The following is a 54,709-nucleotide window of genomic DNA, read 5'->3' as shown; positions in this document are numbered from 1 at the left end:
CGCGCAGTGGGTGGTTCTGCTGCTGCCACACCGCTGCCAGCAAATGCCACACCGTGGCGTCGTGCGGATGCGTTGCCACCCGCGTCTGCAGTGGCCCCGCCATCTCCTGGGCATTGCCGGTGCGCAGCAGGGCCTGCGTGCGCAGCACCATCTCCGGGCGCCTCGGCGACACGGAAGAGCCCGCCACCTGCGATTGCGATTGCGGCTGGGGCAACTGCTGCAGCGCTGCGTTGAAGTCTCCCGCCGCGAATTCGATCTCTGCACCCAGCAACTTGGCCTGCCGCGTTGCCGGCGCATCCCCGCTCACCGCCTCCATCAGCCCCCGCAAGGCATTGCGCGCGGCGGGCACGTCCTGCAACTGGCTGGCACTCAGCGCTGCGGCATACCAAGCCGCTGCCCGACGCGCCAAGGGCTGCGCCGCAAAGCCCGTGCCCTGCGGTTCCGTGGTCCACTGCCGCCACACATCCACGCCCGGACGCGTCAAGACACGCGCACGCGCCGCCATCATCACGTGCTCCAGCGTGGGTACCGGGGGAGCCGCAGCAGACGCGCCGGAAGGCGGTAGCCGCGAATGCATATCCGCAATGCGCTGGGTGGTCAGCGGATGGCTGCGCAGGTAAGGCCAGCTGCCGTTGTCGTTGATGCGATTGGCCTGCTGCAGCTTGTCGAACATCGCCACGAACCCCTGCGGCGCAAAACCCGCCGGCGCCATCAGGCCATAGCCGATGCGGTCGGCCTCGCGCTCCATGTCGCGCGAAAAATTGAGCTGGTTCTGCACCGCCACCGCCTGCCCGCCGATCATCAGCGCCTGCGCCGCATTGGGGCTCTTGCTGGCGGCCAGCGCGCCAAGCACCAGGGCGCCCAGCATGAGCGGCGTCTGACGGTTCTGCTGCGTGATCAGCCGGGAAATGTGCCGCTGCGTGACGTGGCTGAGTTCATGGGCCATCACCGACGCCAACTCGTCGCGCGTGGATACGACGCCGATCAAGCCCAAGTGCACGCCGAAGTAGCCGCCTGGCAGGGCAAAGGCATTGACCGTGCGGTCGCGGCCGAGAAGAATTTCCCACGCGAAGCGCTCGTCCAGTTCGGGGGACAGTTCACCGCGCTCGCGCGCCGCCTTCACCAGGGGTTGGAAGATGCTGTCCACGTACTCGTTGAGCACGGCGTCGTCGATGTAGTCCGGGTCGCGGTAAAGCTCGCGGATGATGCGGTCGCCGAGCTGGCGCTCCTGGGCGGTGGTGAGGTCGGAGTTGTCGCCTAGCGTGGGCAGGCTCGCTTGGGCGTGCGCGGCGGTCATGCCGCACACACCGCTCACGATGAAAAAGGACGCGGCCACCGCCTGACGCACAAGCACCAGAGGCCGTTTTCGATCAAATGGCACGCAAAGTCTCCTGCACTGATTCGGCCGCGCCACCCTGGCCCTGGCCCTGGCCGCTACACATGACCGTATGATGCCCTGGCCCTAAACGTTCCCTGCAAGCGAATGAACCGCATGCAATCCCTAATACTGTATGAGCAATACCGCCGCTCCCTCTGGTCTCACCCACTTCGACACCCAAGGCAAAGCCCAAATGGTGGATGTCGGCGCCAAGCCTGCTACGCACCGTATTGCCGTCGCTAGCGGCCGCATTTTAATGAAGCCGGAAACGCTGTCCCTCATTGAATCTGGGGCGGCAAAGAAAGGTGATGTACTTGGAATTGCACGCATCGCTGGAATCATGGCTGCTAAAAAAACCAGTGATCTGATCCCGCTATGTCATCCATTGGCACTCACAAAATTATTAGTGGATTTTGCGGTGCAACCCCATGAAGCTGCAATCGCATGCAAAGCCATCGTCGAGACAGTGGGGCCGACGGGGGTCGAAATAGAGGCATTGATGGCTGTCCAAGTAGCACTGTTAACTATTTACGATATGTGCAAAGCTGTAGACCGCTCCATGGTTTTACAAGATATTTTTGTAACAGAGAAAAGTGGCGGCACCTCGGGAAATTTCTCTCGCGAATAAATATTTATCTGAATTCGATCTTTTCCAACTCAGGATATTGCTGTACAAGCACAGCCCAACCTTCCACTGCCTCTTTACAGCGTTCGGGCTCGTGAATTTTACAGATCTTCTCCAAGGTGTTGCGAGATATTTCGGGCTGATCATTTAGTCCAGCTGCTAAGGCATATCTGAATAGTACAGGTGGATATCCAAATCTTTCTGACACCGCCTTCATAAAATTCAGTTCTTCAGAGGACATTCTAGGCGTCGCCTCAGTTCTGGCGAAAACCAACAGTGCCTCCAATTGATTCAACACCTGCATCTTGGCAGCGGGGGTCACAAGGCGATCAACGCCTATTCTTGCCGACTCCAATCGCAACTGACGATAATTTTCCTCGGCACGCAAGTAATCTTTTACCAAAAATGTAAAAACCAATATTAATATTGCAAATAATGCCCAGCACAGCTTCTTAGGCATTAAAAAAGCATTTCCTCCCTTACCCCCTGCAGCATCGATTGCACCCATTGCCAAGCCTGCTGGAATTAAAAAATACGAATACTCAAGCGGAAACTCCAACATTCCGTGAATAAAAATTCCACCTAGCGCAACCGCCAACCAAAATACTTTATTATTTAACGCCGAAATTTTTAAACGCCAAATCCATACGATCAACAAAATTAATATAATTCCACCCAATATCAAACCATTCCAAAGAAAAATATCTAAAATAAAATTGTGGCTATGTTCAAAAAGGGATCCAAAATTCTTGTGATCTAAAGCGATTGTTTGTTGCGCCAACCCTACCTGCAACCACCCATACCCCCATATAGGCTCTCTACCAATCGCATCTACCATGGCAAGCCAGTAGGGCACGCGAATGTCTGCCTGCATCTGATCGGCGATTGATCTGCTCGTTGAAAGCATTAACCATTGTGATAACTTCCCCAGTGACAACGCCCCACAGTAGAAGATCACCACTACTATCCCAATTTCAAAACGCTTGAGTCGTAGCCCAATACGATCGCAAAATATTATAAAAAAAGCTCCAAACCATGCAATTTGCAACCACCCGGTTCGCGATTGAGAGAGCACCATCCCGATGAGCAAGAAAATGGTAGTCAGCCAAAAACCAGGCTTACTTAGCACTCTCTGCTGGTGTAGCCAAACGACTCCACACAACCCCATAAAAGATAGCGTGCATAGGTGATTAGGTTGCGCCACATTACCAAAAGGCCGAGCACCAGGTGGAAAATCCACCCCATAAATACCCAGACTGAAGACATTCGTCCATTGAATTAAGGCAATAGCAACTGAAAATATAGACCCAAATACCCAAATAATTGCTAAAACATCAACTCCATTTTTTTCAGGATGATATAAAAATAGATAATTTCCTACCATCACGGAAGCAAACCATATCGCCACATAAAATGCCGCAATAACGCCATCGCCAAAAAAAAGCAATTTACCCGTGATGACCTGCGAAGCAATCGATACCCAAAAGACTATCGGCAAAATAATCAATATTTTTGACAATCTCCATTCTTGGCATCGCAAGAATACAAATGGCAGAACACAGATTAAACCAAGAATAGCTACTGCCTCGTTCCAAGCGGAAGACCAAGGTGAATAATGATTAGGAATTAGCCAAGCCAACGCAGTTAATGCAAGCAAAAATTCCATAATATATAAAATAGCAAAAAAAAGAGCGTGCAAAGCACGCTCCTTGATATTACAAAGACTTTTATGGGGCAAATGTACCCGCAGCTGTCACATTTGATTTGCACGAACCAGGAAGGAACTTAAGAATACTATCACCAGCAGGGGCTCCACAGTCCCACGAACCAACTTGCTTTCCAATATCAGAACTAGCGGTCATAATATTGCCGTCAGTCAGCTTTGGCTCCAAGTAAACAAATTTATTTTCGATGTTCGTGTCGTTAAACCCTTGGGCTTGAACACGCACTTTTCCATTTGCAGTTGTTTTAATGGACTGCACATACTTACTCGTAGCCGACGAGCTTTCGCAACCCCATGCACCTGCGGCAGGAGCGGAAGATGCGGTAGCACTTTGATAGATTTCCGTGATAGTGGTACGGCAGCTGGAGGCAGCCAGAATTACTTCAGACATCTTTGCCTTTTTCGTGTAATCCTGATAAGCAGGCAAAGCCACAGCAGCCAAAATACCGATAATCGCCACAACGATCATCAATTCAATCAGGGTAAAACCCTTTTGCAGATTGCGCTTCATATATCTCTCCAAGGAGGTCGATTGCATATAAAACCTGCAGAGGAATTCTCCAGGTCCGCCCTCCACTCAGCAGATTCCATGCCAATGTGGCGAGGCTGAAAACAAGAGCAGGCAGCCTCCAAAGATGAACTCAAACGCTCGATATTCATCGAATTTGACAAATTTGTCCGCCATCCATGTCACAAGCAGATGCAAGCGTTACGAAGCAACGCATACATCACCACATCTAGAGCTATCAGCTTTGGACGAACTCCATCTCCGTCCCCGCTAATGCAAGCCGGTCTCCATTCTTCAAAAGCACAGGTTCATCCGCCATCAAGGCTCCATTCAGTTGAGGCCGCTGCGCGCCTTCGACATGAGACAAAACGAACCCATGGTGCCGCTTGGTGATTGATGCCACTGCTACACCTGGCTTGCCAATGGTGGTCACCACCTTGACCAGTGCCACTTCGCGCCCCGCAGCAGCCCCTGAGCAAACCCTCACCGACGCGCTCAAGACTGGCGCAGGTATCGACCCGGCCGCGGACAGTGGGGCGGAACGGGAAGTCAATGGCCTTGGCGGCACCATGCCGGGCTTGAACACCATTGTCTTCTCGAAATTCTCGCCCTCGTTCTCCTGGAAGAAGCGGATCTTGTACTTGCCCACTTCCACCGTGTCACCGTTGCGCAATGGCTGGCGCTTGACGGCCTGGCCATTCACATAGGTGCCATTGGTACTGCCGAGATCTTCGACCTCTACCGCGTCGGCAGACACATGAAGCGCGGCGTGCTCGCCACTGACAGCCAGGTTATCGATGACGATGTCGTTGTAGGGGCGCCGTCCGAGGGTCATGCGCTCCTTCGTCAACTGGACTTCCTTGATGACGACTCCGTCAATCGACACGATCATTTTCGGCATGATCAATTCCTCATTCTTTAATTGGTATCGCCGGGTGGCTGATTTCAGTTTTCAATCGGCACGCAAAAATCGCGACATCAAGCCGCGCTTTCTTTCGATGGTTCCCGCCTGCACCAGCAGCACACTGATGTTGTCGCGTCCGCCTCTTGCGTTGGCAGCTTCGATCAAATGGGCGGCTTTATCCTCCAGGGGTTCCTGCGCTGCGGCCAGCGACTGAATCTGATCGTCATCCACCATGTCGGTCAATCCATCCGAGCACATGACGAACAGATCCTGCGGCTCCACGGGAAACTCATTGATTTCTGCCAGTACAGCACTTTCCACGCCAAGGGCGCGGGTCACCAGATTGCGCTGCCCTGATATCGCAGCTTCCTGGGGTGTCAGAATGCCGGCATCCACCTGCTCCTGAAGCCATGAATGGTCGCGTGTGATCTGCCTCAGCACGCCGCCGCGCAGGCAATAGCAACGGGAGTCCCCGATATGTCCAAGAATCAAGCGTCCTGGTAAGAAAACGCCCGCGACCACGGTGGTGCCCATGCCTGAACATTGCGGATTGGTGAGCGAGGCATCGAATATGGCGTGATTGGCACGCTCGATGCAATCTTCCAGCGCGCGGCGCACTTCGGTGGAAGAGACATTGCCGCCGGCCTGGGCGAGCCAACGGGTCATTTCGTCGTGTATCAGCCCCGTCGCCATTCCGCTGGCGACTTCGCCCGCGTTGTATCCGCCCATGCCGTCGGCGAGTACAGCCAGTTGCGCGCTGGCATCGGCGATCACGGCATCTTCATTATTCGAGCGCACCCGTCCTTGATCGGTCCGGGCACAAAACTGGTAGTTCAGCTTGGTTCCCGTGGTCATGCTTCACCCGGCGCAGGGAGAAGCAAGGCTGCGCCGACGGTGGGCGCAGGCTCCATTACGGTTTTTTGAAAATCCCCCATGTCATGCCCTGTTGCGTCTTGTTCCGCATCATAGACGACGGACCTATCGCTTATGGTCCTCCTGGATTTGCCGGTTGCAAGTTTTCATCCCGCTCTGCCTTGGCAGAGCGAAATGCGCAACAAACCCGATACCGAAAAGTACGGCATCAACCAAACAATGATGTCGAGCTGGTTTGATCGGCAGCAATCACGTCTGCTTTACTGAGAAGTCAGTAACTTGGGGAACATTGATCGCCTCGAAAACCGCATGAATGCTGGCTTTCTTGTCTTGGCGTGCTCGGCAAGTTACCGTCTTATGAGTAATTGGCAGCCGCCGAACGCTGCTGTTGGGCCCGCGCTTGCAGGAATTTGCCTGCACCGACGACGAACAATGCGCCGAGCGCCGCAGCCACGTAGTGCAATGATGGATGCGCCAGCACGAAGTCATGCAGCGAGGCATCGCTGGCGATGGTTTCGCCGCCCACCCATCCGATCAAACCTGCGCCCAGCAAAACGATGATGGGAAAACGCTCCATGAGCTTGATCATGAGCGTGCTGCCAAAGATGACGAGCGGAATGCTGATGGCCAGTCCGAGGATCAACAGAACCATGTTGCCATGCGCAGCTGCCGCGACGGCGATCACGTTGTCAAGGCTCATGACCAAGTCGGCAATCAGGATGGTACGGACGGCGGCCATCAGTCCTCCTCCGGACTGGGAGCCTTCGCCGTCTTCATCACCATCGGTCATCAGTTGCAGGCCGATCCACAGCAGCAGGCAGCCACCGATGATCTGCAAAAACGACAGTTCCAAAAGCTTGGCGGCCACCACGGTGAGCGCGATGCGAAGCACCACGGCTGCGCCGGAGCCCCAAAAGATGGCTTTTTTCTGTTGATGCGGAGGGAGCGAGCGCGCAGCCAGTGCGATGACCACGGCGTTGTCGCCGGACAGGATGATGTTGATCCAGACGATCTTGACAAGGCCGATCCAGAAATCGGCCGAGTGCAGCAATTCCATGCGAAGTATCTCCGTGTTATGAATGAAAGAGGCGCCCGAAACCAGGGTTTCGGGCGCCTCTTCTTTTATGGGAGAGCGCAGTTTATCGGGGCTGCAAACCCCTTTCGTCCGTAGTTTTGCTTACGGATTACTTCAGCTGGGCCTTGAGCAGCTTGCCGAGCTCGGAAGGATTGCGGGTGATGATGAAACCCGACTCTTCCATGATGGCGAGCTTGGCATCGGCCGTATCGGCACCGCCGGAGATCAGCGCGCCGGCATGGCCCATGCGCTTGCCGGGAGGAGCGGTCACGCCAGCGATGAAGCCGACGATCGGCTTCTTCATGTTGGCCTTGCACCATTGCGCCGCTTCGGCTTCGTCCGGACCACCGATTTCGCCGATCATGATGACGGCATCGGTGTCTGGATCGTCGTTGAAAGCCTTCATCACATCGATGTGCTTCAAGCCATTGATGGGGTCGCCACCAATGCCCACGGCGCTCGACTGGCCCAGGCCCACTTCGGTCAGCATGGCCACGGCTTCGTACGTCAGCGTGCCGGAACGGCTCACCACGCCGATGCGGCCCTTGCGGTGGATGTGGCCGGGCATGATGCCGATCTTGATTTCATCGGGCGTGATCAGGCCAGGGCAGTTGGGGCCCAGCAGCAGGGTGCGCTTGCCGCCGGCGGCTTCCTTGGCCTTCATCTTGTTGCGCACTTCCAGCATGTCGCGCACCGGGATGCCTTCGGTGATGCAGATGGCCAGGTCCAGGTCGGCCTCGACGGCTTCCCAGATCGCAGCGGCAGCACCTGCGGGCGGCACGTAGATCACCGACACGGTGGCGCCGGTCTGCGATGCGGCTTCCTTGACGGAGGCGTAGATCGGAATGTTGAAGATCGACTCGCCGGCCTTCTTGGGGTTCACGCCCGCTACGAACGCGTTCTTGCCGTTCGCGTATTCCTGGCACTTTTCCGTATGGAACTGGCCGGTCTTGCCCGTGATGCCCTGGGTGATGACCTTGGTGTCTTTGTTGATGTAGATCGACATGTGTGTTCTCCGGGCTTACTTGACGGCAGCAACGATCTTGGTCGCAGCTTCGGCCATGGTGTCTGCGGCGATGATGGGCAGGCCGGATTCGGCCAGCATCTTCTTGCCCAGTTCTTCGTTGGTGCCCTTCATGCGCACGACCAGCGGCACGTTCAGGTTCACGGCCTTGCAGGCGGTGATGACGCCAGTGGCGATGGTGTCGCACTTCATGATGCCGCCGAAGATGTTGACCAGAATGCCTTCGACCTTGGGGTTTTTCAGCATGATCTTGAAGGCTTCGGTCACCTTCTCGGGGGTGGCACCGCCGCCCACGTCCAGGAAGTTGGCAGGCTCGCCGCCGAACAGCTTGATGGTGTCCATGGTGGCCATGGCCAGGCCGGCGCCATTCACCAGGCAGCCGATGTTGCCGTCCAGGCTGATGTAGGCCAGGTCGAATTTGGAGGCTTCCACTTCGGCCGGATCTTCTTCGTCCAGATCGCGGTAGGCCACGATTTCAGGATGGCGGAACAGCGCGTTGGCGTCGAAGTTGAACTTCGCGTCCAGCGCCATCAGGTTGCCCTTGGAGTCGCAGTTCAGCGGATTGATTTCCACCAGCGAAGCATCCGTTTCCATGTAACACTTGTAGATCTTGGCGAAGATGTCCACGGCCTGGTCGATGGAAGCGCCGGTCAAGCCGATGGCGGCGGCGACCTTCTTGCTTTGCTCGGTGGTAATGCCGACGATGGGGTCGATCATCTCGGTGATGATCTTCTCGGGCGTGGAGTGGGCCACTTCCTCGATGTCCATGCCGCCTTCGCTGGAAGCGATCAAGGCGATCTTCTGCGTACCGCGGTCGGTGACCAGCGACACATACAGTTCGTTCTTGATGTCGGCGCCGTCTTCGATATACAGGCGGCGGACCTTCTGGCCTTCGGGGCCGGTCTGGTGCGTCTTGAGCTGCATGCCCAGGATTTCACCGGAGATGCGCTTGACGTCATCGATGGTCTTGGCGACCTTGACGCCGCCGCCCTTGCCACGGCCACCGGCGTGGATCTGGGCCTTGACGACCCAGACGGGGCCGCCGAGCTTTTGAGCCGCTTCCACGGCTTCCTGAACCGTGAAAGCAGGGATGCCGCGCGGAACGGGCACACCAAAATTGCGCAAGATTTCCTTGCCTTGGTATTCGTGAATCTTCATGAGGTCTCTCTCAGGGAAGGATGTTGGTAACCCGTTTGCCATGAGCAGATGTCTGGCCGCGGGCTGGTGACATGGCAACCGGCGACTGTATCATGCTGCGATGCACCATCCCTTGCGGATGTCACGTACCACGGCAGGCCGCCCGAGCCATCTTTTGCAGGAGCATTCCATGTCCAAAGTCTTTATCGATGGCGAAGCAGGCACCACGGGCCTGCAGATCCGCGAGCGCCTGCAGGCCATGCCGCAGGTGCAGCTGGTCAGCATCGCGCCCGAGCAGCGCAAGGACCCGCAAGCCAAGCGTGCACTCATCGCGGGTGTGGACCTCGTCATTCTGTGCCTGCATGACGATGCCGCCCGCGAAACCGTGGCCTTGGTGGACGAGATCGAAAAAGCCACCGGCCGCCGCATCAAGGTGATCGACGCCAGCACGGCGCATCGAACGGCTGCCGGCTGGGTGTTCGGCTTTGCGGAACTGGCGCCTGGCCAGAGCGATGCCGTGGCCTCGGCGACGCGCGTGGCCAACCCCGGCTGCTATGCCACCGGCGCCATTGCGCTGCTGCGCCCGCTGGTCGAGGCGGGCCTGGTGCCCGTGGACTTTCCGCTGGCGCTGCCTTCGGTGAGCGGATATTCGGGGGGCGGACGCTCGATGATCGAGGCTTACGAGAACAAGACCGCTCCGGCCTTCGAGCTTTACGCGCTGGGCCTTTCTCACAAGCACTTGCCCGAGATCATGAAGTACACCGGGCTCACCCGCCGGCCGATTTTCGTGCCGAGCGTGGGCAACTTCCAGCAAGGCATGCTCGTGCAACTGCCCTTGCATCTGGATCTGTTGCCCGGCGCCCCCAAGGCCGCCGATGTGCACGACGCGCTGGCGGCCCACTATGCGAAGAGCAATACGCCGGACCAGTGGGTCAAGGTGTTGCCGCCCACCGAAGACGGCAAGCTCGATGCGCTGGCGCTCAACGACACCAATCAGCTGGAGTTGCGCGTTTTCGCCAATGAGAACCATCGCCATGCACTGGTCGTGGCCCGCCTCGATAACCTGGGCAAGGGCGCCAGCGGCGCTGCAGTTCAGAACATGAAGCTGATGCTGGGCCTTTGAGGCCGAACAGGCGCTGAAGCCGCCCTTTGCGCCAGGCGACTTCAGCGCCATGGTCTGGCGGACCGGCATCGCCAACGCGACGCCATGAATTCAGCGCTTCACGCCCGGCCCATGCGCTGAAAGAGCCCACCGGGCAGGCGAGCCACTTGCCCTTGCAGCTCCAGTTCGAGCAAGGCCACCTGCAGGGCGGCAGCCCCCATTCCGGTACGGGCGACCAGGGCATCCAGGCCTGCGGGGTCGTATCCCAACGCTTGCAGCAGCGCGGCGTGCTCATCGGAAGGCGTTTCGCCCTCGTCATTCAACGAAGGCAGCAACGGCTGCGAGGACGCATCATCAGCCCCTGGCGCCAACGGTGACGCCCTCGGCAATTCCAGCCTCAGTTCTTCCAGCACATCCTGTGCGGACTCGACCAGTTTCGCGCCCTGGCGGATGAGGGCATGGCAGCCGCGCGACTGCGGCGCGTGGATGGAGCCGGGAATGGCGAACACTTCCCGCCCCTGCTCGGCCGCCAGCCGGGCGGTGATCAGCGAGCCCGAGGCCAGCGCCGCCTCCACCACCAGCGTGCCTTGCGAGAGCCCCGCGATGATGCGGTTGCGCTTGGGAAAATTGCCGGCCAGCGGCGGCGTGCCGAGCGGGTATTCACTCACCAGGACACCGTGCTGCGCGATGCGGTGCGCCAAGTCCAGGTTCTTGCGCGGATAGACGCGGTCCAGTCCGGTTCCTACCACGGCGATGGTGGCGGGCAGGCCATCGGCTTCTGTGCCGCCAGCTTCGAGGGCGCCTTCGTGCGCTGCGGCATCCACCCCCAGTGCAAGCCCGGAGACGATGCACAGGCGTGCGCTGCGCAGGGCACGTGCGAACTGCCGCGCATGGTCGGCGCCCTGCGCCGTGGGATTGCGGCTGCCCACGATGGCCACGAACCGCTCCGTCGCCCACAGCGCCGCTGGCCGGTCAAGAAACCGCGGTGCGCCCAGCAGATAGAGCATGAGGGGCGGATCTTCGGTGGCCAGCAGGCCGGGCGGATAGGCAGCGTCGCCGAGCGTCACGATCTGGCGGGCCGGCTGGCCTGGCGCCGCGCCGTGCAGCCATTGCCAGGTGGTTTCGACCAAGGCTCCGAGCGTGGGCGGCACGGTGCCGAGCGCACGGACCTGCGCCGCCGTAGCGCATGCCTGCAGTACAGCGGGCGACGCACCGAAAAGATTGTGCGGCAGACCGAAGGCGGCCAGAAGCCGGCGCGCGGTGCCATTGCCGACACCGGGCGTGAGCGCAAGCCGCAACCAGGCGGCCAGTTCGTCCCGATCCATGGGAGTCAATGCGATGCGGCCCCGTCGCAGCCGGCCCGACAAGGCACCGCCGCAGACCCGGGCCGTCTGTGCCTACTGGGGATTGACGAGGCGGTCGCCGACCCGCACGCCCTGCTGCACCTGCAAGAGCAGCACGTAGGAAACGCGGTCGAACGTGCGAAATACCATGCCGAGGCCGTTGGCCTCGCTCGGCAGCTTGATCATTACCTTGTTCTCGTCCGTCTTGTCCTTGATGCGATCGCCCTTGGTCAGCAGCGTGAGGACATGGCCGGCCTCGATGCCGTCGCGGGTACCGCGGTTGATCGCCACCACCTGGTTCTGTGCGGCGTAGGCCACGGAGGAACTGCCATACAACGACACGACGCGCGCATCCACCGGAGCCTGCGGCGCGCGGGGGGTGTAGCTCGCGTAGCCGCGGGCCGGTGCGGGCAGCAGGCGGTCGCCGGCGCGCATTTCTTCCTTGGCGCTGCGCAGGTCCACCGTGGCGGGGACCACGTCGATCGTGACTTCTCCCTTGGGATCGCGCGTTTCCTCGGTGGTCTCACCGCGCACGAGTTCGGCCTTGCCGACGTACTGGGCTTCATAGCCCAGGATTTCACCGGACTCGGGGTCCTTCATGGGGATGGCATTGCGGAACACGCGGTACTGGCGCGGCACGCCCGGTCCCAGGCGCAGCGGGTTGCCGGTGGCGCCGCGCACATAGGCGCGGTCGCCGCTGGCCATCAACACGCGCTCGTCCACCGTGGCGACGATGCGCGGAGCCTGCTGCAGCGTGAGTTCGTCCACCACCAGCGGCTCGACGAGGAAGGGCTCGATCAGGTGGGGCTGCAAGGTCGGCAGGGCGGTGCCTGCCAGGCTGTCGGTACGGGTGCGGGGCGACACGCGCACGGTGTCGTTGGGCACTTGGCCCGACGGGCTGGTGCGCAGACGGGCGTAGCCATCCACCTTTTCCAGGTAAAGCGTCTGGCCGGGGAAGATCAGATGGGGGTTGGGAATCGCCTGCAGGTTCATGCCCCACAGTTCGGGCCAGCGCCAGGCGCGCTGCAGGTACATGCCGGAGATGCCCCAGAGGGTGTCGCCGCGCTTGACCACGTAGGTGTCCGGTGCGTTGGGCGCCAGCTCCGACATCGGCACGCCCTTGGAGGCGACCTGCTGGGCAGTGGCCCGCTGGTCCGTGGTGACGGGGTAGTTCTGGGCATGCGCCGGGCTGGTCAGCAGGGCCGCGGCCAGAAAAGCCAGCGCCCCCAACGCCGTGGGTCGCAAGCCTGTGGATGCCGTCATGTTGTTCCTCTTGTCATGCATTGCGAAACGCCCCTCGCTGGCGCCAGCGTGTCTTTGTTGGTCACAAAATTCGCCGGTTGATACGTTACAAACCTTCTCGGATTCTCAGCCCAAGCCCTTGATAGGGCAACGATTATTGCGGCGCAGGGCGGCCGCTCCCGCCAAAAGTGGCGAAAATAGCGACATCTTTCCGGGTTCGCCATGGCTATTCTTCCTATTCTCTGTTACCCCGATCCTCGCCTGCACACCGTCGCCAAGCCGGTACAAACCGTGGATGACCGCGTGCGCGCGCTGCTGGACGACATGATCGCCACCATGTATGACGCCAATGGCATCGGCCTGGCCGCCTCGCAGGTGAACGTGCACGAGCGCATCGTGGTGATCGACGTCTCCGAGGACCACGACCAGCCCCAGGTCTTCATCAATCCCGAGATTCTCTGGCGCAGCGACGAGAAGACCGTCGGCGAAGAAGGGTGCCTGTCGGTGCCCGGCATCTACGACGGGGTAGAGCGTTCCACCTCGGTCCATGTGCGGGCGCTCGATGCCCAGGGCCAATCCCGCGTGGTGGAGGCCGAGGGCCTGCTGGCCGTCTGCATCCAGCACGAGATGGACCATCTGCTGGGCAAGGTGTTCGTCGAATACCTGTCGCCCCTCAAACGCAACCGCATCAAGACCAAGATGCTCAAGCAGCAACGCGAGGCACGCCCATGACACCGACCGCTTGGCCCGCTTTCTCCCTTTCGATGGCTTCCCTGGCGCGCGGCGCGGCCGCCGTGGGGCTGGCGCTCGCGCTCACCGCCTGCGCGTCGCCCGACTTCGTGAAGCCCGGCGCTTCGCGCAACGAGGTGATGCAGAACCTGGGCCCGCCGGTGTCGGTCACGCAGCTGCCCGGCGGCGGCGAGCGGCTGCTGTACACCACGCAGCCTTCGGGCCGGCAGGTCTATCACATGGATTTCGATGCCAGCGGGCGCCTCGTGCGGACCGATCAGGTGCTCACCTTCAACAACCTCGCCGGCATTCCGGCCGGCTGGACGGTGGACGAGGTGCGCCGCACCTTCGGCCCGCCGATGCTGGTGGAGCGCGTGGCGCGCTTCGATGGCGACATCTGGACCTACCGCTTCCGGGACGACCTGGGCACGCGGCGCTTCGCCCATGTACACCTCGACCCGCGCGGCGTGGTGGTGAAGGTGATGTTCACCGACGAGCCCGATCCCCGCGACCGCTTCGGCTTCTGAGGCAGCGCCCGCCTCCATGAAGATCCTATTTGCCGGCACACCCGACTTCGCCCGCATCGCCCTGCAGCGCCTGCTGGATGCCGGCTTCACCATCCCCCTCGTCCTGACACAGCCCGACCGCCCTGCCGGCCGGGGCATGAAGCTGCAGGCCTCGCCCGTCAAGCAGTGCGCGCTGGAGCACGGCATCGCCGTGGCGCAGCCGCGCAGCCTGCGCCTGGACGGCAAATACCCCGAGGACGCCGCCGCGGCGCGCGATGCGTTGATCGCCGCCGGGGCCGACGCCATGGTGGTGGCGGCCTACGGACTGATCCTGCCGCAATGGGTGCTCGATCTGCCGGCCAAAGGCTGCCTCAACATCCACGCCAGCCTGCTGCCGCGCTGGCGCGGCGCCGCGCCGATCCACCGCGCCATCGAGGCGGGCGATGCCGAGACGGGCGTGACCATCATGCAGATGGACGCGGGCCTCGACACGGGCGACATGCTGCTGGTCGAGAAGACCGCCATCGCTGCGACCGACACCACCGCCGCCCTGCACGACCGGCTGGCCGATCTGGGCGGGCGCATGATCGTCCAGGCGCTGGAACTGGCGGCCTGCGGCGGCCTCACGGCCACGCCCCAGCCCGCCGAAGGCGTGACCTACGCGCACAAGATCGAAAAAGCCGAGAGCGCCATCGACTGGGCCCAGCCCGCCGAAGCCATTGGCCGGCGCATCCGGGCGTTCGACCCCTTTCCCGGCGCATCGACCACCCTGGCCGGCGAAGCGATCAAGGTGTGGAGCTATGAAATTGATAGCGCATTGCCGCCGGATTCATTGCGCCCAGGGCATATTTTGTCAGTATCCGACCAGGGCGTGACCGTGGCCTGCGGCGACGGCGGCCTGCGCCTGACCACGCTGCAGCGCGCGGGCGGCAAGCGGCTGCCCGTGGCCGACTTCCTGCGCGGCTTCGCGCTCACCCCCGGCATGGTGCTGGGCAGCACCGCGCCGGCCGGGGCGCGGGAATGAGCGCGCAGCCGCTGCGCGCCCTGGTCCGGCATCCCGCTTACCGCCAGGGCGTGCTGGACATGGTCGGCACCTGCGTGGGCGTGGGCGCCTGGGGGCTCGTGACCGGGGTGGCGATGGTCAAGAGCGGCATGTCGGTGCCGATGGCGATCTTCATGTCGCTCGCGGTGTATGCCGGCAGCGCGCAGCTCACGGTGATTCCGCTGATGGCCGTCGGCGCGCCGCTGTGGGTGGTGTGGCTCACGGCCTCGTGCGTGAACCTGCGCTTCGTGATTTTCAGCAGCCTATGGCGCAGCTATTTCGCGCACCTGCCGCTGCGCCAGCGGCTGGCCGTGGGGTACTTCAGCGGCGACGTGATCTTCGTCGCCTTCATGAAGCGTTTTCCCAAGCCCGCGCCGCAGCCCGATCAGGTGCCGTTCTTCTGGGGCGCGGCGTCGATCAACTGGCTGGCCTGGCAGGTGCCGTCGATCACGGGCATCTTGCTGGCCAACGTGGTGCCGCTGTCGTGGGGCCTGGGCTTTGCGGGCGTGCTGGCGCTGCTGGGCGTGCTGATGTCGATGCTGTTCGACCGCGCGACCTGGCTGGCGACGGGCGTGGCCATGACGGCGGCCATCGCGGCGTTCGCGCTGCCGCTCAAGCTGAACATCCTGGTGGCCATCGCGGCGGCCGTTGCCGTGGGCCTCATCATCGAGGCCGTGGACCGCCACCTGCGCAAGCCCGAAGTGCTGCTGGTGCCGGCCGACAGCGCGCTGCCGCCCGGGGAGAAAAAGCACGTGCAGGACGGCGACGTGGTGCCGCTGCGCGAGGAGCGCCATCCATGAACGGGTTCTGGGTGGAGCCCACCATCGCCATCCTGGGCCTGGCCGCCATCACGCTGGTGTCCCGCGCGTTCTTCATGATTCCCGAGCGCGAGCTGCCCATGCCGGGATGGCTCAAGCGGGGCCTCAAATACGCACCGCTGGCCGCGCTGGCCTCGGTGATCGCGCCCGAAATCTTCATGGCGCAGGGCGAGCTGATCGGCACGCTGCAGGACGCGCGCCTGCCCTCGGTGCTGTGCGCCGCCGGCTACTACTTCTGGCGCCGCGGCATCCTGGGCACCATCGTGGTGGGCATGGTGGTGTATCTGCCGCTGCACATCGGCCTGGGCTGGTAACCGGGCTGCGCGGCGGATGCCGCGACGTCGGCCCTGGCCGACAGGGCTCGCGCAGGGGCCGCACCTACAATGCGGCGCAGTTTTCCACCCTCCCCGCGCCGCTAGCCGGCCTCATCGATCCATGCACATCCTTCGCTTTTCCGACCTCTGCGCCCAAGGCCAGGCCCGCGGCCAGCGCGTGTTCATCCGCGCCGACCTGAACGTGCCCATGTCGCCCCCCACGCTGCGCTGCCCCCCCGAGGGGGACGCCACCGCCTTGGGGCGGCCCGGCGGCGGTGAAGACAACGCCGGCCACATCACCGAAGACACCCGTATCCGCGCCTCGGTGCCCTGCATCCAGATGGCGCTGGATGCCGGCGCCGCCGTCATGGTGACCAGCCACCTGGGCCGCCCGACCGAAGGCACGCTGCAGCCCGCCGATTCGCTCGCCCCCATCGCGAAGCGCCTGTCCGAACTGCTGGGCCGCGAAGTTCCTCTGGTGGCCGACTGGGTGGAAGGCGTCGCAGTGCAGCCCGGCCAGGTCGTGCTGCTGGAGAACTGCCGCGTGAACCCCGGCGAGAAGAAGAACGACCCCGCGCTGGCGAAGAAGATGGCCGCGCTCTGCGACATCTACGTGAACGATGCGTTCGGCACCGCGCACCGCGCCGAGGGCACGACCTACGGCATCGCCGAATACGCCAGGACGGCCTGCGCCGGCCCGCTGCTGTCGGCCGAGATCGACGCCATCACCAAGGCGCTGGCCCAGCCCGCCCGGCCGCTGGCGGCCATCGTGGCGGGCAGCAAGGTGTCCACCAAGCTCACCATTTTGAAGAGCCTGGCCGACAAGGTGGACCAGCTCATCGTGGGCGGCGGCATCGCCAACACCTTCATGCTGGCGGCGGGCCTGAACATCGGCAAGAGCCTGGCCGAGCCCGATCTGCTGGCCGAAGCCCGTGCCGTGATCGACGCCATGAAGGCGCGCGGCGCCGAGGTGCCGATCCCCACCGACGTGGTGGTGGCCAAGACCTTCTCGGCCGATGCGCCCGCCACGGTGAAGGCCGCCGCCGACGTGGCCGATGACGACCTGATCCTGGACATCGGCCCCGAGACCGCGAAGAAACTGGCCGCGCAGCTCAAGCAGGCCGGCACCATCGTCTGGAACGGCCCGGTGGGCGTGTTCGAGTTCGCCGCGTTCGAAAACGGCACCAAGGCCATCGCCCAGGCGATCGCCGAATCCAGCGCGTTCAGCATCGCGGGCGGCGGCGACACGCTGGCGGCCATCGCCAAGTACGGCATCGAAAAGGACGTGGGCTACATCTCCACCGGCGGCGGTGCGTTCCTGGAAGTGCTGGAGGGCAAGACGCTGCCGGCCTTCGAGATCCTGCAAAAGCGCGCCCAGGGCTGAGCCGGCTGCGGGCCGGTGCCCACAATCCTTATGCTATTAAATCAATAGCAATATGCCCTAGTGCTTATTGCACTGGGGCCGTTTTTCATGCTGCATCGACTGCGGGCGTCCGGCGCTGCGGCCACAGCACCGAGGCGATCGCCAGCACCATCAGCGCCACCGCCGCCCAGTCCTGCCAGTGCAGGCGCTCGCCCAGCCAGACGGCGCCGCTGAACACGCCCAGCACCGGGATCATCATCACGCTCAAGGTGGACGCCACGGGCGGCAGGCCGCGCACCAGGAAGAACCAGGCCGGCTGCGCGAAACCGAGCACCAGCACCGCGTTGAAGACGATCGCGCCCCAGCCTGCGGGGGTCGGCGCGTGCCACTGGTCGCGCTCCAGCACCAGCGACAACAGGCTGAGCACCACGGCGCTTTGCACCGTCATCCAGAACGACAGGGTGAGCGCCGGCAGCGGCAGGGTGCTGCGCCGCAGCAGCTGCGTGCCCAGCGCCCAGCTGGCCGCGGCGGTGAGCATCAGCCCCACGCCCACGGGCCGGCCGCCGAGCTGGCTCAGTTCGTGCCACAGCAGCAGCAACACGCCCCCGGCGGCGGCGGCCACGCCGGCCCAGGCGCGCGGCGCGAGGCGGTGGCCGAAGCACAGCGCGCCCAGCACGGCCGAGAAGATCGGCATGGTGTAGCCCAGGATGGCCGCGCGCCCGCTGGAGAGCGACGGAATCGCCAGGATGCTGAAGGCATGCCACAGCACCATGTTGACGAGCCCCAGGCCCGCCAGCGGCAGCCAGCAGGCGCGCGGCACGGCGAACGGGGCCTTGTGCAGGACCAGCGCCATGGCCAGCACGGGCAGCCAGAACCACAGCGAGAGGGTGCGGAACGACAGCGGCGGAAAGCCCGCCACGCCGAGCTTCATGACCGGCCAGTCGAAGCCCCGGATGAGGGTGACGAGGACGAGGGCGACGAGCTGGCGGCGGGACAGGGCAGGCATGCGCGGCATGGTGCCGGCCCGGGCGCGGGGGCGTGGCCGCCTCGGCCTAAAATCGCGCCCCATGACCTTCATCGACATGCTGCAGGGCGCGGCCGCGCAGAACGACTCCATGCTGTGCGTGGGCCTGGACCCCGAACCCGACCGGTTTCCCGCAGCGATGCGCGGCGACGCCCGCAAGATCTACGACTTCTGCGCCGCCATCGTCGATGCCACCGCCGACCTGGCCTGCGCCTTCAAGCCGCAGATCGCCTACTTCGCCGCGCACCGCGCCGAAGACCAGCTCGAACGCCTCGTGGCCCACATGCGCGCGACCGCGCCGCATGTGCCGGTGGTGCTGGACGCCAAGCGCGGCGACATCGGCTCCACCGCCGGGCAGTACGCCCGCGAGGCCTTCGAGCGCTACGGCGCCGATGCGGTGACGCTCTCGCCCTTCATGGGGTTCGACTCCATCGAGCCGTACCTGGCCTACCACGGCAAGGGCGCGTTCCTGCTGTGCCGCACGTCCAACCCGGGCGGCGACGACCTGCAGAACCAGCGGCTGGCCGGCGTGGACGGGCAGCCGCTGCTGTACGAACACATCGCCCGCCTGGCGCAGGGCCCGTGGAACACCAACGGCCAGCTGGGCCTGGTGGTGGGCGCCACCTACCCGGCCGAGATCGAGCGCGTGCGCGCCATCGCGCCGACGCTGCCGCTGCTGATTCCCGGCGTGGGCGCGCAAGGCGGCGATGCCGCCGCCACGGTGCGGGCCGGCCGTCGCGAGGGCGGCCCGATCCTCGTCAATTCGTCCCGCGCGATCCTGTACGCCGCCGATGGCGATGTCTTCGCCGCGGCCGCGCGTGCTGCGGCCCTGGCCACGCGCGACACGCTGAACGCCGCCGCGCGGCCCTGACAGCGCCCCGCCACCCACTGCCTGCGACCAGAATGCCTTCCATGATCCTTGACGCGCCCACCGCCCACCGCTTCATCGATGCCTACACCGACTATCTCCTCACGCTGCTGAAGCCGAAGGAAAAGCGGGGGGCTCACATCATCGAGCAGCTCGTGCTGGGCCGCCAGCGCCATGCGGACGATCCCGGCCTGCTGGATGGCTATCGCGCCGCGCACCCCCAGGCCGACGCCGAGATGCTGGACGCGATTGCCGGGATGCAGGTGGGCCAATGGCTGCACCTGAAGGACACGCGCACCTATTCCGTGGTGATGGACGTGAACGCCACCAGCGCCTATGCCGTGCTGGGCCTCACGCAACGGCTGCGGGACATCAATGCCAACGATGGCGAAGCCCTGGGCAGCGGGCGGGTGATGACTGCGGCGCTGGTGCCGATCCAGGGCCGATGGGTGTGCGACGGCCTCATCACGAACCCCGTCTGGATCGGCCCCAACTACCGCCGCGATTACACGGCCCGCTACCAGAAGTTGCGCCAGGACGGGCATTTCAGAGCGCACCCGTAAGGGGAAATCTCAGAGGTCCGTCAGGGACCGGATGGGGTGCGCGGGGGCGATCGGCGCCGGGACCAGCGCGGCCCGGGCACCACGCACACGAGCGCCATCACCACGCAGGCAGCGCCGGCCCACTGCCACGCGGTGACCACCTCGCCCAGTGCCAGCAGGCCCGCGGCGAGCCCCACCACCGGCACGCCCAGGCTGAACGGCGCCACGCGATTGGCCGGGTAGCGGGTGAGCAGGCTGGTCCACAGCCCGTAGCCGACGATGGTGGCCACCCACCCCAGGTAGGCCGCTGCGGCCCAGGCGATGGGCGGCAGTGCGGCCCATGCATCGGCGTGCAGCCAGCGGCCCGCGTCGGCATCGGTCACCGCAGTCAGCGCCAGGAAGGGCAGCACCGGCACCAGGCTGCTCCAGGCCACGAACGACAGCGGGTTGTAGCCCGGCGATTCCTGCTGCGCCAGGCGCGAGACGATGTTGGACACCGCCCAGCACGACGCCGCGCACAGCGTGAGGCAGATGCCCACCAGCGTGGCCCCACCCACCCCCGTGCCCTTGGCGCCGGGGCCGATGAAGTTCATGGCGAAGCACACCAGCCCCGCCGCCGCGATCGCCATGCCCAGCTTGAGCGCGAAGAAGCCGAAACCGAACTGCCCCACGCCCTGAAACAGCCCGAACCGCAGCACCCAGCGCCAGTGCATCCGTGGCGGCTTCAGAAAAAACACCAGCGGCAGCGCCGCGAAGACATACCGCACGGCGCCGAGCTGAAATGGCGTGAAGTAGCGCAGGCCCCACTTCATCACCACGAAATTGAGCCCCCAGATCACGACGACCGCCAGCGCGGCCAGAAGATCCCGCGAGGCCATCGCCTCGCCGGCGGGCGCCCGTGCGGCGCTCATGCGGCGCCACCCTGCGCGCGCACGCGCTGGAGGAGGCGGCCACGCGCCGGCCCCGGCAGAGGCGCGGCAGGACGATCGGGCACAAAACAAGGCATGCGGCATTCGCCGGCAGGCTGGCGCCCTCGGGGAACAACGATAGGAAAAAAGCGGGAAAAGGCCGATTATCGGCAGGGGCCTGCCCACGGGCCCGTCTCGCACGGGCCGCCAAAGCGACGATCACGACGCTGCGCACCAGATTGGGGCATGGGCCGGGGGGCGAAGACGCCAGGCGAGGCACATGTCTTGCTAAGTTCGAAAAACGAACATTTATTTACATATGACCCTCCTACACCGCCTCAGCCTGCTTCAGAAATTCCTGATCCTCGGCGTGATCGCCGTGGTGATGTCCGCACTGCCCACCGGGCTGTACGTGCGGGGCGCCTTGCAGGAGATCGCCGATGCCAAGCACGAAAGCGCCGGCGCGCCCGCCATCATCGCGGTCAACCAGACCGCGCAGTGGCTGCAGGTGCACCGGGGCCTGTCGGCCGCCATGCTCAACGGGGACGAGGTGCTGGGCGCCCGCCGGCCTGCGGTGCGCGACGCGGTGAACAAGGCGCTGGCCGAGGCCGACCGGCAGCTGGCCGCCGCCTCGGCCCCTGCGGCGCAGGTGCGGGCCTGGGCCGATGCGGGCCAGGCCTGGCGCACGCTGGAGCAGGCGGTGGCCGCGCGCACGCTGACGGCGGCGCAGGCGCTGGCCCAGCACACCCAGCTCGTGGCCGATCTGCTGCGGGTGAGCGAAGAGCTGCTGCACGCCTACGGCTTCCAGACCGATCCCGATGGCGCCACCCAGGACCTGATCCAGGCCACGCTGGTGCATGCACCGCTGCTCGGCGAGAAGCTCGGCCTGCTGCGCGGCCAGGGGGCTGGATACCTGGCGCGCGCCAGCCTTCCGCCCGAAGGCAAGGGCTCGCTGCAGGCGCTGCAGCAGCGGGTGGGCGAGCTGGACGAAAGCACCTTCCGCAATTTCGACCGCGCCATGGCCGGGGATGCGGGCCTGCAGCGCGCGCTGGCCACCCAGGTATCGGCCGTGCGCCAGCGCGTGGCGGCCTCGCGCGGCCTGGCGGACCGGGGGCTGCTCCAGGCCACCGGGATCACGCTGCCCGCCAAGGAATATTTCGACGACCTCTCGGCCACCATCGAAGCCCTGAGCGCGCTGAACGCCACCGCCATGTCCAGCCTGGATGCCGCGCTGCAGCAGCGCGTGGCCCGCCACCAGCGCGCCCTGGGCATCGCCGCGCTGGCCATGGCGCTGGCGCTGGCCCTGGCGGGCGGGCTGGCGGCGGTCTTCGTGCGATCGATCACGCGGCCGCTGGCGCAGGCCGTGGATCTGGCCAGCGCCGTCGCGGCTGGCGACCTGAGCGGCGATGACACCGCCCACGGCAGCAACGAGGTGGGCCGGCTCATCGCCGCGCAGCAGCAGATGCGCGCGCGCCTGAGGCCCATGGTGGCGCAGGTGCGGGGCGGCTCCGAAGGTGTGGCCACCGCCAGCGCGCAGATCGCCCAGGGCAACATGGACCTGTCGGCCCGCACCGAAGCGCAGGCCAGCGCCCTGGAGGAAACCGCCGCCTCCATGGAGCAGATGACCGCCACCGTGCGCCAGAACGCCGACAGCGCCCGCCAGGCCAACCAGCTCGCAGAGCACGCCAGCACCGTGGCCGTGCAGGGCGGCGAGGTGGTCGCGCGCGTGGTGGAGACCATGCAGGGCATCCACGCGGCCTCGCGAAAGATCGGCGACATCATCGGGGTGATCGACGGCATCGCCTTCCAGACCAACATCCTCGCCCTCAATGCCGCCGTGGAGGCCGCCCGGGCCGGCGAGCAGGGCCGGGGCTTCGCCGTGGTGGCTGGCGAGGTGCGCAGCCTGGCCGGCCGCAGCGCCGAGGCGGCCAAGGAGATCAAGGCCCTCATCGGCGCCAGCGTGGAGCGGGTGTCGCAGGGCAGCGCGCTGGCCGATCAGGCCGGCAGCACCATGACCGACGTGGTCACCGCCATCCGCCGCGTGACGGACATCATGGGCGAGATCAGCGCGGCCAGCCACGAGCAGTCGCTGGGCGTGTCCCAGGTGGGCGAGGCCGTCACCCAGATGGACCAGGCCACGCAGCAGAACGCCGCACTGGTCGAGGAAATGGCCGCAGCGGCGAACAGCCTGCGCGCGCAGGCGCAAGAGCTGGTGCAGGCGGCGGCGGCCTTCAGGCTCGGCGCGGACGATGGCGCCTTGCAGTCCGCAGGGATGCTATCAATTAAATAGCAATATCCCGGCGCATTGATTGCGCTGGAGGCCTTTTTCATTCAAATGCCGCGCGGTGAGCAGATCGCGCACGGTCGCCTGCCGTTCGATGGGCAGCAGGCCGCCCGTGTCGTCGATGCCCAGGTCGGCCAATGTGCGGTCCAGGCCGATGGTGCCGTTGGTGCCGTTGGCCACGTACTTTCCGTACAGCATCGCCAGCACGCTCTTGCGCACCGAAAACACGATGCTCACCGCCTCCACCGGGCCGTGCGCCAGCAGCACCCGGCCGTCCTGCACGGCCATCAGCGCGGTGGTGTCCAGGGTGCGAAGGTCGTCGTGGGTGGCGTCGAGGTCGCGTCGGCAGGCAGTCCCGCGTCCTGCGGGCGGCAAGGTTTCCCACGATGCGCCGGGGAAGGCGGCGGGCGCAGGCGCCGTGGAAGCCGGTTGGACGGACATGCACGCGCTGGCGAGCAGCAGCAGGGCCACGACGCACAGGGTTCGCAAAGGCATCGGCATGGAGGGGGCAGCATGGCGTGGTGTGGCGTGGATCGGGTTCAGCGGCTTGGGGCCCCTCGCTGCCGGAGCCAGCCACCGGGACCGCCGAGACGGTGCAAACCGGCCTGGGTAATGCTATTGATTCAATAGCAATATGCCTTAGTACTTATTGCGCTGGGGCCTCATTTTGCGCCAAACCTTTTCCGGGCCGCCGGCGCCATTCTCCCGCGGCAGCACGATGCGCGCCCGCAGCCCCTGCCCGGGCGCGCCATGCAGTTCCAGCGTGCCACCGTGCGCCCGCGCCACGCGCGCCACGCGCTCCACGATCGCCAGGCCCAGCCCCGCCCCCGGCGACCCCGAGCGCGCCGCGCCGCCGCGCGCGAACGGCTCGCGCACGCGGGCGAGGTCCTGCGGCGCGATGCCCGGGCCGCCGTCCTGCACCTCGATCCACGCGGCAGCCCCCTGCGCGGCCCCGCCCGTGCGCAGCACCACGGGGGCGGCGCCGTGGCGCCAGGCGTTCTCCACCAGGTTGTCCACGGCGCGGCGCAGGGCCTGGGGACGCAGGGGCAGCGGCGGGGCGCCACCCGGCTCCACGCGCACGGTGCGGCCGTGGTCCGCCTGGGCCTGTGCGACGGCGTCGGCCAGGGCGTCGAGCGATTCGCGCACCGGGGCCTCGGCTTCGCCCACGCGGGCGAAGTCGAGGAACTGGCCGACGATGGCATCCATCTCGTCGATGCTGCGCGCCATGCTGGCGGCCAGGTCGCCGTCCAGCCGGGGCTGCGCGATCTCCACGCCCAGGCGCAGCTTGGTGAGCGGCGTGCGCAGGTCGTGCGACACGCCCGCCAGCATCAGCGCGCGGTCGTGGTCGGCGCGGGCCAGGGCGAGCGCCATGGCGTTGATGCTGCGGCTGACGGTGGCGAGTTCCTCGGGGCCCTCCTCGGGCAGGGGCGGCGGCGGCTGGCCGCGAGCGATGCGCTGGGCAGCCGCCACGACGCGCGCCAGCGGCCGGTGCAGATGCCGCTGCAGCCACCAGGCCGCAGCCAGCGCGAGCAGCATGCCAGCCACCGTGGCCATCAGCCAGGCGCCCGTGGCCTCCCGCGTGGGGAACAGGCCGGGCAGGCCGAGCCAGTGGTCCGCGCCGTCGAAGGACACGCGCAGCACGGGCCCGCCGGCCTCGTCGCGCCGCCAGCGGGGGCTGGCGTCGCCTGCGCCGTCGGGATCGGCCGCCAGGCGGCGCTCCACGGCCTGCATGAAGGCCCGCTCCACGGGCGAAGGCCGTGCGCCGGGCGCGGCGCCAGCGGCCGTGCCGGCCAGTTGCCGGGCGCGGCGGTTGAAGGCGTCGGCGAACGCCGCGCGCTGCGCGGGCGGCAGCGCGGCCAGCCCGGCGCGCAGCGCATCGACATGGCGGGCCACGCCCTCGGCCACCTGGTCGGCGCGGGGGCGCAGGACCATCTGCCGCGCCAGCCAGGCCGCGCACAGCTGGCCCAGCACCACCAGGGCCGCCACCAGCAGCCACTGCCGTCCGAGCAGGCTGCGCGGCCAGCGCGTGCGAGGCGTGCTGCACGTGCTGCACGTGCTGCGCGCACCGGGCGCGGGGCCGGCCGGCGCGCTCATGGGGCGGCCTCCGCGCCATCGGCCGGCGGTGGGGCCGCGGCATCCGGCACGAACACATAGCCCACGCCCCACACGGTGCGGATGTGGCGCGGCCGGGCCGGGTCCGCCTCGATCAGCTTGCGCAGGCGCATGACCTGCACGTCGATGCTGCGGTCGGTGGCGGCATGCGCCGGCCCGTGGGCGAGCGCGATGAGCCGGTCCCGCCCCAGCGGGCGGTGCGGGTGGCCGGCCAGCACGCGCAGCAGCGCGAATTCGGCGGTGGTGATGGGCAGGTCCTGCCCCGCGCGCTCCAGCCGGCGCTCGTCCAGCCACAGCGTGAAATCGCCGAACGCCACGCGCCCGGCCGAGGGCGCGGGGCCGGCGTGCGCGCCCAGCATGCGCTGGCGCCGCACCATGGCCTGGATGCGCGCGAGCAGTTCGCGCGGCTGAAAGGGCTTGGGCAGGTAGTCGTCGGCGCCCATCTCCAGGCCGACGATGCGGTCCACCGGGTCGCCGCGCGCGGTCAGCATGAGGATGGGAATGGTCTCGCCCTGGGCGCGCAGGCGGCGGCAGAGGGCCAGGCCGTCCTCGCCCGGCATCATCACGTCCAGCACCAGCACGTCGAAGCGCTCGCGCGCCAGCAGCCGGTCGAGCGGGCCGGCGCCGTCCACCGTGCGCACGGCATAGCCGTGGTCGCCCAGGTAGCGCTCCAGCAGCGCCCGCAGGTCGGGTTCGTCATCGGCCACCAGAATCCGGGCCCGCGCATCGGTCATGGAAAAACCCCTGTGATTGGCCACGATGGTAGGGCCGGCCCGCAGCGCCGGGGCAGTGCGGGAACCGCGCCGGTGTCAGGCCATGACACGCCCGGGCGCGGCTGTCATGGTTTGTCATACCTTGGCATGGGCGGGCCATCGTTTTGGAACGGTGGCGCGGCACAGTGGCGAGCAGGGCACAGCGCCCTGCCCCCTTCGCAATGCCGCCACTGAAACCCACGGAGCCCGATGCCATGACCGCCCACGCCACTGCCCACCCCCGACCCAGCCGCATTTCAGCCCCTTTGTGCCGCCCGGTCGGGGCCGCGCTGCTGCTGGCCTTTGCCGCCGCGATGGCCCCGCCGGCACAGGCCCAAAGCCCGTGGCAGGAGCGCTTCGCCGGGGCCGGTGGCCCGAAGGCCGCGGGATTCCTGCATGACGGCACCGGCAGCATTTCGCGGCTGCCCGACGGTGTGCAGCGCCTCTTCGACGTGCCCTACGGCAACGACCCGCTGCAGCGCATGGACGTGTACCTGCCGCCCGCCTCCGCGCGGCCGGCCGCCGGACCACGGGCGCCGATCCTCTTCATGGTCCATGGCGGCGCGTGGCGCACGGGCGACAAGGCCATGGAGCGCGTGGTGCAGGAGAAGGTGGCGCGCTGGGTGCCGCTCGGCTTCGTGCTGGTGTCGGTCAACTACCGGCTGCTGCCGGACACGGGCGTGGCGCTGCAGGCGCACGACGTGGCCACGGCCCTCGCCACGGTCCAGCAGCGGGCGGCGCAGTGGGGCGCCGACGGCACCCGGACCGTGCTCATGGGCCATTCGGCGGGCGCGCATCTGGTGGCGCTGCTGAACGCCCAGCCGGCGCTGGCGCAGCGCGCGGGCGCGGCGCCCTGGCTGGGCGCGGTGTCGCTGGACAGCGCGGTGCTGGACCTGCCCGCCCTCATGGGGGCGCCCCACGCCGCGCTCTACGACGAGGCCTTCGGCGACGATCCGGCCTACTGGGCGGCGCTGTCGCCCTACGACCAGCTCGTGCCGGGCGCGGCGCCGTTCCAGTTCGTGTGCTCGACCGTGCGCCCGGACCACCCGTGCCAGCAGGCCGTGCACATGGCCCGCCGCGTGCGCGAGGCCGGCAGCCGTGCCGAAGTGCTGCCGCAGGCGCTGTCGCATGGCGACATCAACGGCACCCTGGGCCTGGACAGCGACTACACGCGGGCCGTGGAAACGTTCATGGCATCGCTGGACGGCGAAGTGGCGCGGCGGCTGGGGCGCTGACGGCGCGGCCGGCCATGGCGGTCATGGCGGCAGGGGGCGAAAGGGCGGACGGGAGAGCCTTCGTTGCAGCAGTAGCAACCAGACACAGACCGGATGTAACAGCTGCATCGGCCTGTCATCGGAATGGGCGGGCGTGCCGTTCCCAAAAATTCCCGCCCCTCCTCGCGCGCCGCCGTCGCCTCGACGCCCCGGCGATGCCCATGTCCCCATCCGCCACGCTCCCGTTCGCCCGGGACAGACGCCCATGATGCTGACCCCCGCGGCACCCGCCCTCGGCGCCGACCGCCCTGCGGCCTCCCCGCCAGGCCCCTCGCCGGCCCTGCAGCCCATCCCTGATTCCTCTCCCTCGGCCACCCCGACCCCTGGCGCACAGGCGCCGGCCGCCAGCGCCGCCGCGCTGGCGGCCGCCCTGCTGTCGGCCTGCGGCGGCGGCGGCGGGGGTGGCAGCGAAGACAGCAGCACCAGCCCGCCGCCTGCCACAGGCACCCCCGCCCCCAGTCCGGCGCCCTCGGGCGGCGGCACGGGGGCCGTGAACGCCCCGGCCACCGACGAGGAGGCCGCGCGGTTTCTGCTGCAGGCGCAGTTCTCGGCCACCGACGAATCCATCGCCGAGGTGCGCGCCCGGGGCTACGCCGCCTGGCTGGCCGACCAGTTCGCCCAGCCCATCGGCACGACGGGCACCGACTGGCTCACCCAGCGCGGCTATGGCGTCGCCAATGCCGACACGCGCTTCTACAACGCCGCCTACCCGGCCGACTTCATGCTGTGGAGCCAGCTGTTCACCGCAGGCGATGCGGTGCGCAAGCGCGTGGCGCTGGCCCTGTCGGAAATCATGGTGGTCTCGGTCAATGGCCTGGACCAGACCTGGAACGCCTTCCTGGCCGCCGGCTACTGGGACGTGCTCAACACGCACGCCTTCGGCAACTTTCGCGCGCTGCTGGAGGCCGTGACGCTGAACCCGGCCATGGGCGTGTACCTCAACACGCGCGGCAACCAGAAGGAAGACGCCCGCACCGGCCGCCAGCCCGACGAGAACTACGCCCGCGAGGTGATGCAGCTGTTCACGCTGGGCCTGTACCAGCTCAACGCCGACGGCACCGAGCAGCGCGACGGCAGCGGCAACCGGCTGGAGAGCTACACCGCCGCCGACGTGAGCAACCTGGCGCGCGTGTTCACCGGCTACGACTACGACCGCAGCCAGAGCCAGCCCACCACCGTGGGCGCCAGCACCGTGCCCAGCCCGCAGCAGGCCCGGCTGCCGATGGTGCTGACCGCCAGCCGGCACTCCGCGCTGGCCGCCACCTTCCTGGGGACCACCATCGGCGCAGGCACGCCCGGCGAGGCGGCGCTGAAGACCGCGCTGGACACGCTCTTCAACCACCCCAACGTGGGCCCCTTCATCGGCCGCCAGCTCATCCAGCGCCTGGTGACGAGCAACCCCAGCCCGGCCTACGTGGCGCGCGTGGCGGCGGCGTTCGCCAACAACGGCAGCGGCACCCGCGGCGACCTGCGCGCGGTGGTCGCCGCCGTGCTGCTCGATACCGAAGCGCGCAGCGCCACGGGGCTGACGAACCCGCAGTTCGGCCGCCTGCGCGAGCCCATGGTGCGCTTCGTGCAGTGGGGCCGCACGTTCGGGCTGCGGTCCGCGCAGGGCAGCTGGAAGATCGGCGACCTGAGCGACCCGGCCACGCGGCTGGGGCAAAGCCCGATGCGCGCGGGATCGGTGTTCAACTTCTTTCGCCCCGGCTACGTGCCGCCGGCCACCGCCATCGCCGCCAACGGCCAGGTCGCCCCGGAGTTCCAGATCGTCAACGAGACCAGCGTGAGCGGCTACCTGAACTTCATGCAGAACGCCATCCGCAACGGCATCTTCGTGAATGCGCCCGACCTGCCGCAGAACGCCAGCAACGCGAACAACGGCTTCGACATCGCCTGCACCTACGCCAACCTGCTGCCGCTGGTGGCCGACGCCACGGCCCTGGTGCGCAAGGCGGCGCTGCTGCTGTCGGCGGGGCAGGTCTCCGCGGCCACGCAGGGCCGCATCGCCGCTGCGCTGAACACCACGCCCGTCACCGCGAGCAGCACCGCCGCCGTGCAGCTCAACCGCGTGGCCGCGGCCGTGCTGCTGGTGATGGCCAGCCCCGAATACCTCGTGCAGAAGTGACCGCCGCACACCGCCCAGGGAACACGCCCATGCCCACGAACACATCCACCCCGTTCATCGACCCGGCCCGCCACACGCGCCGCGCCTTCCTGCGGCGCTCGGCCCAGCTGGCCGCCACCGGCACCGCGTTGCCGTTCGCCCTCAACCTCGCCGCGCTGGGCGAGGCCGCAGCGTTCGAAGCCAACGACTACAAGGCGCTGGTGTGCGTCTTTCTGTATGGCGGCAACGACTACGCCAACACCGTCGTGCCCTACGACGGCACGCGCTACGCCCAATACGCCGCCATCCGGGGCGGCGGTGCGGACGGCGCCGCGGGCGGCATCGCACTCGGGCGCGGTGCTCTGAGCAACACCGTGCTGCAGCCGGCCAGCGCACTCGCAGGCGGCCTGCAGTACGCGCTGCACCCTTCCATGACCGGCATGGCCGGCCTGTTCAACAGCGGGCGCGCGGCCGTGCAGCTGAACGTGGGCCCGCTGGTGGTGCCGCTCACGCGGGCCCAGTACGCCAGCGCCGACCGCCGCAGCTACCCGCTGCCCCCGAAGCTCTTCTCGCACAACGACCAGCAGTCGGTGTGGCAATCGCAGGGCGCCGAAGGCTCCACCGTGGGCTGGGGCGGCAACCTGGGCGACCTCGCCCTGTCGGCCAACACCAACTCGCTGTTCACCTGCATCTCGGCCAGCGGCAACGCGGTGTTCCTCTCGGGCGACCAGGCGCTGCAGTACCAGATCAGCACCAGCGGCGCCGTGCCCATCAACGGGGTCAAGAACAACGTCTATGGCTCCAGCGCCGTGCGCGGCGCGCTGAGCGAGCTGGTGCAGGCCGCCAGCACCCACGCGATGGAGGCCGAATACGCGCGCGTGACGCAGCGCTCCATCGGCTCGGAGGGGCAGATCTCCGCCGCGCTGGCGGGCACGGGCGTGTCCACCGCGTTCCCCACCGGCAACCCGCTGGCCGATCAGCTCAAGGTGGTGGCGCGGCTGATCGCCGCGCGCGGCGCGCTGGGCACGCGGCGGCAGGTGTTCTTCGTGTCGCTGGGCGGGTTCGACCTGCACGACAACCTGGTCTCGGGCCAGGCCGTGCTGATGGACCGCGTGAGCAGCGCCATGACCGCGTTCTACAACGCCACCGTTGAGCTGGGCGTGGCCGACAAGGTAACCGCGTTCACCGCATCGGACTTCGGCCGCACGCTCACATCGAACGGCGACGGCTCCGACCACGGCTGGGGCAGCCACCACTTCGTGGTCGGCGGCGCGGTGCGTGGCGCGGCCTTCTACGGCACGCCGCCGCCCGTCAGCGTGGGCAATGGCAGCGGCAGCGAAGACCAGTGGCATGTGGGCCAGGGCCGCCTGCTGCCCAGCACGGCGGTGGACCAGTACGCGGCCACGATGGCGCGGTGGTTCGGGGTGGCTGGCACGGAGATGGCAGGCGTGCTGCCAAGGCTGGGGAATTTCGGGGGGGCGGCGTATCCGGTGAATCTGGGGTTCTTGGGGTGATGGGTGGCGCTGTGGATTAGCAAGCGTCAGTTGTGGGGGCAATCCGGTGGCCGTGTCGGGTCCGTGCATTCGGAGGGGACGTTTTCAAAAAGCACGTCGCGCCCCACGCGCACTCTCTTCATGTCCATCGGCGGGTCCAGATACCAGTAGGTTTCGCCATTCAGCCATAGATCGACCACACTGCTTTCACCCAGCAAAGTTTTGAAATCCACGCGGTACAGCCGCACCACGTAAGGCATCTTGTAATCGTGGTGAAAGACGCGCTGGAGGATCGATGCTTTGTGGAACTCCAGTCGGTAAACCCGGTGCGGACTGTTCTCGCTGTCGAAAAAAGTCGGTGTTGAGGCATGCCAAACGAAAGCGGCAAGGGCTGCCAGGCCTGCCCCCCATCCGAGGGTGGTTTTCCTGATTTTCACAGACTCGTTCACGGCGCAAGCGCTTCATCAAGGCTTGGCAGGGCACCCACTGGCAAGCGGTGGGGCGCCGCATTCCGAGGGAATGCCCTCAAACACCACTTCATTGCCTACGTACACCTTGTTGGTGGCGACTGGTGGATCGAGATGCCAGTCGAACTGCCCTCCGCCTTGAAGGTCAACGACTTCACTTTCTCGCAACAGCGTTTTGGGCGAAACGCGATATAGCCGGACGACGAAAGGCATCCTGAAGTCGTAGTGGACGATGCGCTGCAGGATCGAGGCCTGATGGAACTCAAGGCGATAGATTTCATGAGGACTGTTGTAGCTATAAAGGAACGCAGGGGAAGTGGCGCGCCACCCCAAAACAACACAACCGGCCAGCACCAGGCACCACACGACACACGGGATTTTTTTCAACGAGCGCATCAAGGCTTGGGACAACTGACCAGCGGTGACGCAGGTGTGCATTCCGCCGGGATTTTTTCAAACACGACATCCCTGCCGACGCGCACTTCATTCCGGTCCATCGAAGAATTCAGATACCACGTGATTTCGCCGTTCAGCCAGAGATCGACCACCCCGCTTTCACCCAGCAGCGTCTTGGGCTCAATCTTGTACAAGCGCACGACATAAGGCATCTTGAAATCGAGATGAGCGATTCTTTGCAAGAGAGATGCTTTATGGAACTCCAGCCGGTAAACGCGATGAGGGCTGTTTTCGCTGTCGAAAAAAGTGGGCGTCGCCGCGTACCAAACCAGAAAAACCAGCGCATTCAATGCAAGGCACCAAACGATACAAGGGACTTTACGAAGACCTGACAGTTTCATCACCATTCCAGCTTGATTGGAAAGGAAGGCTCACACGGCACACATCGGACAGGACGATGAAGTCGATGAATTCATCACCGCTGCGGCGATGGTTTATTGCTGCTGCTCACAGATGCGTAGGGGAGACGGCGGCGCGCACTCGGACCGAAGTTTTTCGAACCGCACGTCCTTCCCGACACGCACATGGTTGTCGTCTCCCGGCGAGTTAACGCTCCAGACGATGGCATCGTTGCGCCAAAGGTCAGCCACCGGGCTGGCCCCCAACAACGCCTGGGAATCGGAATGGTAGAGACGGACTACAGAAGGCCTCTTTGAATCCAGGTGCTGCACACGCAGCCACCAGGATGCATCGAAGATTTCCAGCCGATAGGTATGCAAAGGACTGTTGTAGCGGTTGTAGAGCGTTGGCGTAGACACGTACCACGCCAGAAACAGCGCAGCGTTCAACGTCAGGCACCAGACGATGCAAGGGACTTTGTTCCAAGCGAAGTGCTTCATCGTGATTTCGTTTCTGGCCGGTTCAGACAGCTCGGGGGCGGTGCCTGGGTGGGGCATTCAGAGGGTATGTTTTCAAACAGCACGCCATGGCCTGCATACACCTCATTGAAATCGAGCGGAGGGGCGGTATGCCAACTGATGCTGCCATTGCCCGCGCTCATATCAACGACCTGGCTTTCGGCCAGTAACGCACTGGGTTCCACCCTGTACAGCCGCACGACAGCGGGCATTCCGAAGTCGTAGTGGATGATTCTCTGGAGGATCGAGGCGTTGTAAACATCCACGCGGTAGGTCATGTGCGGGCTGTTGTCGCTGTACGCAAAGGTGGGGGTTGAGAGGTAACAAGCGATGGCAAAGAGGGCCGCCACTGATAAGCCTCCGACGAGACACAAGACTCTTTTGAAAAAGGGCTTTTCCCCATCTATCCGATATGAAATCATGACGCTGGCATTGATCTGCTTCACTGCTTGGCAGGGCAATCGGGAGGCAGCGTTGGGTCCGTGCATTCGGAAGGAATGTCTTTAAAGAACACATCCCGCCCTACGTAAACTTTGTTAGTGGCTACCGGTGCATCCAAGTGCCAACTGGTCTCGCCATTCATCCAGAGATCGACCACTTCGCTTTCACCGAGCAATGTCCTGGAATTGACCCGGTAGAGACGCACCACATAAGGCATCTTGTAGTCGTAATGGATGACACGCTGAACGATCGATGCCTTGTAGAACTCAAGGCGGTAAACGCGGTGAGGACTGTTCTCACTGTCGAAGAAAGTGGGGGTCGCCGCGTACCAGACCAAAAAAATAATTGCATTTAGTGCAAGGCACCAAACGATACAAGGCACTTTACGAAGATCTGACAGTTTCATCACCATTCCAGCTTGATCGGAAAAGGAAGACGCACACGGTACACATCGGACAGGACGATGAAGTCGCCACCCCGCCCATGCTTTGCGCGCCATTTGCGAAAGTCTTCGTTCTGCACAAGGTAAGTGTGACTACGCGCTTTGGCCTCGCTCTCATGTGACCATTGCTCAGAAATTGAAACCTGCCCGCCTGGTGGATGCACGCGGCTGACACCGTCGTATCCCCAGAAGCCCAATGGCTGGGATAGGAAAACCCGGTCTCCGTCGCTGAAGTCGTAAGAGTCGCGCAAATAAAAGCCCAGTTCGTCGATTGCGACTGCGGTTCTACCCGTCCCTTGTCGGGTGACCCATCCTGAAACGGCCACCTTGAGGGTAGCCTCGCCCATGGCTCCGTATAGATCATCCAGAGGATCGCTCATCTGGCCAAAGGTGATGAAATTCACTTGGCAAGTCTCATCCAGCATTTTTGCGGGTTGCGCAAGATGGCCCAGCCTCCAACCTTGCGGGCTTCGAATCCCAATCCAATCGTCCACACGCTTTTGCAACTGACGAAGGCCAGCGGGAGTGGCCCAATTCACTTGCAGCTTGGCCAACGCAGCACGCACGCGAGCAAAGCCCAGCGCCCATCCCATGGTCACGGCACCTTCTTCCAATTGCAGGCTGCCAAGCGTCGTTGCCTTGTAAGGAGCACGCCCTTGTTTCATGTACTCAGGCATCTCATACCCTGCCCCCCGAAACCACCGCTCCATCAACGCCGCCGCCACCGGCCACCCCATCCGCGAGCGCATCACGCCCGGGATGTCATCCAGTTGAAAGAGCCGCACCTTGGGCGGCAGTTTTTTCTCCAGTTGCGCCCGCAGGCGCTCCTGGTCCACTTGGACCATCCCCTTGTTCATGGGACCTCCCCGTTCCGTCTTCGGTTGTTTTTAGAACTGCGGATTCTGGGGGTGAAAGCCGGCGTACGGCGCGGGTCAGGGCAACTTCTTTGCCACCAAAAGTAACGTAACCATCGATCAGTCCTGCACCATGGACGGCAGGTATCGCGCCAGGTAGCGCCCGGTGTGGCTGGCCGGGTTGGCCGCCAGGTCTTCGGGGGTGCCCTCGCCCACCACGCTGCCGCCGCCTGCGCCGCCCTCGGGGCCCATGTCGATGATCCAGTCGGCGGTCTTGATGACGTCCAGGTTGTGCTCGATCACGACGATGGTGTTGCCCGCGTCGCGCAACTGGTGCAGCACCTTGAGCAGCAGGTCGATGTCGGCGAAGTGCAGGCCGGTGGTGGGCTCGTCGAGGATGTAGAGCGTGCGGCCGGTGTCGCGCTTGCTCAATTCCTGCGCCAGCTTCACGCGCTGGGCTTCGCCGCCCGAGAGCGTGGTGGCGGCCTGCCCCAGGCGGATGTACGACAGGCCCACGTCCAGCAGCGTCTGCAGCTTGCGGGCTATTGTTGGCACGTCCTTGAAGAACGCGAAGGCGTCTTCCACCGTGAGGTCGAGGATCTGCGCGATGTTCTTGCCCTTCCACAGCACTTCGAGCGTTTCGCGGTTGTAGCGCTGGCCGTGGCAGATGTCGCAGGGCACGTACACGTCGGGCAGAAAGTGCATCTCCACCTTCACCACGCCGTCGCCCTGGCAGGCCTCGCAGCGGCCGCCGGCCACGTTGAAGGAAAAACGCCCGGGCCCGTAGCCGCGCTCCTTGGCGGTGTTCACCTCGGCCATCAGTTCGCGGATGGGCGTGAACAGGCCGGTGTAGGTGGCGGGGTTGCTGCGCGGGGTGCGGCCGATGGGGCTTTGGTCGACGTTGATGACCTTGTCGAAATACTCCATGCCTTCGATGGCTTCGTGCGGCGCGGGCTCGTCGTGCGCGCGGTAGAGCTGGCGCGCCACGGCGGCGTACAGCGTGTCGTTGACGAGCGTGCTCTTGCCGGAGCCGGAGACGCCGGTCACGCAGGTGAGCAGGCCCACGGGAAACTCCACGCTCACGTTCTGCAGGCTGTGGCCCGTGGCGCCGACCACGCGCAGGGCCTGCAGCCGGCCCTGGGTGGCCCGGTGCTCGGCCTGGCGCTCGGCGCGCTGCTCCGCACGGCGTTTGCTGGCCTCGGTTTCGGGAAAGCGCGATTTGCCTTTCCTGGCCGGCTCCGGCGCTGCCACGGTGTCGGCCATCACGGGCAGCCACGGCGTGCGGCGGGCCGGCACGGCGATGCCCAGGGTGCCCGACAGGTATTGCCCGGTGAGCGATTCGGGATGGTCGCGCACCTGGTCGTAGGTGCCCTGCGCCATCACGCGCCCGCCATGCACGCCGGCGCCGGGGCCCATGTCGATCACATGGTCGGCGGCGCGCATCATGTCTTCGTCGTGCTCGACCACGATCACGCTGTTGCCGATGTCGCGCAGGTGCTGCAAGGTGGCGATCAGGCGGTCGTTGTCGCGCTGGTGCAGGCCGATGCTGGGCTCGTCGAGCACGTACATCACGCCGGTCAGGCCCGAGCCGATCTGGCTGGCCAGGCGGATGCGCTGGGCCTCGCCGCCCGAGAGCGTCTCGGCGCTGCGGTCCAGGCTGAGATAGTTCAGCCCCACGTCGTTGAGGAACGTGAGGCGCGTGCCGATCTCGCGCACCACCTTGTCGGCGATCTCGGCCTTGGCGCCCGCGAGCTTGAGGTGGGAGAACCAGTCGTGCGCGTCGGCCAGCGTGGCGTGGCTCACCTCGTAGATGGCGCGGGCCTGTTCGCCCTCGCCCACCTTCACGTGGCGCGCCTCCAGCCGCAGCCGCGCGCCGTGGCATTCGGGGCAGGGCTGGGTGCTGCGGTAGCGGGTGAGCTCTTCGCGCACGACGACCGAGTCGGTCTCGCGGTAGCGCCGCGCCATGTTGGGCAGGATGCCTTCGAAAGGGTGCTTCTTGACGACGGCCTTGCCCTTGTTCGCCCCGCTGTCCAGCACGTAGTTGAAGGCGATCTCCTCCTCGCCCGAGCCGTACAGCACGGCCTGCTGCACCGGCGGGGGCAGCGATTCGTAGGGTGCCTCCACATTGAAGCGGTAGTGCTTGGCCAGGCTCTCCAGCATGGCGAAGTAGTAGCCGTTGCGCCGGTCCCAGCCCTTGATGGCACCGCTGGCCAGGCTCAAGGACGGAAAGGCCACCACGCGCGCCGGATCGAACACCTCCTGCTGCCCGATGCCGTCGCAGGCCGGGCAGGCGCCCATGGGCGAGTTGAACGAGAACAGGCGCGGCTCCAGCTCGGCCAGCGAGTAGCTGCACACGGGGCAGGCGAACTTGCTGGAAAAGAGGTGCTCCTGGCCGCCATCCATCTCCAGCGCCAGCACGCGGCCGTTGCCTTCCACGCCGCCCACGCGCAGGGCCGCCTCGACGCTTTCGGCCAGGCGCTGCTGCATCTCGGCGCGCACTTTCAGGCGGTCGATCACCACGTCCACATCGTGCTTTTCGGTCTTCTTGAGCTGCGGCAGGCTTTCGTACTCGTAGATGGTGCCGTCCACCCGAAAGCGCACGTAGCCCAGCGCCTGCATCTGCGCGAAGAGTTCGGTGAACTCGCCCTTCTTGTCGCGCGCGACCGGGGCCAGCACCATGAGGCGGGTGTCCTCGGGCAGGGCCAGCACGGCGTCCACCATCTGGCTCACGGTCTGGGCGGCCAGCGGCAGGCCGTGGTAGGGGCAGTAAGGCGTGCCGGCGCGCGCATACAGCAGGCGCAGATAGTCGTGAATCTCGGTCACCGTGCCCACGGTGGAGCGTGGGTTGTGGCTGGTGGCCTTCTGCTCGATGGAGATCGCCGGCGACAGGCCCTCGATCAAATCGACGTCGGGCTTGTCCAGCCGGCCCAGGAACTGCCGCGCATAGGCCGACAGGCTCTCCACATAGCGGCGCTGGCCCTCGGCATAGAGCGTGTCGAACGCCAGGCTGGACTTGCCCGAGCCCGACAGCCCGGTGATCACCACCAGCTGGTTGCGCGGGATGTCCAGGTCGATGTTCTTGAGGTTGTGCGTGCGCGCCCCGCGGATGCTGATGCGCGCCTGCTGCAGGGCGGCGCCGAGGTAGCGGCCTGCGGCCGGGGCCGCAGGGGCGTCGCCATCGTCGGCGGGCCGGGAGGAAGGGGAGTGGTTCACGGTGGGCGCGGCTCAGGGCAGGGAAACCCACCATGATAGGCCACGCCTTCCCGCGCAGGCCATCCGCAGGGCAACCCGGTTCCCTCCGCCCGGCCGTGGGCTGGCCGAAAAGCCAATCACTCCTAATTTGATAGCAATCAGGGCAATGAATTCGGCGGCATGAAGGTCTTTTCGACCTGAAATATCAAAAACCGCTTCGCCCGGCCGGCAATGGCTGCGCGGCGGCACCGGTCCCGGCCTGCGGGCGATGGGCGAGAATCGCGGCTTTGCGCCAAGCCCTCAGCGCACCCACCGTGCCGGATTCCTCCACCCACCTCTCAGTCCCAGGCGCCACCGCTGCGCCACCGTCCAACACCACCGCCATGACGCCACTGGAGCGCCGCTCCAGCCTGGCGCTGGCGCTGATCTTCGCGCTGCGCATGCTGGGGTTGTTCCTCGTGCTGCCGGTGTTCGCGCTCGAAGCGCGCAAATACCCGGGCGGCGACGATCCCGCGCTCGTCGGCCTGGCCATGGGCATCTACGGCCTCACGCAGGCGGTGCTGCAGCTGCCGCTGGGCATGGCGTCCGACCGCTTCGGGCGCAAGCGCGTGATCGTGCTGGGCCTGGCCGTGTTCGCCGCCGGCAGCTTGATGGCGGCCCTGGCCGACTCCCTCACCGGGCTGCTGGCCGGCCGTGCGCTGCAGGGCGCGGGCGCGGTGTCCGCCGCCGTGACGGCGTTGCTGGCCGACCAGACGCGCGACGCGGTGCGCACCAAGGCCATGGCGCTGGTGGGCGGCAGCATCGGGCTGATGTTCGCCGTGGCGCTCGTCGCGGCCCCCCTGCTGGCCGCGCACATCGGGCTGGCGGGCCTGTTCGGGCTGACCTGCGCGCTGGCGCTGGGCGGCATCGCCGTGGTGCTGTGGGTGGTACCGCCCGAGCCCGCGCGCCATGCCGATGCCCCGCGCGGGCGCCTGGCCGAGGTGTGGCGCCATGCCGACCTGCTGCGGCTGAACCTGGGCGTGTTCGTGCTGCACACGGTGCAGATGGCCATGTGGGTGGCCGTGCCCGCGCTGCTGGTGCAGGCGGGTTTGCCCAAGGCCGGGCACTGGCAGGTGTACCTGCCCGCGGTGGTGCTGTCGTTCGCCATGATGGGCGGGCTGTTCGCGCTGGAACGGCGCGGTTATCTGCGCGAAACGCTGCTGGCGGCCATCGGCATGGTGCTGCTGGTGCAGATGGGCCTGGGCGGCGTGGCCGCGGCCGGCGCCACGCCCGCGCTGTGGGCGCTGGGGCTGCTGCTGTTCGTGTTCTTTTGCGGCTTCAACGCGCTGGAGGCCAGCCAGCCCAGCCTGGTCTCGCGCATGGCGCCGCCGCACCTGCGCGGCGCGGCCCTGGGCACCTACAACACGCTGCAGTCGCTGGGCCTGTTCGCCGGGGGCGCCCTGGGCGGCGCGCTGGCGAAGTGGGCCGGCCCGCCACAGCTCTTTGCCGTGACGGCGCTGCTGTGCGCGGTGTGGCTGGCCGCCAGCTGGGGCCTGCGGCCGGTGGGCCGGCAGGCGGCCGGGGTTCCGGCAGGGCACTGAGCGCGCGCCGGCACCCCGGCCGACCGTCGCGCTTTTTTTGCCCTTTCAGCCCAGCCGCTGGCGCAGCCGCGCAACGGCGCTGTGCACGGTGGTGAACACCGGCAGCCCCGTGGCCGCCTCGCATGCCTGCCGGGCGCGCGCCATGCTGAATTGCGCGAGCGCGATGCGGCGGCAGCCCTGCGCCTGCAGCGCCCTCGCCTGTTCGGCGATGAGCCGGTCGTGCAGCGCCGCATCGCCCCGGTTCAGCGCGTCGAGCGCGCCGACGGCCAGCGCCGTGCGCAGCGCCACGTGCGCGGGGAACTCCGGCGGCATCGATTCCAGCGTGGGCGCGAAGGTGGCGATCAGGCCCACGGCACCGTCCCCGGCACTGGGCACTGCCGCCTGCGCGATGTCGTCCACCATGGCCTCGTTGGGCTTGAGCACCGGCAGCCCGGCGTGCCGGCGCGCCACCGCCTCGATGCATGGCCCGAAGGCCGAGCAGGTGAACAGCAGCGCCTGCGCGCCCGTGCCCACGGCGTAGTCCGCCAGTTGCAGGAACCGCTCGTGCATGGCCGCGTCCAGCCCGGCACCCGAGCGCGCCAGGTCGGCCGAGAGGCTGTCGTCCAGCAGGTTCATGCGCAGCGCATCGGGCCACTGGGCTTCGAAGGCGGCGTTGATGGGCGCCACCGAGTGGGACAGGGCGTGGATCAGCGCGATGCGGGCAGGTGGGGTGGCGGTGGCGGTGGCGGTGGCGGTGGCGGTGGCGGTGGCGGTGGCGGTGGCGGTGGCGATCATGGCGGCAGCGGCTCAAATGCCTTGGGAGCTGGGGTTCTGGAATGCATCGCGCGTCTCGGCATTCAGCGGGTAGCGGATGTTGATGTTCTTGGGCGGAATGGGCGACATGAACCAGCGCTGGTACAGCGCCTCCATCTCGCCGGACCGCATCATGGCACCGACCATGAGCGAGGTGGTGGCCCTGACCGACAGCGAAGCCTCGCCGCTGTCGCTGCTCGCGCAGGAGACGGTGCTGTTCGCCACGCAGAGCCCGTCGTTCTTTCCCTCGATCGCCGCCGCCACGGCGGTGTCGGAATCGTTGCTGGAATTACTGGCCAGCCGCGCGGGGGCGCCGGGCATCGAGCGCATCGAGGCGGCCGGGCAGCATCTGGTGCGCTCGGGCGCCTACCTGCAGCCAGTCACCCTGCGCAAGCCGGGCGGCTGACTGCCCACCCTGCGCCGGGCGCCAGGCTTCAGGCGGCCGTCGGGGCGGCCGTCGGGGCGGCTTGGGATGCGGCCGGGGTTGTACCAGTCACCACCTGACGGCGCTGCACCAGCCGGTTCGCCGCGCTCACCACCGCATGCACCGACGCCGTGACGATGTTGTGGTGCAGCCCCACGCCGAAGGTCGCGCCGGGCACGCCGTCCAGGGCTGCCTCCACGATGGCCAGGGCCTGTGCATCGGCGCCGGAGCCGGTCGCACGCTCCTCGTAGCCATGCACGCGCAGCGGCAGGCCCAGGGCGTCCACCGTGGCGTCGATCGGGCCGTTGCCCTGGCCCTGCAGGGTCTGGCGCGCGCCGTCGATGGTCACGTCCAACTCGATGCCGCGGCCGTCGTCGGCCAGCCGGTGGGCATGGCACACGATGGCGCCGGGCACGCCTGCGGAGGTTTCGAGGTAGGTGGCCTGGAACAGCGACCACAGCGTGGCGCCGGTCATCTCGGTCTCGCTGGCGTCGGTCTGGCGCTGCACCACGGCACTGAACTCCACCTGCATGCGGCGCGGCATGACCACGCCGCGTTCGCGCTCCAGCAGGAAGGCGATGCCGCCCTTGCCCGACTGGCTGTTGACGCGGATCACGCTGTCGTAGGTGCGGCCGAGGTCCGCAGGGTCGATGGGCAGATAAGGCACCTGCCACAGGCCCTCGGGGTCATGGGCAGCAAAGCCCTTTTTGATCGCGTCCTGGTGCGAGCCGGAGAACGAGGTGAACACCAGGTCGCCCACGTACGGATGGCGCGGGTGCACGGGCAGCGCGGTGCATTCCTCGGCCACCCGCGCCACGGCGTTGATGTCGGAAAAGTCGAGCCCCGGATGCACGCCCTGCGTGTAGAGGTTGAGCGCCACCGTCACCACGTCGAGGTTGCCGCTGCGCTCGCCATTGCCGAAAAGGCAGCCTTCCACGCGCTGCGCGCCGGCCATCATCGCCAGCTCGGCCGCAGCCACGCCCGTACCGCGGTCGTTGTGCGGGTGCACCGAAAGCACGATGTGCTCGCGCGGGCTCAGGCGCCGGTGCATCCACTCGATCTGGTCGGCAAACACGTTGGGCGTGGCGTTTTCCACCGTGGTGGGCAGGTTGATGATGATTTCGCGACCCGGGCCCACGCCCCAGGCGGCGATGGCGGTCTGGCAGGCTTCGAGCGAGACTTCCAGCTCGGTCGCGCTGAAGGTCTCGGGCGAATACTGCAGCGTCCAGCGGGTTTCGGGCTGGGCATCGGTCAGGCGCTTGAGGTGCGAAACATGCTGCTCGATGAACGCCATCACCTGCGTCACGTTCATGCCGAACACCACGCGCCGCCACACGGGCGCAGTGGCGTTGTACAGGTGCACGATGGCGCGTGGCGCGCCGCGCACGGCCTCGACGGTGCGCTCGATCAAGTCGGCGCGCGATTGCGTCATGACCATCAGGGTCACATCGTCGGGCACCAGGTTCTCGTCGATGAGGCGGCGCACGAAGTCGTAGTCGGTCTGCGACGCGGCAGGGAAACCCACCTCGATTTCCTTGAAGCCGATGCGCACCAGCTCTTGGAACAGCTTCATCTTGCACTCGCCGTTCATCGGCTCGAACAGTGCCTGGTTGCCGTCGCGCAGGTCGGTGGACAACCAGACGGGCGCGCGGGTGATGGTCTGGGAAGGCCAGGTGCGGTCAGCCAATGCGATGGGAGCGATGGGCTGGTACTTGGTAGCGGGCTTGGAAATCATGAGAGGCTCCACGAACAGTGTGTGCCGTGCTGCGAGGCAGCGGATAGGGCACGGGTCGAATCAACGGTGAACGGTGAACGACATCCCCTGCAGCCCTCCACCATGGGTGGAGGCTGGTTCGCGGGCCGGGGTCAGGGGGAAATCGGTGGTTGCGCTTTTAGGCAACGGTGATGGCGAACGCAGGCAGACCCCGGCCAGGTACTAGACCTAGCGATAGCGGGGATAGCAGCAGATTGCGTTGCATAGCGGCAAATCCTAGCACAGGAGTGATGAAAGGCTCAAAACGGTAAAAACTGCCGGGGAAAGTGATTAACAATGGGTCTTACATTTCGCACGCTTTTGCAATTTGGCGCGTGTTCGGTCTTCGCAGTCGATCCGTCCCGGCGCCCTGGCGCCTTCGTTCTTGCCCGCCTCCACAGGAGCACGTTCCATGAAACGCCGTGTATTCACCACCCGCCTGAGCGCCTCGCTCGCACTCCCGTGGATCGGCTCTGCCGCCCGCGCGGCCTCTCCGGTCGTCATCGGCATGGTGGCGCCGCTCACCGGAGGCAATGCGGCCGAAGTCGGCAAGCAGGTCGTACTGGGTGTGGAGTCTTACTTTGCGGATGCGCAAAAAACGCAGGCCTTTTCCGGCCTCGACGTGAAGTTCGTCGTGGAAGACGACGAATTCAAGCCCGAAAAGACGGTCGCCGGCGCGCGCAAGCTGCTGGGCATGAAGCCGGCCGCGCTGATTTCGTTCGCCACGAGCAACACCCAGGCGTTGATCGACGCCAAGCTGCCGCAGGACCAAGCCGTGCCGCTGTTTCCCACGCGGTCGGGCTCTCAGGTGATCCGCGAACCGGTCAACCCCTTCGTGTTCCATGTGCGCGCCGGCTACAGCACCGAGTTGACCAAGCTGGTGGCGCAGATGGGCGATGCCATCGGCATGACCAAGTTCGCAGCGCTCTACCAGAACGATGCGTATGGCCAGAAAGGCCTGGAGGCGCTCACGGCCGCGCTGTCGAAACGCAAGCTCGCGCTGGTGGCGAAGGAACCCTACGAGCGCACGACGTCGGACGTCCAGCCCGCGGTGGCGGCACTGCTCAAGGCCGATGCACAGGTCATCGTGATGGTGGCCGGACAGGCCGCAGGCAGCGCATTCGTGAAGGCATATCGCGCAGCCGGCGGGCATGCCCAGATGGTGGGCATCTCCGACCTGGACCCGGTGAAGCTGGTGGATGCGGTGGGAGCGGAGAACGCCCGTGGCGTGGGCATGACGCAAGTGTTTCCGGCCCTCACCAACCAGTCGATCCCGGTCGTGCGCGAGTTCCGGCAGGTCATGCAGGCCGCCCAGCAAAGCGCCAGCATCGCTTCGCTCGCCGCCTTCGAAGGCTTTCTGGTGGCCAAGACCATCGGCCAGGGCCTCAAAGCCGTGCCGCGCAGCGGCAATGGGGGCGTGGATGGCCGCACGCTGGCCGAGACGCTGTCACGCCTGCCGCGCATCGATCTGGGCGGCTACGAGTTGTCGTTCCTGAACAACCGGCGCGAGGGCAGCCTGTTCACGGAAATCGCCATCCTGGACGGCTTCGGCCGCGCGCGCTACTGACCGTTTTTTCAAGCCGCTGCGGCCACTCCTGCGGGCGGAGCGCTCAAGCGGTTGCCGTGGTTTGCATCGCCGCACCGCCGTATTGGGCGAACCATTTGCCCAGCGCGGGCTTGGCGCAGCGCTGCAGCGCCATGAGCAATGAATGCGCGGGATCGGCCACGCCCCAGCGGGTGCGCAGGTCATGCTGGATGCGGCCCAGCAACGCGGCCGCCATCTCCGCGTCGGCCAGCGCCCGGTGGGCCCGCTCCGCACGGGGCAGGTCCAGGTGGCCGACGATGCTGCCCAGCTTGTGGCTGGGCGCTTCCGGGTACAGCCGCCGCGACAGCAGCACCGTGCAGGCGAACGCATGCGGGGCCGGAAGGTCCACGCACTGCAATTCGGCCGCCCAGAACTTGCTGTCGAACGATGCGTTGTGCGCCACCATGGGCGTGTCGCCCACGAAGCGCGCGGCCTCGCCCATCACCTGCGCCGCATCCGGCGCGGCCGCCACCATTGCGTTGGTGATGCCTGTCAACTGCGTGATGAAGGGCGGAATCCACGCGCCGGTTTTCATCAGGCTTTGGAAGCGGTCCACCACCTGCCCGTTCTCCAGCAGCACGATGGCCACTTCGGTCGCCCGCGCGCCCTGGCCGGGCGAGACGCCCGTGGTTTCGAAGTCGATGACGGCGATGAGAGACATGGCGATGGGAGCGGACGGAGCTGGATTGGGGGCGGGCAAAAGGCAGGAGCCCGCATTTTCCGACAACCGCCCGTAATGGGCGCAGCGCTGTCTCCGCTTTATCCCGCTTTACCCGGCCTTGCCCTCAATCCACGCTGCGCGGGTGTTCCATAAAGAACCGCAGCATCTGCTCCGTGGCATTGACGCCGCGCGGATCGGTGTAGCTGCCCCGCGCATTGCCGCCGGCCCAGGCATGCCCCGCGCCGTGCAGCACCCAATGCTCGGCCACGACGGCACCCGAAGCGCTGGTTGAGCCACTGCCACCGCGGTACACCGTGCGCGTATAGGGCTGGCCCGTGGAACTGCGGCCCGATTCCACCTCGGGCCGGGCGCCGGGCGTGGATCGCAGCGCCGCCGCCAGCAACTGCTCGCCATTGCGCGCGTGCACGGTTTCGTCCGCATCCCCGTGGAACACGATGAGCGGCGTTGGCTGGGTGCTGCCGGGGCGCCCCGAGGGTGCCGAGCCAGCGGCGTTCTTGGCACCGCTCTTCATGGCCGACAGCGCGCCCATCACGTTGTGCGCCGCGCCGGCCTGCAGGCCCGAATGCACGCCGACCGCAGCGAACACATCGGGATATTCGCGGGCCAGCAGCGCGGCCATCGCGCCGCCAGCGGACAACCCGGCAACGTACACGCGCCGCTCGTCCACAGGGTGGCGCGCCATGGCGTCGCGCACCATCGCCACGAGCGTGGCGGGTTCGCCGTGGCCGCGTTGCTGGTCTTGCGGGCGAAACCAGTTCCAGCAGCCATGCGCGTTGGCGCCCTGCGCCTGCGCCGGGTACAGCACCAGCGCGTTGGCCGGCGCGGCCGCGGCATTCATGCCGGTGCCGGTGGCGAAGTCTTGCGGATTCTGGGTACAGCCGTGCAGCATCAGCACCAGCGGCATGGGCGTGCCTGCTGCGGCGCCGGGCGGCACGCTGAGGTAATAGTGGTCCTGCGGTGCGCCGGCAGCTCCCGAATAAGCCACGCGTGTGAAACTGCCCGGGGCTTGCGCCCCACGGCCGGACGGCGAAACCGCTGGCGACGCGGCGCTGCCAGCGGCTTCGGGCTGCACCGCACGAGCGACGATCACCGCGTCTTCCACATCGGAGGTGCCGATGGGACTGCTCCATGCGCTGGCTTGGCCCGTGGGCCTCTCGAAACGCGCGCGCCAGGCCCCTGCCGCGGATGCTGCCGCAGTGCTTGCGGGGGTCGGCGCGCCAGAGGGGCTTCGCCCGGCCAAGGCCTGCTGTATGGCGCGGGTTGCGTCGGCCAGTTGGCCGGTGCGCATCAAGGGAGTGACTTCGTTCAGAAGCTGCTTGACCTTCGTGTTCCAGTTCATGGAGAGTTCCTTGGGCAGTGGGCGGGCGCTCCGCCCTGCATGGGTGGGGGCACATTGCACGCCCTCAAAGCGCCATGTGCCCAGTACTTGGGTTTGTCTCCGACTTGACTTGGAACGCACCGCGAAGAAGCCGGTGCTGGATCGATCGCCCTTGGCCGTTTTTTGGAAGGCTTCAGCCGATGCGCCCCGCCAGCGCCGCCTTGACCGCGGCATTGGCATGAAATGCCCCGAGCACCTGCACCGACGCGATCGTGGCCTGGGCCAGCGCGGCGGGCACGTCGTCGTCAATGGTGCAAAGGCCGAGCACCTTGATGTCCAGCGTCTGCCCTGCGGCCTGCGTGGCTTGCAGGTCTGCGCGGCTGAGTCGCTGCAGCCCCAGCACCAGGGTCTTGCGCGCCACGACCTGTCGTACCGCTTCGGACTGGGCCGTGAGCTGGTTGCGAATGGCCGTGCGGATGAAATCGGTGCGGTTGGAATAGAAACCCTCGGACACCAGCAGGTCGATGTGGCCCAGGTCCACGAATCCCAGGTTGATGGTCACTTTTTCGGAATCGGGCACCTTCAAGCTTTTTTCAATCAATGTGCTATTCATAAAACATCCATTTACCATCCATATGGATGTTAAATGGATGGCATATGGAGTCTTTCAAGGGCTCGGCCGAAAAATAAAGGGCCCGAAGGCCCCTCGTCTTTCAAGCGGCGCCGAGGCCGCTGCGCGTATCAGCCAGCGCCCCGCCCACCGCCGCTGCCCGCCGAGCCCTGGCGCGACTGCACCTGGTTGCCGCTGCCGATGTGGGCGTCGCGGTCATGCCGGCTTTGTGGCGTGCGCTGGGCTTCGTTCTTCTGCGTGGGCTCTTGATCGCCCTGGCGGTCGTGGTCGTTTTCCACCTGGCCCTTGCCGGGCTCTTGCTTGTCGTTGGCCATGTTGTTTCTCCTTGCGAGTGAGGGAATCAATCGGATCGGCACGGTACGGGCACCTCAGGTGAGCGACAGTTCCTTGTGTTCGCCCATGTCCTTGGGCGGGTTGCCGGTCACGGCAGCCTTGGCCATCTTGAACAGCTGGGTCATCTTGCTTTCCTTGACGTCCCAGTATTCGGCGTGGTCGATGTGGATGGCCAGCAGCACGAGGTTCGGATCGTTCACGCCACCGGGGAACCAGGCCTTCGCCATGGGCGACCACAAGGCTTCTTTTTTCACCATGTCTTCGATGAAGCCGGCGGTGCCCGACAGCGAGACGTAGCTGTCTTTCTCGGGATTGGAATAGGTCACGTTGACCTGGCTGTCGGAGCGCAGGCGCTCGTACAGTTCGCCATTGCGCGGGATGAAGAAAAACAGCTGCGATTGCTCGTCGATGTCCTTGTTCTGGGTGGTCAGGGGATGGGCGTGCAGCATGCCCGTGGCGGCACGGTGGGTCAGCATGCCGAAACGGATGTCCTTGATCAGCCGCCACAAGGTGGCATGGGGGGAAGTGGTGTCGTCGTTGCTCATTGAAGTCTCCGGCGTGTGGCGTGGGATAGAGAATTCAATGTAGGCCGCCCGTGGCGGGCCTGCGGTCGGCTCGTGACGCGGCCCCCTGTGGGGGATGTCCGACAGCCGCAGCGCCCCGGCGCGGCGAAGCGGCGGTCGATGCCGCTCAGCCTTCGAGCCGCGTGCGCAATTCGACGAGCCCTTGCCGCAGGTCGGCCAAAGCCCCTTCGGACAAACCGCACAGGCCGGCGAACGTTGCGTTGACCTGCGTCGCTCTGGCACGCAGGTCACGGCCTGCCGGCGTGAGCACCAGTGCCAGGCTGCGTTCGTCCTTCGGGTCGCGCAGGCGCTGCAGCAACCCGTCGGACTCGAGCCGCTTCACGATGGGCGTGAGCGAGCCCGGGTCCAGGTGCAGTTGCTCCGCCAGCGACTTGAGCGTGATGCCGTCGCGCTCCCACAGGGCGAGCATGACGAGGTACTGCGGGTAGGTGAGGTCCAGGCTTTTGAGGAGCGGCTTGTAGGCCTGCATCATGGCCAGCGAGGTGGAATAGATGCTGAAGCACAACTGCCGGTCCAGTAACAGCGCGTCGTCGACCTTGCTCATCGGCTCTCCTTAAGAGCCGGCATCTTAACCAGCGGGCGCTGAGCGCCAAAAACGCCGTGCAGCAGGCGCGGCACGTGCCATCCGTGGATGCACGCGCCGCCCCCAACATCAGCGCAGATGCTTTTGCAGCTCGGCGCCGGCCTGGCCGAGCGCGGCGCGGGTCGCGGGAACCTGGGCCAGCACGTTCAGCAGGCCGAAGTCATGGATCATGCCGTTGTAGCGGGTGACGACCACGTTCACGCCAGCGGCGTCCAGTTGGCGGCCATAGGCTTCGCCTTCGTCGCGCAGCACGTCGAATTCGGCGGTCTGGATGAGCGCGGGCGGCAGGCCCTGCAGTTGGGCCACGCTGGCCTGCAGGGGCGAGGCGTAGGTTTCCTTGCGCTGGGCGGCATCGGTGGTGTAGTTGTCCCAGAACCACTTCATCATGTTGCGCGTGAGGAAGTAGCCGTTCTCGAACTGCTGGTACGAGGGGGTGTCGAAGTTCGCATCGGTCACCGGCCACAGCAGTGCCTGGAACCGGATCTTCGGCGTGCCCTTGTCCTTGGCCATCAGGCTCACCACTGCAGCCATGTTGCCCCCCACGCTGTTGCCGGCCACGGCCAGGCGGCTGCCGTCCACCTGGATCTGCCGGCCGTTCTCGGCCACCCAGCGGGTGGCGCCGTAGGCCTGGCGGATGGCCACGCCGTAGCCGGCTTCGGGCGATGGCGTGTAGTCCACATAGACCGCCACGGCGCCCGAGCTGACCACCAGGTCACGGATCAGCCGCTCATGCGTGGGAAAGTCGCCCAGCACCCAGCCGCCGCCATGGAAGAACATGAACGCAGGCAGCACGCCCTTGGCGCCCGCCGGCCGGACGATCTTCAAGCGGACTTCCTCGCCATCGACCTGGATGCGCTTTTCCGACACGTCGGCCGCAGGCAGGTCCACCCGGACGCTCGACTGGGCCCCGGTCAGCACGGCGCGTGCGTCCTTCGGGCTCAACTGCTCCAGCGGCTTGCCACCGCCCGCAGCGAGGGCGTTCAAAAACCCTTGCGTCGTGCGCTCGGGCTGCGCGGCAATGGCACCGTGGGCGGCCACGGCCAGGGCAGTGGTGGCGAAGAGTTTGGCAGCAACGTTCATGGCAAATCTTTCAATGGATGGATGGCTAATGATTAGCGTGACAACTATTTGGCATGATGTCACACGCCAACGCCTGGAAAACCGCCACGGCAGATCCCAAGGCCGGCGAATATTATCACGCTAACCAATTGTGTGCAATTTAATTAGCGCACTCACCGCACAGCAGCACCGTGGCGCGAACGGCCCCGTTGGTTTTTCCAGCACTGCGTCGTGCCGACGCCGCTGCGACCGTCACCGTGCGTCCTGCGCGCGCCGCAGTCCAGTCCCGCCTTGCGGTCCCCTTGCGGTCCCTTACCCGGCCGCCCGCCGCTCCAGCGCAAACGGCGGGAGCCCCTTCAGCAGCCGCTGCCCGTACGAGGTGCGCACCAGCCGCTTGTCGTAGCAGTAGACATGGGCGCGGTCTTCCTCGGTGCGGATGGCGCGGCCCACCCATTGGGCGAGGCGGATGGCCGTGGCCGGCACCACCAGTTCGCTGAACGGGTCGCGCCCTGCGGCGCGCAGCCATTCGGCGCGCGACTCGCCCACCGGATCGTCCGGCGGGGCGAACGGCAGCTTGGTGATGAAGAGCGATTCGCACAGCGCGCCGGGCAGATCCAGCCCCTCGCCGAACGACTGCATGCCGAAGATGATGGACGGGTCGCCATGGGCCACCCGCTCGCGGTGCCGCGCCAGCAGCTGGGTGCGCGGCAGCGCCGTCTGCACCAGCACGCTGCTGCGCATGGCGGTGGGCAGGGCATCCACCGCCTGGCGCATCTGGTCACGCGAGGTGAACAGCACCAGCGCGCCGGACTCGACCATGGCCAGGTCGGTCAGCAGCGCGTCCACCATCTCGGCGGTGAAGGCCTGCGCCTCGCGCGGGTCGGCCACGGTCTCGGTGGCGATCAGCGTGCCCTGCAGCGCGTAGTCGAACGGGCTGGGCACTTCCAGCGTGGTGACGGTCTCGTCGCCGAACAGGCCCGCTTCGCGCAGGAAGAAGTCGAACTGCCCGCAGCTCGTCAGCGTGGCCGAGGTGAGCACCGCCCCGCGCACGGCCGACCACAGGTGATTGCGCAAGGTATTGCCGGGCAGGATGGGGCTGGCATGCGCCTTCACGACGATGAAGTCGCCCTCCACTTCCAGCGTGAACCATTTGGCGGCCGGCACGGCGCCTTCGGGCGCGTCCTGCAGCAGCAACTGCGCGGTGGCGTGCACGCCCTCCAGCCGGGGCGCGAGCGCGCCGACCTGGGCATAGAGCGTGGACAGGCGACGCGCCTCGTCGGGCTTGTCGCGGATCTCGGCGCGCAGGGCCTTGGCGATGGCGCGCAGCGCGTTCAGAAAGCCCTCGGCGTGGTGCGCCATCTGGCCCAGCGGCTCCACCAGCGCCTCGGGCAGCACACCGCCGGTCACGCGGGCGCGCGTGGGCATGCCCGGCGCCTGCGGGCGTGCGCGGCCGCCCCAGGCGGGCTTGGGGGCACGCAGTTGCTCGCCGTACACGTCCATCACCAGGCGGGCGACATCCTGCAGCGCGGCACGCAGGCGCGCGGAATGGTTGGGAATGTCGGCGATCTCTTCGACCTCGACCAGCGCGCCGATGCGCAGCGCGCGGCTGGCCAGGCGGTCGATCCAGGTCAGGCGGGACAGGTCGGCCTCGCAGGCGAACTGGTCGAGCGCGGTGGCGGGAAGGTGGTGCGCCTCGTCCACCACCAGCAGGCAGTTGTCCAGCTCGGGCAGCAGCCGCGCGCCCAGCGAGGACAGCAGCAGGTCGTGGTTCGCCACGATGACCTGCGCGGCCACCAGCGCCTTGCGCCGGTCGTAATACGTGCACTGGCTGAAGGCCGGGCAGTGCTTGCCGGTGCAGGAGCTGGATTCGGCCGCCACCGGGCTCCATACCTCGGACTCGGGCGGAACCTCCAGGCTGTCGCGGTCGCCGTCCCAGGCGCCCTTGGCGAGCACGTCGGCCATGGTGGCGTAGAACTTCATGCGCGCCTCGGTTTCCTGGCGCGGGCGGGCGGCGCGGTGGCTGGCCTCTTCTTCGGCGAAAAGGTCTTCCTCTTCCGGCGAATGCGCCTCGCCCGTGCCGGCAAGGCGCTCCAGCTTGAGCTTGCACACGTAGCGCCCGCGCCCCTTGGCCAGGGCGAACTTGAAGGGCTGCTCCATGCGCGCGGCCAAGGCCGGCAGATCCTTGTTGACGAGCTGCTCCTGCAGCGCGACCGTGGCGGTGGAGATCAGCACCCGCGTGCCGCGCGAAATCGCCATGGCGATGGCCGGCACGCTGTAGGCCAGCGATTTGCCCACGCCCGTGCCGGCCTGCACGACGGCGATGGCCCGCTGGGGCGGCGGCGCCTCGCCGTCGGGGCCCTCTTCCACCTTGCCCAACTGCGCCAGGCTGAAGGTGTGCGCCACCTGCTCGGCCATGCGCCGCTGGCCGGCGCGGCTGCGAAAACCCTCGGTGGCACCGACCACCGCATCGAAAGACTGCAGGGCCTGCGCGGCCCATTCCTGTTGAGACATACAGTAGTGTGGCATGGCGCGGTCCCTAAACTGCGGGGCACCGCGTTCTTTCCCCTTCGACCGACCTATCGAAACGAGACCCTCCATGGCAGAACACCTGGCCTCCGTCACCTGGCAGCGCGGCAGCGATGCCTTCCTGGACCGCCGCTACCACCGCGCCCACCAATGGCAGTTCGACGGCGGGGCCACCGTGGCCGCGTCGTCCTCGCCCCACGTCGTGCCACTGCCGTATTCCGACGCCGCCGCGGTGGACCCGGAAGAAGCGTTCGTCGCGGCGCTGTCGAGCTGCCACATGCTGTGGTTTCTCGACTTGGCCTGCCGCGACGGGTGGCGTGTGGACAGCTACCAGGACGACGCTGTCGGCACCATGGCGCCCGACGACCAGGGCCGTCCCGTGGTCGCCCACGTGCAACTGCGCCCCGTCACCCGGTTCGATCCCGCGCACGCCCCCAGCCCGGCGCAACTGGAGGCGCTGCACCACCGCGCGCACGCGGCGTGCTTCCTGGCCAACTCGGTTCGCACGCGCATCGATTGCGAACCCGTGCTGCAACTCAGCGACGCGGGCTGACCGGCCACCCAGCGGCCTCACCAGACAAGCGCCACGAAATGCTATCTATTCAATAGCAATACACCGCCGTTTTTATTGCCGTGGAGGCCTGAAAGACCCGGCATCGCGCCAGCCGGCGACGGCTGTGCGCACCCGCCTACAGACGCTGCCGCAGGGCTTTTCTAGCATGGACCCACGCCGTTTCCGGCCGAGAACCATCCACAGGAGCCCCCCCATGTCCACGCCCCGCGATCCCCTTCCCACCGCACCCGTCCCCGAACGCAAAGAGCGGCGCATCGACACCACGCAACCGCATCCGGCCCCCGATGCCGAGACGAAAAACCTCGACACGCCCGAACCCCGCCTGCCGCACGAGCGTGACCAGGCCGTCGAAATGACCGGCGGCGAGCCCTCCGAAGAAATGCAGCAGGCCTACAAGGACGTACAGCGCGGCCTGCAGGACACGGACCGCGGCAAACCGGCGCACGACGCCTACCAAAAGCAAAAGCGCTGAACCAGCGCCCGGCCCGCGCCGCTGGCCCGTTCACTGCGGCCCCGCATCACTCCAGCATCTCCACCCGCAGCCGGACGGGCGCCTGAACGCACAGGCCCGGCACATCGCGCAGGCGCTCCAGCGCCGCCTGCACCTGCGCATCCGCAGCGGTGTGCGTGAGCACCAGCACATGGTCGATGGCTGCATCAGCCGCAGTAGCCGGTTCAGCCGCGCCATCCGCTGCCGGCACCGTGTGCAACTGCAGCGACTGCACCCCGATACCCGCCAGCGCGAGATGGCCAGCCACCTGATCCACCGCATCCGCACACCCCGCCGCCACCGGCACACGCAGGTAGTGCCGCGTGCGCACCTCGCCCATCGGCAGCACGGCCCGGTCGCGTTGCGCGTGCGGATGGAACGCCAGCGACGGCACGCGGTGGGCCGCGTTGCCATCCGCTGCCAGCCGCGCCACGTCCACCAGATCGGCGACCACGGCAGAAGCGGTGGGCTCCGAGCCCGCACCCGCGCCGTAGTACATCGTCACGCCGCAGGCATCGCCCTTCACCAGCACGGCGTTCATCGATCCGTCCACTTGCGCCAGCAGATGCCGGGCGGGCACCAGGGCCGGGTGCACGCGCAGCTCCACCGCCTGCGGCGCTTCGCCCCGCCCATCGCTGTCGGCCGGAACGCGCCGCGCCATGCCCAGCAGCTTGATGCGAAAGCCCAGGGTTTCAGCGCAGGCCACGTCGGTTGCCTGCAGCTTGCGGATGCCTTCGACATGCGCGTGTTCGAAGCGCACCGGCATGCCGAATGCATTGGCGGCGAGCAGCGTGGCCTTGTGCGCCGCATCCACGCCATCCACATCGAACGACGGGTCGGCTTCGGCGTAGCCCAGGGCCTGTGCCTGGGCAAGCGCCGTGTCGAAGTCCAGCCCCTCGTCGCGCATCTGGGTCAGGATGAAGTTGGTGGTGCCGTTGATGATGCCGGCCACCCATTCGATGCGGTTGGCCGTCAGGCCCTCGCGCAGCGCCTTGATGATGGGGATGCTCACCGCCACCGCGCCCTCGTAGGCCACCGCCACGCCCCGCCGCTGCGCCGCTGCGAAGATCTCGTTGCCGTGCACCGCCAGCAGCGCCTTGTTGGCCGTGACCACGTGCTTGCCGTGCGCGATGGCGGTGAGCACCCAGTCGCGCGCCGGGCCGGTGCCGCCCGCGGCCTCCACGACCACGTCCACGCCGGGATGGGTCGCCACGCGCAGCGGGTCGTCCGTGAGCTCCACGCCCTCGGCACCGTCCAGCACCTTCGCGGCGCGCGCCAGGTTGCGCGCCGCCACGGCCACGATCTCGATGCCCCGGCCTGCACGCCCTGCAATCAGGCCCTGGTTGCGGCGCAGCACCCGCCAGGTGCCAGCGCCCACCGTGCCAATGCCGATCATGCCCACGCGCAAGGGACGGGGCATGGCGGCGGGCGCAATGGCCTCGCCGACGGACAAGGGACTCAGGTGGGGATCGTTGAACATGCTCGCTCTCTCCAAAACAGGCCGTCGAAACAGCCAACAAAAAACCCAGCTGCCAGGCTGGGTTCGTTCGGGAGGGGAATGACACCAGGTGGCCGCCGGGACGGCCACCCTGCACCAAGGCTAGGTCGCCGCGGTGGTAATGGTGGTAATCATTCGAGCGTTCATCCGGGTCCGCGCGATGGCGGGCTGCACCACGTCGCAACCCTGACGGGCAGCGCGAGCAGCGGTGGAAACGGATGGACGGCAAGACATGGGAGGCGAGTGTACAGGAGCAAACGCACCACAATCAATTGCTATTAAATAAATAGCAATATGCCCTAGTGGATATTGCGGTGAAGGCCTTTTCGACTCGAAGCCTCTGCGCCTGCCACGGGTACCACAGCCCGGCGTGGGCACCCTCTTCGGCACCCGGCCTAGTGTTCTGTCCCGCTGATAAGTGAGCAAAGTCGATGCAGCTTTTCGAGCATCGAATCCGCGGTGGCGGTCCACCTGAAGGGTTGGCAGTTGGCGTTGTAGGCGGTGACGAAGTGGTCGATGCG

General features: G+C 66.4%; 54 protein-coding genes and 1 pseudogene (1 of these 55 cut by a window edge). 20 read left to right on the top strand and 35 right to left on the bottom strand.

Annotated features, from left to right (window positions below):
- Positions 1 to 1,297: the 5' portion of a M48 family metalloprotease gene (locus AVHM3334_RS16755; RefSeq protein ID WP_284414178.1), read on the bottom strand. It extends 200 nt beyond the left edge of the window; only the first 1,297 of its 1,497 coding nucleotides appear in the window; its start codon is at positions 1,295 to 1,297; the stop codon falls past the left edge of the window.
- A 214-nt stretch (positions 1,298 to 1,511) separates the two neighbouring features.
- Here AVHM3334_RS16755 and moaC point away from each other — a divergent pair, with 214 nt between their 5' ends.
- Positions 1,512 to 2,006 (top strand): cyclic pyranopterin monophosphate synthase MoaC, encoded by a 495-nt coding sequence (moaC, locus tag AVHM3334_RS16750; RefSeq protein ID WP_284414139.1) that lies wholly within the window; start codon positions 1,512 to 1,514, stop codon positions 2,004 to 2,006.
- Positions 2,007 to 2,010: 4 nt separating this feature from the next.
- Here the strand turns inward: moaC and AVHM3334_RS16745 are convergent, their stop codons facing one another.
- The 4 genes from AVHM3334_RS16745 to AVHM3334_RS16730 form a co-directional block, all read right to left on the bottom strand.
- Positions 2,011 to 3,702, bottom strand: coding sequence for a PglL family O-oligosaccharyltransferase (locus AVHM3334_RS16745; protein ID WP_284414137.1), 1,692 nt, complete (start codon positions 3,700 to 3,702; stop codon positions 2,011 to 2,013).
- Between the two features lie 28 nt (positions 3,703 to 3,730).
- Positions 3,731 to 4,237 carry a pilin gene (locus AVHM3334_RS16740; protein WP_284414135.1) on the bottom strand — a complete coding sequence of 169 codons (507 nt, stop codon included), beginning with the start codon at positions 4,235 to 4,237 and terminating at the stop codon, positions 3,731 to 3,733.
- A 235-nt stretch (positions 4,238 to 4,472) separates the two neighbouring features.
- A complete protein-coding gene (locus tag AVHM3334_RS16735) occupies positions 4,473 to 5,135 on the bottom strand; it encodes an FHA domain-containing protein (RefSeq protein ID WP_284414133.1) in 663 nt (220 codons plus the stop codon).
- Between the two features lie 51 nt (positions 5,136 to 5,186).
- Positions 5,187 to 5,993: a Stp1/IreP family PP2C-type Ser/Thr phosphatase gene (locus AVHM3334_RS16730; RefSeq protein ID WP_284414131.1), complete on the bottom strand. Its 807-nt coding sequence runs from the start codon at positions 5,991 to 5,993 to the stop codon at positions 5,187 to 5,189.
- Between the two features lie 132 nt (positions 5,994 to 6,125).
- Between AVHM3334_RS16730 and AVHM3334_RS16725 the strand changes: the two genes are divergently transcribed.
- On the top strand, positions 6,126 to 6,278 hold the full coding sequence (locus AVHM3334_RS16725; protein WP_284414129.1) for a hypothetical protein: 153 nt from the start codon (positions 6,126 to 6,128) through the stop codon (positions 6,276 to 6,278).
- An 88-nt stretch (positions 6,279 to 6,366) separates the two neighbouring features.
- Here the strand turns inward: AVHM3334_RS16725 and AVHM3334_RS16720 are convergent, their stop codons facing one another.
- The 3 genes from AVHM3334_RS16720 to sucC form a co-directional block, all read right to left on the bottom strand.
- Entirely contained in the window at positions 6,367 to 7,068 is a 702-nt protein-coding gene (locus AVHM3334_RS16720) for a TerC family protein (RefSeq protein WP_284414127.1), read from the bottom strand.
- Between the two features lie 127 nt (positions 7,069 to 7,195).
- On the bottom strand, positions 7,196 to 8,092 hold the full coding sequence (gene sucD, locus AVHM3334_RS16715) for a succinate--CoA ligase subunit alpha (protein ID WP_010464520.1): 897 nt from the start codon (positions 8,090 to 8,092) through the stop codon (positions 7,196 to 7,198).
- Between the two features lie 15 nt (positions 8,093 to 8,107).
- The gene (sucC, locus tag AVHM3334_RS16710) at positions 8,108 to 9,268 is read right to left on the bottom strand and encodes an ADP-forming succinate--CoA ligase subunit beta (RefSeq protein ID WP_284414120.1); all 1,161 of its coding nucleotides are present in this window, start codon (positions 9,266 to 9,268) and stop codon (positions 8,108 to 8,110) included.
- 169 nt (positions 9,269 to 9,437) lie between these two features.
- On the opposite strand from sucC, the gene argC reads away from it, so the two are divergent.
- On the top strand, positions 9,438 to 10,370 hold the full coding sequence (gene argC / locus AVHM3334_RS16705; protein WP_284414118.1) for an N-acetyl-gamma-glutamyl-phosphate reductase: 933 nt from the start codon (positions 9,438 to 9,440) through the stop codon (positions 10,368 to 10,370).
- A 98-nt stretch (positions 10,371 to 10,468) separates the two neighbouring features.
- Here the strand turns inward: argC and dprA are convergent, their stop codons facing one another.
- Complete coding sequence (gene dprA, locus AVHM3334_RS16700) at positions 10,469 to 11,674, bottom strand: DNA-processing protein DprA (RefSeq protein WP_284414116.1); 1,206 nt, start codon at positions 11,672 to 11,674, stop codon at positions 10,469 to 10,471.
- 72 nt (positions 11,675 to 11,746) lie between these two features.
- Complete coding sequence (locus AVHM3334_RS16695; RefSeq protein ID WP_284414114.1) at positions 11,747 to 12,955, bottom strand: LysM peptidoglycan-binding domain-containing protein; 1,209 nt, start codon at positions 12,953 to 12,955, stop codon at positions 11,747 to 11,749.
- A 201-nt stretch (positions 12,956 to 13,156) separates the two neighbouring features.
- Between AVHM3334_RS16695 and def the strand changes: the two genes are divergently transcribed.
- The 6 genes from def (at position 13,157) to AVHM3334_RS16665 (ending at position 17,727) form a co-directional block, all read left to right on the top strand.
- Positions 13,157 to 13,666, top strand: a complete 510-nt coding sequence (gene def, locus AVHM3334_RS16690) for a peptide deformylase (RefSeq protein ID WP_284414112.1) — start codon at positions 13,157 to 13,159, stop codon at positions 13,664 to 13,666.
- Complete coding sequence (locus tag AVHM3334_RS16685) at positions 13,663 to 14,190, top strand: hypothetical protein (protein WP_284414110.1); 528 nt, start codon at positions 13,663 to 13,665, stop codon at positions 14,188 to 14,190. The genes def and AVHM3334_RS16685 overlap by 4 nt, the downstream gene beginning before the upstream one ends.
- Positions 14,191 to 14,206: 16 nt before the next feature.
- The gene (gene fmt / locus AVHM3334_RS16680) at positions 14,207 to 15,193 is read left to right on the top strand and encodes a methionyl-tRNA formyltransferase (protein WP_284414108.1); all 987 of its coding nucleotides are present in this window, start codon (positions 14,207 to 14,209) and stop codon (positions 15,191 to 15,193) included.
- Positions 15,190 to 16,011, top strand: coding sequence for an AzlC family ABC transporter permease (locus tag AVHM3334_RS16675; RefSeq protein ID WP_284414106.1), 822 nt, complete (start codon positions 15,190 to 15,192; stop codon positions 16,009 to 16,011). Before fmt ends, AVHM3334_RS16675 begins: the two co-directional genes overlap by 4 nt.
- Positions 16,008 to 16,343, top strand: coding sequence for an AzlD domain-containing protein (locus AVHM3334_RS16670; RefSeq protein WP_284414104.1), 336 nt, complete (start codon positions 16,008 to 16,010; stop codon positions 16,341 to 16,343). The genes AVHM3334_RS16675 and AVHM3334_RS16670 overlap by 4 nt, the downstream gene beginning before the upstream one ends.
- A 121-nt stretch (positions 16,344 to 16,464) precedes the next feature.
- Positions 16,465 to 17,727, top strand: coding sequence for a phosphoglycerate kinase (locus tag AVHM3334_RS16665; protein WP_284414101.1), 1,263 nt, complete (start codon positions 16,465 to 16,467; stop codon positions 17,725 to 17,727).
- An 85-nt stretch (positions 17,728 to 17,812) separates the two neighbouring features.
- Here the strand turns inward: AVHM3334_RS16665 and AVHM3334_RS16660 are convergent, their stop codons facing one another.
- Positions 17,813 to 18,712, bottom strand: a complete 900-nt coding sequence (locus AVHM3334_RS16660) for a DMT family transporter (protein ID WP_284414176.1) — start codon at positions 18,710 to 18,712, stop codon at positions 17,813 to 17,815.
- 61 nt (positions 18,713 to 18,773) lie between these two features.
- On the opposite strand from AVHM3334_RS16660, the gene pyrF reads away from it, so the two are divergent.
- Both pyrF and AVHM3334_RS16650 read left to right on the top strand, forming a co-directional pair.
- Positions 18,774 to 19,601 carry an orotidine-5'-phosphate decarboxylase gene (gene pyrF / locus AVHM3334_RS16655; protein WP_284414099.1) on the top strand — a complete coding sequence of 276 codons (828 nt, stop codon included), beginning with the start codon at positions 18,774 to 18,776 and terminating at the stop codon, positions 19,599 to 19,601.
- Between the two features lie 41 nt (positions 19,602 to 19,642).
- Positions 19,643 to 20,161: a hypothetical protein gene (locus AVHM3334_RS16650; protein ID WP_284414097.1), complete on the top strand. Its 519-nt coding sequence runs from the start codon at positions 19,643 to 19,645 to the stop codon at positions 20,159 to 20,161.
- A gap of 20 nt (positions 20,162 to 20,181) precedes the next feature.
- On the opposite strand, the gene AVHM3334_RS16645 is transcribed toward AVHM3334_RS16650, so the two are convergent.
- A complete protein-coding gene (locus AVHM3334_RS16645; protein WP_284414095.1) occupies positions 20,182 to 21,051 on the bottom strand; it encodes an EamA family transporter in 870 nt (289 codons plus the stop codon).
- Positions 21,052 to 21,367: 316 nt separating this feature from the next.
- Here AVHM3334_RS16645 and AVHM3334_RS16640 point away from each other — a divergent pair, with 316 nt between their 5' ends.
- Positions 21,368 to 23,338 (top strand): methyl-accepting chemotaxis protein, encoded by a 1,971-nt coding sequence (locus tag AVHM3334_RS16640; protein ID WP_284414093.1) that lies wholly within the window; start codon positions 21,368 to 21,370, stop codon positions 23,336 to 23,338.
- Here the strand turns inward: AVHM3334_RS16640 and AVHM3334_RS16635 are convergent.
- The 3 genes from AVHM3334_RS16635 to AVHM3334_RS16625 all read right to left on the bottom strand — a co-directional run bounded on the left by AVHM3334_RS16635 (position 23,327) and on the right by AVHM3334_RS16625 (position 26,178).
- Positions 23,327 to 23,833, bottom strand: a complete 507-nt coding sequence (locus AVHM3334_RS16635) for a serine hydrolase domain-containing protein (protein ID WP_284414091.1) — start codon at positions 23,831 to 23,833, stop codon at positions 23,327 to 23,329. The genes AVHM3334_RS16640 and AVHM3334_RS16635 overlap by 12 nt on opposite strands.
- A gap of 138 nt (positions 23,834 to 23,971) precedes the next feature.
- Entirely contained in the window at positions 23,972 to 25,426 is a 1,455-nt protein-coding gene (locus AVHM3334_RS16630; protein ID WP_284414090.1) for an ATP-binding protein, read from the bottom strand.
- Positions 25,423 to 26,178, bottom strand: a complete 756-nt coding sequence (locus AVHM3334_RS16625) for a response regulator (RefSeq protein WP_284414089.1) — start codon at positions 26,176 to 26,178, stop codon at positions 25,423 to 25,425. Before AVHM3334_RS16625 ends, AVHM3334_RS16630 begins: the two co-directional genes overlap by 4 nt.
- Before the next feature lie 233 nt (positions 26,179 to 26,411).
- Here AVHM3334_RS16625 and AVHM3334_RS16620 point away from each other — a divergent pair, with 233 nt between their 5' ends.
- The 3 genes from AVHM3334_RS16620 to AVHM3334_RS16610 all read left to right on the top strand — a co-directional run bounded on the left by AVHM3334_RS16620 (position 26,412) and on the right by AVHM3334_RS16610 (position 31,088).
- On the top strand, positions 26,412 to 27,431 hold the full coding sequence (locus AVHM3334_RS16620) for an alpha/beta hydrolase (RefSeq protein WP_284414088.1): 1,020 nt from the start codon (positions 26,412 to 26,414) through the stop codon (positions 27,429 to 27,431).
- Positions 27,432 to 27,675: 244 nt separating this feature from the next.
- Complete coding sequence (locus AVHM3334_RS16615) at positions 27,676 to 29,595, top strand: DUF1800 domain-containing protein (protein WP_284414087.1); 1,920 nt, start codon at positions 27,676 to 27,678, stop codon at positions 29,593 to 29,595.
- Positions 29,596 to 29,624: 29 nt separating this feature from the next.
- On the top strand, positions 29,625 to 31,088 hold the full coding sequence (locus AVHM3334_RS16610) for a DUF1501 domain-containing protein (RefSeq protein ID WP_284414085.1): 1,464 nt from the start codon (positions 29,625 to 29,627) through the stop codon (positions 31,086 to 31,088).
- A gap of 26 nt (positions 31,089 to 31,114) precedes the next feature.
- On the opposite strand, the gene AVHM3334_RS16605 is transcribed toward AVHM3334_RS16610, so the two are convergent.
- From AVHM3334_RS16605 to uvrA, 8 genes are all read right to left on the bottom strand, one after another.
- Complete coding sequence (locus AVHM3334_RS16605) at positions 31,115 to 31,516, bottom strand: hypothetical protein (protein WP_502869929.1); 402 nt, start codon at positions 31,514 to 31,516, stop codon at positions 31,115 to 31,117.
- Positions 31,517 to 31,531: 15 nt separating this feature from the next.
- A complete protein-coding gene (locus tag AVHM3334_RS16600; protein ID WP_284414083.1) occupies positions 31,532 to 31,972 on the bottom strand; it encodes a hypothetical protein in 441 nt (146 codons plus the stop codon).
- Positions 31,930 to 32,331 (bottom strand): hypothetical protein, encoded by a 402-nt coding sequence (locus AVHM3334_RS16595; RefSeq protein ID WP_284414172.1) that lies wholly within the window; start codon positions 32,329 to 32,331, stop codon positions 31,930 to 31,932. The genes AVHM3334_RS16600 and AVHM3334_RS16595 overlap by 43 nt, the downstream gene beginning before the upstream one ends.
- A 93-nt stretch (positions 32,332 to 32,424) precedes the next feature.
- Entirely contained in the window at positions 32,425 to 32,829 is a 405-nt protein-coding gene (locus AVHM3334_RS16590) for a hypothetical protein (protein WP_284414080.1), read from the bottom strand.
- Positions 32,826 to 33,293, bottom strand: a complete 468-nt coding sequence (locus tag AVHM3334_RS16585) for a hypothetical protein (protein ID WP_284414078.1) — start codon at positions 33,291 to 33,293, stop codon at positions 32,826 to 32,828. Before AVHM3334_RS16585 ends, AVHM3334_RS16590 begins: the two co-directional genes overlap by 4 nt.
- On the bottom strand, positions 33,290 to 33,694 hold the full coding sequence (locus tag AVHM3334_RS16580) for a hypothetical protein (protein ID WP_284414076.1): 405 nt from the start codon (positions 33,692 to 33,694) through the stop codon (positions 33,290 to 33,292). The genes AVHM3334_RS16585 and AVHM3334_RS16580 overlap by 4 nt, the downstream gene beginning before the upstream one ends.
- Entirely contained in the window at positions 33,694 to 34,587 is an 894-nt protein-coding gene (locus tag AVHM3334_RS16575; protein ID WP_284414074.1) for a DUF6402 family protein, read from the bottom strand. Before AVHM3334_RS16575 ends, AVHM3334_RS16580 begins: the two co-directional genes overlap by 1 nt.
- A 117-nt stretch (positions 34,588 to 34,704) precedes the next feature.
- On the bottom strand, positions 34,705 to 37,797 hold the full coding sequence (gene uvrA, locus AVHM3334_RS16570) for an excinuclease ABC subunit UvrA (RefSeq protein ID WP_502869928.1): 3,093 nt from the start codon (positions 37,795 to 37,797) through the stop codon (positions 34,705 to 34,707).
- A gap of 362 nt (positions 37,798 to 38,159) precedes the next feature.
- Between uvrA and AVHM3334_RS16565 the strand changes: the two genes are divergently transcribed.
- On the top strand, positions 38,160 to 39,356 hold the full coding sequence (locus AVHM3334_RS16565; RefSeq protein ID WP_284414168.1) for an MFS transporter: 1,197 nt from the start codon (positions 38,160 to 38,162) through the stop codon (positions 39,354 to 39,356).
- Positions 39,357 to 39,401: 45 nt separating this feature from the next.
- On the opposite strand, the gene AVHM3334_RS16560 is transcribed toward AVHM3334_RS16565, so the two are convergent.
- Both AVHM3334_RS16560 and AVHM3334_RS16555 read right to left on the bottom strand, forming a co-directional pair.
- Positions 39,402 to 40,130, bottom strand: coding sequence for an aspartate/glutamate racemase family protein (locus AVHM3334_RS16560; RefSeq protein WP_284414072.1), 729 nt, complete (start codon positions 40,128 to 40,130; stop codon positions 39,402 to 39,404).
- A gap of 12 nt (positions 40,131 to 40,142) precedes the next feature.
- Positions 40,143 to 40,292: pseudogene (locus AVHM3334_RS16555) on the bottom strand (amino acid ABC transporter substrate-binding protein); the annotation flags it as partial.
- Here AVHM3334_RS16555 and AVHM3334_RS16550 point away from each other — a divergent pair.
- Positions 40,282 to 40,554 carry a hypothetical protein gene (locus AVHM3334_RS16550; RefSeq protein WP_502869927.1) on the top strand — a complete coding sequence of 91 codons (273 nt, stop codon included), beginning with the start codon at positions 40,282 to 40,284 and terminating at the stop codon, positions 40,552 to 40,554. The pseudogene AVHM3334_RS16555 and the gene AVHM3334_RS16550 sit on opposite strands and share 11 nt — an antisense overlap.
- A 28-nt stretch (positions 40,555 to 40,582) precedes the next feature.
- On the opposite strand, the gene leuA is transcribed toward AVHM3334_RS16550, so the two are convergent.
- The gene (leuA, locus tag AVHM3334_RS16545; RefSeq protein ID WP_284414070.1) at positions 40,583 to 42,307 is read right to left on the bottom strand and encodes a 2-isopropylmalate synthase; all 1,725 of its coding nucleotides are present in this window, start codon (positions 42,305 to 42,307) and stop codon (positions 40,583 to 40,585) included.
- 430 nt (positions 42,308 to 42,737) lie between these two features.
- On the opposite strand from leuA, the gene AVHM3334_RS16540 reads away from it, so the two are divergent.
- Positions 42,738 to 43,892 (top strand): ABC transporter substrate-binding protein, encoded by a 1,155-nt coding sequence (locus AVHM3334_RS16540; protein WP_284414068.1) that lies wholly within the window; start codon positions 42,738 to 42,740, stop codon positions 43,890 to 43,892.
- Positions 43,893 to 43,935: 43 nt separating this feature from the next.
- Here AVHM3334_RS16540 and AVHM3334_RS16535 read toward each other — a convergent pair whose 3' ends face one another.
- The 8 genes from AVHM3334_RS16535 to dinG form a co-directional block, all read right to left on the bottom strand.
- Entirely contained in the window at positions 43,936 to 44,571 is a 636-nt protein-coding gene (locus tag AVHM3334_RS16535; RefSeq protein WP_284414066.1) for a 3'-5' exonuclease, read from the bottom strand.
- Between the two features lie 124 nt (positions 44,572 to 44,695).
- Complete coding sequence (locus tag AVHM3334_RS16530; protein WP_284414064.1) at positions 44,696 to 45,931, bottom strand: extracellular catalytic domain type 1 short-chain-length polyhydroxyalkanoate depolymerase; 1,236 nt, start codon at positions 45,929 to 45,931, stop codon at positions 44,696 to 44,698.
- Between the two features lie 172 nt (positions 45,932 to 46,103).
- A complete protein-coding gene (locus AVHM3334_RS16525; protein WP_284414062.1) occupies positions 46,104 to 46,523 on the bottom strand; it encodes a ribbon-helix-helix domain-containing protein in 420 nt (139 codons plus the stop codon).
- Between the two features lie 128 nt (positions 46,524 to 46,651).
- Positions 46,652 to 46,855: a hypothetical protein gene (locus AVHM3334_RS16520; RefSeq protein ID WP_284414060.1), complete on the bottom strand. Its 204-nt coding sequence runs from the start codon at positions 46,853 to 46,855 to the stop codon at positions 46,652 to 46,654.
- Between the two features lie 54 nt (positions 46,856 to 46,909).
- The gene (locus AVHM3334_RS16515) at positions 46,910 to 47,419 is read right to left on the bottom strand and encodes a pyridoxamine 5'-phosphate oxidase family protein (protein WP_284414058.1); all 510 of its coding nucleotides are present in this window, start codon (positions 47,417 to 47,419) and stop codon (positions 46,910 to 46,912) included.
- 145 nt (positions 47,420 to 47,564) lie between these two features.
- Complete coding sequence (locus AVHM3334_RS16510) at positions 47,565 to 48,002, bottom strand: MarR family winged helix-turn-helix transcriptional regulator (protein WP_284414056.1); 438 nt, start codon at positions 48,000 to 48,002, stop codon at positions 47,565 to 47,567.
- A gap of 108 nt (positions 48,003 to 48,110) precedes the next feature.
- A complete protein-coding gene (locus tag AVHM3334_RS16505; RefSeq protein WP_284414055.1) occupies positions 48,111 to 49,121 on the bottom strand; it encodes an alpha/beta hydrolase in 1,011 nt (336 codons plus the stop codon).
- A gap of 291 nt (positions 49,122 to 49,412) precedes the next feature.
- Positions 49,413 to 51,611: an ATP-dependent DNA helicase DinG gene (gene dinG, locus AVHM3334_RS16500; RefSeq protein ID WP_284414166.1), complete on the bottom strand. Its 2,199-nt coding sequence runs from the start codon at positions 51,609 to 51,611 to the stop codon at positions 49,413 to 49,415.
- Between the two features lie 85 nt (positions 51,612 to 51,696).
- On the opposite strand from dinG, the gene AVHM3334_RS16495 reads away from it, so the two are divergent.
- Together AVHM3334_RS16495 and AVHM3334_RS16490 are read left to right on the top strand one after the other, a co-directional pair.
- On the top strand, positions 51,697 to 52,179 hold the full coding sequence (locus tag AVHM3334_RS16495) for an OsmC family protein (protein WP_284414053.1): 483 nt from the start codon (positions 51,697 to 51,699) through the stop codon (positions 52,177 to 52,179).
- A gap of 214 nt (positions 52,180 to 52,393) precedes the next feature.
- The gene (locus tag AVHM3334_RS16490; RefSeq protein ID WP_284414051.1) at positions 52,394 to 52,672 is read left to right on the top strand and encodes a hypothetical protein; all 279 of its coding nucleotides are present in this window, start codon (positions 52,394 to 52,396) and stop codon (positions 52,670 to 52,672) included.
- Positions 52,673 to 52,718: 46 nt separating this feature from the next.
- Here the strand turns inward: AVHM3334_RS16490 and AVHM3334_RS16485 are convergent, their stop codons facing one another.
- A complete protein-coding gene (locus AVHM3334_RS16485; protein ID WP_284414049.1) occupies positions 52,719 to 54,170 on the bottom strand; it encodes a homoserine dehydrogenase in 1,452 nt (483 codons plus the stop codon).
- Positions 54,171 to 54,709 lie beyond the last annotated feature (539 nt).

Source organism: Acidovorax sp. SUPP3334, assembly GCF_030159055.1.
Taxonomy (GTDB): domain Bacteria; phylum Pseudomonadota; class Gammaproteobacteria; order Burkholderiales; family Burkholderiaceae_C; genus Paracidovorax.
Note: the sequence above shows the minus strand (reverse complement) of the source record. Positions and strands in the feature narration are given on the sequence as shown.

Bases quoted from the DNA above. Each gene is read 5' to 3' on its own strand.
- AVHM3334_RS16740 (WP_284414135.1), bottom strand. From the start codon at position 4,237: ATGAAGCGCAATCTGCAAAAGGGTTTTACCCTGATTGAATTGATGATC.
- AVHM3334_RS16615 (WP_284414087.1), top strand. From the start codon at position 27,676: ATGATGCTGACCCCCGCGGCACCCGCCCTCGGCGCCGACCGCCCTGCG.
- moaC (WP_284414139.1), top strand. From the start codon at position 1,512: ATGAGCAATACCGCCGCTCCCTCTGGTCTCACCCACTTCGACACCCAA.
- AVHM3334_RS16650 (WP_284414097.1), top strand. From the start codon at position 19,643: ATGATCCTTGACGCGCCCACCGCCCACCGCTTCATCGATGCCTACACC.
- AVHM3334_RS16630 (WP_284414090.1), bottom strand. From the start codon at position 25,426: ATGAGCGCGCCGGCCGGCCCCGCGCCCGGTGCGCGCAGCACGTGCAGC.
- AVHM3334_RS16560 (WP_284414072.1), bottom strand. From the start codon at position 40,130: ATGATCGCCACCGCCACCGCCACCGCCACCGCCACCGCCACCGCCACC.
- AVHM3334_RS16645 (WP_284414095.1), bottom strand. From the start codon at position 21,051: ATGAGCGCCGCACGGGCGCCCGCCGGCGAGGCGATGGCCTCGCGGGAT.
- AVHM3334_RS16610 (WP_284414085.1), top strand. From the start codon at position 29,625: ATGCCCACGAACACATCCACCCCGTTCATCGACCCGGCCCGCCACACG.
- AVHM3334_RS16735 (WP_284414133.1), bottom strand. From the start codon at position 5,135: ATGCCGAAAATGATCGTGTCGATTGACGGAGTCGTCATCAAGGAAGTC.
- AVHM3334_RS16510 (WP_284414056.1), bottom strand. From the start codon at position 48,002: ATGAGCAAGGTCGACGACGCGCTGTTACTGGACCGGCAGTTGTGCTTC.
- leuA (WP_284414070.1), bottom strand. From the start codon at position 42,307: ATGATTTCCAAGCCCGCTACCAAGTACCAGCCCATCGCTCCCATCGCA.
- AVHM3334_RS16485 (WP_284414049.1), bottom strand. From the start codon at position 54,170: ATGTTCAACGATCCCCACCTGAGTCCCTTGTCCGTCGGCGAGGCCATT.
- def (WP_284414112.1), top strand. From the start codon at position 13,157: ATGGCTATTCTTCCTATTCTCTGTTACCCCGATCCTCGCCTGCACACC.
- AVHM3334_RS16595 (WP_284414172.1), bottom strand. From the start codon at position 32,331: ATGAAACTGTCAGGTCTTCGTAAAGTCCCTTGTATCGTTTGGTGCCTT.
- AVHM3334_RS16495 (WP_284414053.1), top strand. From the start codon at position 51,697: ATGGCAGAACACCTGGCCTCCGTCACCTGGCAGCGCGGCAGCGATGCC.
- AVHM3334_RS16640 (WP_284414093.1), top strand. From the start codon at position 21,368: ATGACCCTCCTACACCGCCTCAGCCTGCTTCAGAAATTCCTGATCCTC.
- AVHM3334_RS16580 (WP_284414076.1), bottom strand. From the start codon at position 33,694: ATGAAACTGTCAGATCTTCGTAAAGTGCCTTGTATCGTTTGGTGCCTT.
- AVHM3334_RS16535 (WP_284414066.1), bottom strand. From the start codon at position 44,571: ATGTCTCTCATCGCCGTCATCGACTTCGAAACCACGGGCGTCTCGCCC.
- AVHM3334_RS16670 (WP_284414104.1), top strand. From the start codon at position 16,008: ATGAACGGGTTCTGGGTGGAGCCCACCATCGCCATCCTGGGCCTGGCC.
- AVHM3334_RS16675 (WP_284414106.1), top strand. From the start codon at position 15,190: ATGAGCGCGCAGCCGCTGCGCGCCCTGGTCCGGCATCCCGCTTACCGC.
- AVHM3334_RS16660 (WP_284414176.1), bottom strand. From the start codon at position 18,712: ATGCCTGCCCTGTCCCGCCGCCAGCTCGTCGCCCTCGTCCTCGTCACC.
- AVHM3334_RS16625 (WP_284414089.1), bottom strand. From the start codon at position 26,178: ATGACCGATGCGCGGGCCCGGATTCTGGTGGCCGATGACGAACCCGAC.
- dinG (WP_284414166.1), bottom strand. From the start codon at position 51,611: ATGTCTCAACAGGAATGGGCCGCGCAGGCCCTGCAGTCTTTCGATGCG.
- AVHM3334_RS16565 (WP_284414168.1), top strand. From the start codon at position 38,160: ATGACGCCACTGGAGCGCCGCTCCAGCCTGGCGCTGGCGCTGATCTTC.
- AVHM3334_RS16515 (WP_284414058.1), bottom strand. From the start codon at position 47,419: ATGAGCAACGACGACACCACTTCCCCCCATGCCACCTTGTGGCGGCTG.
- dprA (WP_284414116.1), bottom strand. From the start codon at position 11,674: ATGGATCGGGACGAACTGGCCGCCTGGTTGCGGCTTGCGCTCACGCCC.
- AVHM3334_RS16550 (WP_502869927.1), top strand. From the start codon at position 40,282: ATGGCACCGACCATGAGCGAGGTGGTGGCCCTGACCGACAGCGAAGCC.
- AVHM3334_RS16635 (WP_284414091.1), bottom strand. From the start codon at position 23,833: ATGCCGATGCCTTTGCGAACCCTGTGCGTCGTGGCCCTGCTGCTGCTC.
- AVHM3334_RS16600 (WP_284414083.1), bottom strand. From the start codon at position 31,972: ATGCACACCTGCGTCACCGCTGGTCAGTTGTCCCAAGCCTTGATGCGC.
- AVHM3334_RS16505 (WP_284414055.1), bottom strand. From the start codon at position 49,121: ATGAACGTTGCTGCCAAACTCTTCGCCACCACTGCCCTGGCCGTGGCC.
- AVHM3334_RS16620 (WP_284414088.1), top strand. From the start codon at position 26,412: ATGACCGCCCACGCCACTGCCCACCCCCGACCCAGCCGCATTTCAGCC.
- AVHM3334_RS16725 (WP_284414129.1), top strand. From the start codon at position 6,126: ATGGTCCTCCTGGATTTGCCGGTTGCAAGTTTTCATCCCGCTCTGCCT.
- AVHM3334_RS16730 (WP_284414131.1), bottom strand. From the start codon at position 5,993: ATGACCACGGGAACCAAGCTGAACTACCAGTTTTGTGCCCGGACCGAT.
- AVHM3334_RS16575 (WP_284414074.1), bottom strand. From the start codon at position 34,587: ATGAACAAGGGGATGGTCCAAGTGGACCAGGAGCGCCTGCGGGCGCAA.
- AVHM3334_RS16665 (WP_284414101.1), top strand. From the start codon at position 16,465: ATGCACATCCTTCGCTTTTCCGACCTCTGCGCCCAAGGCCAGGCCCGC.
- AVHM3334_RS16590 (WP_284414080.1), bottom strand. From the start codon at position 32,829: ATGAAGCACTTCGCTTGGAACAAAGTCCCTTGCATCGTCTGGTGCCTG.
- AVHM3334_RS16695 (WP_284414114.1), bottom strand. From the start codon at position 12,955: ATGACGGCATCCACAGGCTTGCGACCCACGGCGTTGGGGGCGCTGGCT.
- sucD (WP_010464520.1), bottom strand. From the start codon at position 8,092: ATGTCGATCTACATCAACAAAGACACCAAGGTCATCACCCAGGGCATC.
- AVHM3334_RS16520 (WP_284414060.1), bottom strand. From the start codon at position 46,855: ATGGCCAACGACAAGCAAGAGCCCGGCAAGGGCCAGGTGGAAAACGAC.
- argC (WP_284414118.1), top strand. From the start codon at position 9,438: ATGTCCAAAGTCTTTATCGATGGCGAAGCAGGCACCACGGGCCTGCAG.
- AVHM3334_RS16720 (WP_284414127.1), bottom strand. From the start codon at position 7,068: ATGGAATTGCTGCACTCGGCCGATTTCTGGATCGGCCTTGTCAAGATC.
- sucC (WP_284414120.1), bottom strand. From the start codon at position 9,268: ATGAAGATTCACGAATACCAAGGCAAGGAAATCTTGCGCAATTTTGGT.
- AVHM3334_RS16525 (WP_284414062.1), bottom strand. From the start codon at position 46,523: ATGAATAGCACATTGATTGAAAAAAGCTTGAAGGTGCCCGATTCCGAA.
- AVHM3334_RS16530 (WP_284414064.1), bottom strand. From the start codon at position 45,931: ATGAACTGGAACACGAAGGTCAAGCAGCTTCTGAACGAAGTCACTCCC.
- fmt (WP_284414108.1), top strand. From the start codon at position 14,207: ATGAAGATCCTATTTGCCGGCACACCCGACTTCGCCCGCATCGCCCTG.
- pyrF (WP_284414099.1), top strand. From the start codon at position 18,774: ATGACCTTCATCGACATGCTGCAGGGCGCGGCCGCGCAGAACGACTCC.
- AVHM3334_RS16540 (WP_284414068.1), top strand. From the start codon at position 42,738: ATGAAACGCCGTGTATTCACCACCCGCCTGAGCGCCTCGCTCGCACTC.
- AVHM3334_RS16490 (WP_284414051.1), top strand. From the start codon at position 52,394: ATGTCCACGCCCCGCGATCCCCTTCCCACCGCACCCGTCCCCGAACGC.
- AVHM3334_RS16685 (WP_284414110.1), top strand. From the start codon at position 13,663: ATGACACCGACCGCTTGGCCCGCTTTCTCCCTTTCGATGGCTTCCCTG.